Source organism: Alteromonas sp. WD8-37 (genome assembly GCF_055326825.1).
Map to the genome: position 1 here is coordinate 1,095,756 of NZ_JBUZOV010000001.1, position 56,455 is coordinate 1,152,210.

At 53.2% G+C, this 56,455-nt stretch carries 56 protein-coding genes (2 of these 56 only partly in view); 21 read left to right on the forward strand and 35 right to left on the reverse strand.

Features of this window, described 5'->3' with window-relative positions:
* Positions 1–744, forward strand: the 3' portion of a protein-coding gene (locus tag ACTUJZ_RS04845) for an ion transporter (RefSeq protein ID WP_463635120.1). The gene continues 321 nt to the left of window position 1, outside the view; only the last 744 of its 1,065 coding nucleotides appear in the window; its start codon lies off the left edge, out of view; it ends in the stop codon at positions 742–744.
* A gap of 32 nt (positions 745–776) precedes the next feature.
* Here ACTUJZ_RS04845 and cysS read toward each other — a convergent pair whose 3' ends face one another.
* Complete coding sequence (gene cysS, locus ACTUJZ_RS04850) at positions 777–2,165, reverse strand: cysteine--tRNA ligase (RefSeq protein ID WP_463635121.1); 1,389 nt, start codon at positions 2,163–2,165, stop codon at positions 777–779.
* A gap of 163 nt (positions 2,166–2,328) precedes the next feature.
* On the opposite strand from cysS, the gene ACTUJZ_RS04855 reads away from it, so the two are divergent.
* Complete coding sequence (locus ACTUJZ_RS04855) at positions 2,329–2,823, forward strand: peptidylprolyl isomerase (RefSeq protein WP_463635122.1); 495 nt, start codon at positions 2,329–2,331, stop codon at positions 2,821–2,823.
* Between the two features lie 71 nt (positions 2,824–2,894).
* Positions 2,895–3,623, forward strand: a complete 729-nt coding sequence (gene lpxH / locus ACTUJZ_RS04860; RefSeq protein WP_463635123.1) for a UDP-2,3-diacylglucosamine diphosphatase — start codon at positions 2,895–2,897, stop codon at positions 3,621–3,623.
* A gap of 18 nt (positions 3,624–3,641) precedes the next feature.
* Here the strand turns inward: lpxH and ACTUJZ_RS04865 are convergent, their stop codons facing one another.
* Entirely contained in the window at positions 3,642–4,445 is an 804-nt protein-coding gene (locus ACTUJZ_RS04865; protein ID WP_463635124.1) for a TlpA family protein disulfide reductase, read from the reverse strand.
* A 392-nt stretch (positions 4,446–4,837) separates the two neighbouring features.
* Between ACTUJZ_RS04865 and ACTUJZ_RS04870 the strand changes: the two genes are divergently transcribed.
* Positions 4,838–5,455 carry an OB-fold-containig protein gene (locus ACTUJZ_RS04870; protein WP_463635125.1) on the forward strand — a complete coding sequence of 206 codons (618 nt, stop codon included), beginning with the start codon at positions 4,838–4,840 and terminating at the stop codon, positions 5,453–5,455.
* Here the strand turns inward: ACTUJZ_RS04870 and ACTUJZ_RS04875 are convergent, their stop codons facing one another.
* The 12 genes from ACTUJZ_RS04875 to fabB form a co-directional block, all read right to left on the reverse strand.
* On the reverse strand, positions 5,456–6,109 hold the full coding sequence (locus ACTUJZ_RS04875; RefSeq protein ID WP_463635126.1) for a hypothetical protein: 654 nt from the start codon (positions 6,107–6,109) through the stop codon (positions 5,456–5,458).
* A gap of 393 nt (positions 6,110–6,502) precedes the next feature.
* The gene (miaE, locus tag ACTUJZ_RS04880; protein ID WP_463635127.1) at positions 6,503–7,288 is read right to left on the reverse strand and encodes a tRNA isopentenyl-2-thiomethyl-A-37 hydroxylase MiaE; all 786 of its coding nucleotides are present in this window, start codon (positions 7,286–7,288) and stop codon (positions 6,503–6,505) included.
* Between the two features lie 114 nt (positions 7,289–7,402).
* Entirely contained in the window at positions 7,403–8,920 is a 1,518-nt protein-coding gene (purF, locus tag ACTUJZ_RS04885) for an amidophosphoribosyltransferase (RefSeq protein ID WP_463635128.1), read from the reverse strand.
* Positions 8,921–8,929: 9 nt separating this feature from the next.
* Positions 8,930–9,421, reverse strand: a complete 492-nt coding sequence (locus tag ACTUJZ_RS04890; protein WP_463635248.1) for a CvpA family protein — start codon at positions 9,419–9,421, stop codon at positions 8,930–8,932.
* Positions 9,422–9,575: 154 nt separating this feature from the next.
* The gene (locus ACTUJZ_RS04895) at positions 9,576–10,166 is read right to left on the reverse strand and encodes an SPOR domain-containing protein (RefSeq protein ID WP_463635129.1); all 591 of its coding nucleotides are present in this window, start codon (positions 10,164–10,166) and stop codon (positions 9,576–9,578) included.
* Between the two features lie 12 nt (positions 10,167–10,178).
* The gene (gene folC / locus ACTUJZ_RS04900; protein ID WP_463635130.1) at positions 10,179–11,450 is read right to left on the reverse strand and encodes a bifunctional tetrahydrofolate synthase/dihydrofolate synthase; all 1,272 of its coding nucleotides are present in this window, start codon (positions 11,448–11,450) and stop codon (positions 10,179–10,181) included.
* Positions 11,451–11,453: 3 nt separating this feature from the next.
* Complete coding sequence (accD, locus tag ACTUJZ_RS04905) at positions 11,454–12,305, reverse strand: acetyl-CoA carboxylase, carboxyltransferase subunit beta (RefSeq protein ID WP_463635131.1); 852 nt, start codon at positions 12,303–12,305, stop codon at positions 11,454–11,456.
* A gap of 124 nt (positions 12,306–12,429) precedes the next feature.
* Positions 12,430–13,278 carry a tRNA pseudouridine(38-40) synthase TruA gene (gene truA, locus ACTUJZ_RS04910; protein ID WP_463635132.1) on the reverse strand — a complete coding sequence of 283 codons (849 nt, stop codon included), beginning with the start codon at positions 13,276–13,278 and terminating at the stop codon, positions 12,430–12,432.
* A 99-nt stretch (positions 13,279–13,377) separates the two neighbouring features.
* Complete coding sequence (locus ACTUJZ_RS04915) at positions 13,378–17,151, reverse strand: FimV/HubP family polar landmark protein (protein ID WP_463635133.1); 3,774 nt, start codon at positions 17,149–17,151, stop codon at positions 13,378–13,380.
* A 260-nt stretch (positions 17,152–17,411) separates the two neighbouring features.
* Positions 17,412–18,428, reverse strand: a complete 1,017-nt coding sequence (locus ACTUJZ_RS04920; RefSeq protein WP_463635134.1) for an aspartate-semialdehyde dehydrogenase — start codon at positions 18,426–18,428, stop codon at positions 17,412–17,414.
* Between the two features lie 64 nt (positions 18,429–18,492).
* A complete protein-coding gene (locus ACTUJZ_RS04925) occupies positions 18,493–19,641 on the reverse strand; it encodes a 4-phosphoerythronate dehydrogenase (protein ID WP_463635135.1) in 1,149 nt (382 codons plus the stop codon).
* Between the two features lie 105 nt (positions 19,642–19,746).
* The gene (gene fabB, locus ACTUJZ_RS04930; RefSeq protein WP_463635136.1) at positions 19,747–20,961 is read right to left on the reverse strand and encodes a beta-ketoacyl-ACP synthase I; all 1,215 of its coding nucleotides are present in this window, start codon (positions 20,959–20,961) and stop codon (positions 19,747–19,749) included.
* A 167-nt stretch (positions 20,962–21,128) separates the two neighbouring features.
* Between fabB and mnmC the strand changes: the two genes are divergently transcribed.
* Positions 21,129–23,144, forward strand: a complete 2,016-nt coding sequence (gene mnmC / locus ACTUJZ_RS04935; protein WP_463635137.1) for a bifunctional tRNA (5-methylaminomethyl-2-thiouridine)(34)-methyltransferase MnmC2/FAD-dependent 5-carboxymethylaminomethyl-2-thiouridine(34) oxidoreductase MnmC1 — start codon at positions 21,129–21,131, stop codon at positions 23,142–23,144.
* Here the strand turns inward: mnmC and ACTUJZ_RS04940 are convergent.
* The 6 genes from ACTUJZ_RS04940 to ACTUJZ_RS04965 form a co-directional block, all read right to left on the reverse strand.
* Positions 23,141–23,830 carry a FlgO family outer membrane protein gene (locus tag ACTUJZ_RS04940; protein WP_463635138.1) on the reverse strand — a complete coding sequence of 230 codons (690 nt, stop codon included), beginning with the start codon at positions 23,828–23,830 and terminating at the stop codon, positions 23,141–23,143. The two genes, mnmC and ACTUJZ_RS04940, sit on opposite strands and share 4 nt — an antisense overlap.
* A gap of 15 nt (positions 23,831–23,845) precedes the next feature.
* Positions 23,846–24,583 carry a FlgO family outer membrane protein gene (locus ACTUJZ_RS04945; protein WP_463635139.1) on the reverse strand — a complete coding sequence of 246 codons (738 nt, stop codon included), beginning with the start codon at positions 24,581–24,583 and terminating at the stop codon, positions 23,846–23,848.
* A 4-nt stretch (positions 24,584–24,587) separates the two neighbouring features.
* On the reverse strand, positions 24,588–25,193 hold the full coding sequence (locus tag ACTUJZ_RS04950) for a FlgO family outer membrane protein (RefSeq protein WP_463635140.1): 606 nt from the start codon (positions 25,191–25,193) through the stop codon (positions 24,588–24,590).
* Positions 25,194–25,396: 203 nt separating this feature from the next.
* On the reverse strand, positions 25,397–25,714 hold the full coding sequence (locus tag ACTUJZ_RS04955) for a YfcL family protein (RefSeq protein ID WP_463635141.1): 318 nt from the start codon (positions 25,712–25,714) through the stop codon (positions 25,397–25,399).
* Positions 25,715–25,723: 9 nt separating this feature from the next.
* Positions 25,724–26,851 carry an ATP-NAD kinase family protein gene (locus tag ACTUJZ_RS04960; RefSeq protein ID WP_463635142.1) on the reverse strand — a complete coding sequence of 376 codons (1,128 nt, stop codon included), beginning with the start codon at positions 26,849–26,851 and terminating at the stop codon, positions 25,724–25,726.
* Positions 26,848–27,402 (reverse strand): elongation factor P hydroxylase, encoded by a 555-nt coding sequence (locus tag ACTUJZ_RS04965; RefSeq protein ID WP_463635144.1) that lies wholly within the window; start codon positions 27,400–27,402, stop codon positions 26,848–26,850. Before ACTUJZ_RS04965 ends, ACTUJZ_RS04960 begins: the two co-directional genes overlap by 4 nt.
* 143 nt (positions 27,403–27,545) lie before the next feature.
* Here ACTUJZ_RS04965 and ACTUJZ_RS04970 point away from each other — a divergent pair, with 143 nt between their 5' ends.
* The 3 genes from ACTUJZ_RS04970 (at position 27,546) to ACTUJZ_RS04980 (ending at position 29,833) form a co-directional block, all read left to right on the forward strand.
* Positions 27,546–27,989: an acyl-CoA thioesterase gene (locus ACTUJZ_RS04970; protein ID WP_463635145.1), complete on the forward strand. Its 444-nt coding sequence runs from the start codon at positions 27,546–27,548 to the stop codon at positions 27,987–27,989.
* Between the two features lie 117 nt (positions 27,990–28,106).
* A complete protein-coding gene (locus tag ACTUJZ_RS04975; RefSeq protein ID WP_463635146.1) occupies positions 28,107–28,667 on the forward strand; it encodes a type 1 glutamine amidotransferase domain-containing protein in 561 nt (186 codons plus the stop codon).
* A gap of 65 nt (positions 28,668–28,732) precedes the next feature.
* Positions 28,733–29,833, forward strand: coding sequence for an alkene reductase (locus ACTUJZ_RS04980; protein ID WP_463635147.1), 1,101 nt, complete (start codon positions 28,733–28,735; stop codon positions 29,831–29,833).
* A gap of 68 nt (positions 29,834–29,901) precedes the next feature.
* Here the strand turns inward: ACTUJZ_RS04980 and ACTUJZ_RS04985 are convergent, their stop codons facing one another.
* Positions 29,902–31,935: an FAD-dependent oxidoreductase gene (locus tag ACTUJZ_RS04985; protein ID WP_463635148.1), complete on the reverse strand. Its 2,034-nt coding sequence runs from the start codon at positions 31,933–31,935 to the stop codon at positions 29,902–29,904.
* A gap of 140 nt (positions 31,936–32,075) precedes the next feature.
* Here ACTUJZ_RS04985 and ACTUJZ_RS04990 point away from each other — a divergent pair, with 140 nt between their 5' ends.
* Positions 32,076–32,687 (forward strand): TetR/AcrR family transcriptional regulator, encoded by a 612-nt coding sequence (locus tag ACTUJZ_RS04990; protein ID WP_463635149.1) that lies wholly within the window; start codon positions 32,076–32,078, stop codon positions 32,685–32,687.
* On the opposite strand, the gene ACTUJZ_RS04995 is transcribed toward ACTUJZ_RS04990, so the two are convergent.
* Entirely contained in the window at positions 32,659–34,278 is a 1,620-nt protein-coding gene (locus ACTUJZ_RS04995; protein ID WP_463635151.1) for a GMC family oxidoreductase, read from the reverse strand. The genes ACTUJZ_RS04990 and ACTUJZ_RS04995 overlap by 29 nt on opposite strands.
* 275 nt (positions 34,279–34,553) lie before the next feature.
* Here ACTUJZ_RS04995 and ACTUJZ_RS05000 point away from each other — a divergent pair, with 275 nt between their 5' ends.
* Positions 34,554–35,984, forward strand: coding sequence for a hypothetical protein (locus tag ACTUJZ_RS05000; RefSeq protein WP_463635152.1), 1,431 nt, complete (start codon positions 34,554–34,556; stop codon positions 35,982–35,984).
* A gap of 57 nt (positions 35,985–36,041) precedes the next feature.
* Here the strand turns inward: ACTUJZ_RS05000 and fadR are convergent, their stop codons facing one another.
* A complete protein-coding gene (fadR, locus tag ACTUJZ_RS05005; RefSeq protein ID WP_463635153.1) occupies positions 36,042–36,752 on the reverse strand; it encodes a fatty acid metabolism transcriptional regulator FadR in 711 nt (236 codons plus the stop codon).
* Between the two features lie 711 nt (positions 36,753–37,463).
* Complete coding sequence (locus ACTUJZ_RS05010) at positions 37,464–38,642, reverse strand: DUF547 domain-containing protein (protein WP_463635154.1); 1,179 nt, start codon at positions 38,640–38,642, stop codon at positions 37,464–37,466.
* A gap of 195 nt (positions 38,643–38,837) precedes the next feature.
* Between ACTUJZ_RS05010 and ACTUJZ_RS05015 the strand changes: the two genes are divergently transcribed.
* The 4 genes from ACTUJZ_RS05015 (at position 38,838) to ACTUJZ_RS05030 (ending at position 42,251) form a co-directional block, all read left to right on the forward strand.
* Complete coding sequence (locus ACTUJZ_RS05015; RefSeq protein ID WP_463635155.1) at positions 38,838–39,182, forward strand: hypothetical protein; 345 nt, start codon at positions 38,838–38,840, stop codon at positions 39,180–39,182.
* Positions 39,183–39,581: 399 nt separating this feature from the next.
* On the forward strand, positions 39,582–41,159 hold the full coding sequence (nhaB, locus tag ACTUJZ_RS05020; protein ID WP_463635156.1) for a sodium/proton antiporter NhaB: 1,578 nt from the start codon (positions 39,582–39,584) through the stop codon (positions 41,157–41,159).
* Between the two features lie 16 nt (positions 41,160–41,175).
* Positions 41,176–41,694, forward strand: coding sequence for a disulfide bond formation protein DsbB (dsbB, locus tag ACTUJZ_RS05025; protein ID WP_463635249.1), 519 nt, complete (start codon positions 41,176–41,178; stop codon positions 41,692–41,694).
* Positions 41,691–42,251, forward strand: a complete 561-nt coding sequence (locus tag ACTUJZ_RS05030) for a GNAT family N-acetyltransferase (RefSeq protein WP_463635157.1) — start codon at positions 41,691–41,693, stop codon at positions 42,249–42,251. The genes dsbB and ACTUJZ_RS05030 overlap by 4 nt, the downstream gene beginning before the upstream one ends.
* 27 nt (positions 42,252–42,278) lie before the next feature.
* Here ACTUJZ_RS05030 and ACTUJZ_RS05035 read toward each other — a convergent pair whose 3' ends face one another.
* The 11 genes from ACTUJZ_RS05035 to ACTUJZ_RS05085 all read right to left on the reverse strand — a co-directional run bounded on the left by ACTUJZ_RS05035 (position 42,279) and on the right by ACTUJZ_RS05085 (position 52,458).
* Positions 42,279–42,773, reverse strand: a complete 495-nt coding sequence (locus ACTUJZ_RS05035; RefSeq protein WP_463635158.1) for a YcgN family cysteine cluster protein — start codon at positions 42,771–42,773, stop codon at positions 42,279–42,281.
* Positions 42,770–43,435, reverse strand: coding sequence for a fumarylacetoacetate hydrolase family protein (locus ACTUJZ_RS05040; RefSeq protein ID WP_463635159.1), 666 nt, complete (start codon positions 43,433–43,435; stop codon positions 42,770–42,772). Before ACTUJZ_RS05040 ends, ACTUJZ_RS05035 begins: the two co-directional genes overlap by 4 nt.
* Position 43,436: 1 nt before the next feature.
* Positions 43,437–44,411: a lytic murein transglycosylase gene (locus tag ACTUJZ_RS05045; RefSeq protein WP_463635160.1), complete on the reverse strand. Its 975-nt coding sequence runs from the start codon at positions 44,409–44,411 to the stop codon at positions 43,437–43,439.
* Positions 44,411–44,710 (reverse strand): YcgL domain-containing protein, encoded by a 300-nt coding sequence (locus tag ACTUJZ_RS05050; protein ID WP_463635161.1) that lies wholly within the window; start codon positions 44,708–44,710, stop codon positions 44,411–44,413. Before ACTUJZ_RS05050 ends, ACTUJZ_RS05045 begins: the two co-directional genes overlap by 1 nt.
* 2 nt (positions 44,711–44,712) lie before the next feature.
* Positions 44,713–45,867: a ribonuclease D gene (gene rnd, locus ACTUJZ_RS05055; protein WP_463635162.1), complete on the reverse strand. Its 1,155-nt coding sequence runs from the start codon at positions 45,865–45,867 to the stop codon at positions 44,713–44,715.
* A 73-nt stretch (positions 45,868–45,940) separates the two neighbouring features.
* Entirely contained in the window at positions 45,941–47,593 is a 1,653-nt protein-coding gene (fadD, locus tag ACTUJZ_RS05060) for a long-chain-fatty-acid--CoA ligase FadD (RefSeq protein WP_463635163.1), read from the reverse strand.
* A gap of 121 nt (positions 47,594–47,714) precedes the next feature.
* Positions 47,715–48,554, reverse strand: a complete 840-nt coding sequence (locus ACTUJZ_RS05065; protein WP_463635164.1) for an alpha/beta fold hydrolase — start codon at positions 48,552–48,554, stop codon at positions 47,715–47,717.
* An 81-nt stretch (positions 48,555–48,635) separates the two neighbouring features.
* The gene (locus ACTUJZ_RS05070) at positions 48,636–49,346 is read right to left on the reverse strand and encodes a Slp family lipoprotein (protein WP_463635165.1); all 711 of its coding nucleotides are present in this window, start codon (positions 49,344–49,346) and stop codon (positions 48,636–48,638) included.
* 80 nt (positions 49,347–49,426) lie between these two features.
* Complete coding sequence (locus ACTUJZ_RS05075; RefSeq protein ID WP_463635166.1) at positions 49,427–49,726, reverse strand: hypothetical protein; 300 nt, start codon at positions 49,724–49,726, stop codon at positions 49,427–49,429.
* A 124-nt stretch (positions 49,727–49,850) separates the two neighbouring features.
* The gene (tsaB, locus tag ACTUJZ_RS05080) at positions 49,851–50,534 is read right to left on the reverse strand and encodes a tRNA (adenosine(37)-N6)-threonylcarbamoyltransferase complex dimerization subunit type 1 TsaB (protein WP_463635167.1); all 684 of its coding nucleotides are present in this window, start codon (positions 50,532–50,534) and stop codon (positions 49,851–49,853) included.
* Positions 50,535–50,544: 10 nt separating this feature from the next.
* Entirely contained in the window at positions 50,545–52,458 is a 1,914-nt protein-coding gene (locus ACTUJZ_RS05085) for an ATP-dependent DNA helicase (RefSeq protein ID WP_463635168.1), read from the reverse strand.
* A gap of 182 nt (positions 52,459–52,640) precedes the next feature.
* Between ACTUJZ_RS05085 and ACTUJZ_RS05090 the strand changes: the two genes are divergently transcribed.
* The 7 genes in view from ACTUJZ_RS05090 to ACTUJZ_RS05120 are tightly spaced (each overlapping or abutting the next) and all read left to right on the forward strand, a layout consistent with a single transcriptional unit that may run on beyond the window.
* Positions 52,641–53,153 carry a Na+/H+ antiporter subunit E gene (locus ACTUJZ_RS05090; protein ID WP_463635169.1) on the forward strand — a complete coding sequence of 171 codons (513 nt, stop codon included), beginning with the start codon at positions 52,641–52,643 and terminating at the stop codon, positions 53,151–53,153.
* Positions 53,150–53,464, forward strand: coding sequence for a monovalent cation/H+ antiporter complex subunit F (locus tag ACTUJZ_RS05095; protein ID WP_463635170.1), 315 nt, complete (start codon positions 53,150–53,152; stop codon positions 53,462–53,464). Before ACTUJZ_RS05090 ends, ACTUJZ_RS05095 begins: the two co-directional genes overlap by 4 nt.
* Complete coding sequence (mnhG, locus tag ACTUJZ_RS05100; RefSeq protein ID WP_463635171.1) at positions 53,461–53,814, forward strand: monovalent cation/H(+) antiporter subunit G; 354 nt, start codon at positions 53,461–53,463, stop codon at positions 53,812–53,814. Before ACTUJZ_RS05095 ends, mnhG begins: the two co-directional genes overlap by 4 nt.
* Positions 53,811–54,371, forward strand: a complete 561-nt coding sequence (locus tag ACTUJZ_RS05105; RefSeq protein ID WP_463635172.1) for a DUF4040 domain-containing protein — start codon at positions 53,811–53,813, stop codon at positions 54,369–54,371. The genes mnhG and ACTUJZ_RS05105 overlap by 4 nt, the downstream gene beginning before the upstream one ends.
* Positions 54,364–54,786 carry a Na(+)/H(+) antiporter subunit B gene (locus ACTUJZ_RS05110; protein WP_463635173.1) on the forward strand — a complete coding sequence of 141 codons (423 nt, stop codon included), beginning with the start codon at positions 54,364–54,366 and terminating at the stop codon, positions 54,784–54,786. The genes ACTUJZ_RS05105 and ACTUJZ_RS05110 overlap by 8 nt, the downstream gene beginning before the upstream one ends.
* The gene (locus tag ACTUJZ_RS05115; RefSeq protein WP_463635174.1) at positions 54,783–55,151 is read left to right on the forward strand and encodes a cation:proton antiporter subunit C; all 369 of its coding nucleotides are present in this window, start codon (positions 54,783–54,785) and stop codon (positions 55,149–55,151) included. Before ACTUJZ_RS05110 ends, ACTUJZ_RS05115 begins: the two co-directional genes overlap by 4 nt.
* Positions 55,148–56,455, forward strand: partial view of a monovalent cation/H+ antiporter subunit D family protein gene (locus ACTUJZ_RS05120; protein ID WP_463635175.1) — the 5' portion only. The gene runs 195 nt beyond the window's last position; the window shows 1,308 of its 1,503 coding nt (coding positions 1–1,308); its start codon is at positions 55,148–55,150; its stop codon lies beyond the right edge, outside the window. The genes ACTUJZ_RS05115 and ACTUJZ_RS05120 overlap by 4 nt, the downstream gene beginning before the upstream one ends.

A 56,455-nucleotide genomic window follows, 5' to 3' on the forward strand; every position in this document is an offset into this window, starting at 1 on the left:
TATGATTTGGTCGGCCTGATCCCACTGGCAGCCACCCGCCTGTTTCGCTTTTTGCGTATTTTTTCGATTCTGCATCGCCTGCACAAATACCAAATCATCGATTTAAACCGCACCCGGGTGTACCGCTTTTTTGCCTTTTACTATGAAGTTTTTTTAGAAGAGCTGACCGACCGTATTGTGGTGAAGGTGCTGGCAGATATGCAAAAAGATGTGGCCGACGGCTCGCCGCTGTTTGATAAAATTGTGCATCAAGTGCTGGCGCCGCGCCGACCGCTGCTTACCCGCTGGGTGGCCGGTATTATGCAGCACATGGGCGACAACCTGGCCAATCAAAGTCCTGGGTCGGTGATCCGCGAGCATGTCAAAGCCAGTGTGGCTAAGGCAGTGCGCCACAATGAACAGGTGACCAATTTAAAGTATGTGCCAGTGGTGGGCAAAACCATCGAGTCCACGCTGGAACAAACCATTACCGATATTGTGACTGCCTCGCTGATTAATCTGCTCAGCGATGTCAGTGACAGCCGCTTAAATGAGTTTATTCAGTCGGGCGTAAAAGGCTACAACGGGCCCGCCGATGAACTGGATAAAGAAGTGCTGGGTGTGGTGGATGAATGTTTTGAACTGGTCAAGCAGCATGTGGCGCAGCAGCGCTGGAAAACACGCCTGGATAATGCCCCCGGCGCGGTGCCCGAACCGGGGGTGGGTAAAGCGGCAATCACGCCGGGTAAATCAATCGGCCGCTAATATCCGCTGATCTTACGCTAATAACGTTAAGGTTACTGGCGACGCCAGGTGGTGCCCTGCGGGCCATCTTCCAACACAATCCCCATAGCGGTTAGCGCATCCCGGGCTTCATCAGCCTGGGCCCAGTCTTTACTGGCACGGGCATCATTGCGCTGTTTGATCAACGCTTCGATTTTTGCCACATCATCGCTCTGGCCAGCACTGCTCTGACCTTGCAAAAAGCTATCGGCATCCTGTTGCAAAATACCCAGTACCGCGCCTAACTGGCGTAGTACGCCTGCCAGTTTGGCAGCTTCTGCGGTATCTGCTTTTTGCTTGTTCAGGTCACGGGCCAAGTCGAACAGCACTGAATACGCCTCGGGCACATTCAAGTCATCGTTCATGGCAGATTCAAACCGCGCCAGGTAGCCACCAAAGTCTGGTGCCACAGCAGTGTCAGCCTCCACCCCGCGCAATGCAGTGTACAAGCGCTCCAGCGCAGCACGGGCCTGGGTAATATTATCCAGCGAGTAGCTTAGCTGGCTGCGATAATGGGCCGACATCAAAAAGAAGCGCAGAGTTTCGGCGTCATGCTCTTGCAACACATCGCGTAGGGTAAAAAAGTTGCCCAGCGATTTGGACATTTTTTCGTTGTCTACCTGTACCATCCCGGTATGCATCCAGGTGTTTACATACGGGGTACTGTAAGCACAGCAGGATTGCGCCACTTCATTTTCGTGATGTGGGAAGATCAGATCCGAACCGCCGCCATGAATATCAAAGTGCGCGCCCAGATGTTTATGGTTCATGGCCGAGCACTCAATGTGCCAGCCAGGACGGCCTTCCCCCCAGGGTGAATCCCAGGCTGGCTCACCCGGTTTGGCGCTTTTCCATAGCACAAAGTCCAGCGGATCGTCTTTACCGGCGGCGACTTCTACCCGGGCACCCGCATTTAGTTGCTCCAGATTTTGTTTACTCAGCTTGCCGTAATTCGGGAACTGGCTGACATCAAACAACACATCGCCCGACTCGGCCTGATAGGCAAAGCCTTTTTCGATCAGGGTTTGGATAATGGCCAGAATTTCCGGCATGTGCTCGGTGACTTTAGGCTCAATGTCTGGCTCTAACAGATTAATCGCAGCAAAATCTTCGTGCATCATAGCGATGGTGCGCGCAGTCAGGCTATCGGTGGATTCGTTGTTTTCCTGGGCCCGGGCGATGATCTTGTCGTCAACATCGGTGATATTGCGCACATAATTCACATCATAGCCCAAATGGCGCAGATACCGTACCAGCACATCAAACGCTAGATACGTCCGGGCATGGCCCATGTGCGACAGGTCATACACAGTGATGCCGCACACATACAAGCCCACTTTTCCCTGGTTGAGCGGTTCAAAGCGCGCTTTTTCACGGGTTCGGGTATTGTATAGGTGTAGCATATCGATGGTATTCCTGAATCTGACAAAAAAGAGCCGCAAAGTTTAGCACCTACAGCGCGCAAGTCACAGTGTTTGTGCCGGTTGGCCTGCGTTTCAATTTATCTTTTGCCACTTTTAAGCTACCATTGACGGCTACATTACCAATGCATACAAGGCGAAAACCATGGTTACGTTGAAAACCAATTATGGCGAGATCAAACTAGAGCTGTTCGCGGACAAAGCCCCTAAGACAGTCGAAAATTTCAAACAATATGTGCAAGATGGCTTTTATGACAACACCATCTTTCACCGTGTAATTGACGGCTTTATGATCCAGGGCGGTGGTTTCACCGCGGATATGGATCAAAAAAGCACCAATGCGCCGATCCAGAATGAAGCCAACACCGGTATCGCCAACGAGGCGGGCACGGTGGCCATGGCACGGACCAACGATCCGCATTCAGCCACCTCGCAGTTTTTCATCAATGTGAAAGACAACGATTTCTTAAACTTCACCAGCGAATCCATGAATGGCTGGGGCTATTGCGCCTTTGCAAAAGTGGTTGAAGGCATGGACGTGGTTGAGCAAATCAAAAATGTGAAAACCGGCAGCCACGGCTTTCACCAGGATGTACCGGTAGAGCCGGTTATCATCGAAAAAGCAGAGCTGAGCGAATAAGCCTGTTAGCACCGGGGCGCCCTGCCCCGGTACGCCCTTCTTTTTGCTCATCCTGCTTGCAGTAGTGACCTATGGCCTTTACCTATTTTATTGCCGATCTTCATCTAAGCGCCGACCGCCCTGATATCAGCGCCTGCCTGTACCAGTTTTTAGAACAAGAAGCGCCTCAGGCCGACGCCCTGTATGTGTTAGGCGATTTGTTTGAAGTGTGGATTGGCGATGATAATGTGACCCCGTTTAATTCGGCAGTGGCCGCCGCCTTTCATGCAGTCAGCCAGCACACCCCGGTGTATTTTATTCATGGCAACCGCGATTTCGCCCTGCGCCAGGGCTGGGCGGATAAAGCCGGCATGACTATCCTGCCTGAGCAGACCGTAATTGATTTGTACGGTACCCCCACCTTGATTACCCATGGTGACGAGCTGTGTACCCGGGATGTGGCCTATCAAAAATTTCGTAAAAAATCACGCAGCTGGTGGTGGCCGCGCCTGATGCTGGCCATGCCTTTATGGTTTCGCCGCCGGGTGGCAGAAAATGGCCGTAAAACCAGTCAGAAAAACCAGCAGCAACTGCGCGCCGAGATCATGGATGTGACCCCTTCCGAGGTGGTTAAAGTCATGGAGCAACATCAGGTTCAGCGGCTTATTCACGGCCATACTCATCGTCCGGCCATCCACACCCTGCAGGTTAACAACCAGCCCGCTCAGCGCGTAGTATTAGGTGATTGGTACGAACAAGGCTCTGTGCTAAGCGTCAGCGCTCAGGGGTGTGATCTGCAGCAGCGCGCATTTTTTGATTAGATGCCTCGCGGGTTCTTGCTATCGCGTGGTTGGTTGCGCTGATATTGTCTGCAGCCATTCTTCCAATTCATGAGTGCCAACAAGAACCTTGGCCAGCTTTTTGTGTTCATCCAGTACAAAATAAGTGGGAAACTGATTGTGGCCAAGTTTGCGGGTGAGCGCACCTTGTGCAAACTCGCCGGAAAATACCATAAACGGGTAGTCAACCTGGCTACTGGAAAGATGGCTGGCAAATGCGGCTTTATCTTGCGGCCCGGCCAGCCCCATCACATTGATGGCGGCCTGCTGATGCAGCTGGTTTAACCGGGGAATGGCACTGCGGGAAAAGCTGCAGCCCTGTCCGTACAGCTGAACAATGGTCCAGGCGGCCTGTTTTGCCTGCGTGGTTTTGTTGTTGATGAGGCTACTCCCTTGGGTTTGGCTCGGATCCAGTTTCCAGGGCTGTCCCAGCTCGGGTGCAGGCAGCGATATCTGACTAAGCGCCCCGCGAATGCCCGCCTCTTTCGTTGCGTCCGCCTGCTCCAACTTTTGCAATACCGCGCGATTGGCTGGGGTATTGGCTTTATACAGTTGTATCACCACCTCGCCATCAGCAAAATTCTCTGCGCTCAACGTAGCCATGCCGATCCCCTGCTCACCCACAAAGCCAATATTTTGTAATTGCGGCTGTAAAAAATGGGCTTTGCCCACGGCATCGGTGACCACCACCAGATAGTCTGACTTAACTTTGTCAGAACCGTGCGAGAAGGAAAAGTCTGAGGCCAGCATACCGGACAGCTCGCCGTCTTGGGCATGCAGAGACACCGGCGGATAAATGGTCATAGAGGAATAATAGGGTAACCTGGCCTGCTTGTGTTCGAATAGCAACCAGTTTTCGGCTTGAATGTTTGGTGCAGTTTCGCCAGGCGATATTGAGTCTGCTGCGAAGACAAGCGGACAGGCTGCTAGCGTAAGAAGAAGAAGCTTCAACATGTGTGTCATCACTATCCTTGTTTGAACGCGCCAGCCATGAAGTTTTTATATCAGACGCTATTGTTTTGTTTACCAGTCATACCGGAATTGTACAGCCGGCACAACACATTGCGTTTAAATTAAACTTCAGGTGTTCGGTAGGACTTACTCAAAATCAGTTCAGCAATGAAAATTTCTGTCTGTCCTGTTTAAATATTCATCCTGTGCTATATACATATCTTTACAATGGATAAGTTGTCAGGATGACAGAGCTGATCTTCAATATAAATACCTGGTTTGCGCTGGCCATCGTGCTGGTGATGCTGATGTTTGTGGTAGAGCTGGCGGTGGGCCTGTGCGGCTATACGCTACTGGGATTATTTAAAGATAACCAGGCTATGCTGCGACCTCTGGCGGTGCAGCTGCCCTGGCTGCGCATGCTGGGCATCAATAAACTGCCCCGCTGTTTGTGGCTGGCTGAATTTCTGACCTGGTTTGCCCTGGTGGGGATAGCGCTTAGTCGCCTGCTCATCTGGTTGGCTCCGCAACTGGATAACACTTTCTTTATTCTCCCTCTGGCTGCCAGTAGCGCAGTGATTATGACCAGCCTGTGTACCGATTACCTGGTTAATTTATTAGCCGCCGAGCCGGCCAATCCCAATCTATCGGCCCGTTATCGAGGCTGTGATGCACGTATCACCGTGGGGGTGGCACGCATAGGGCATCCGGCCGAAGCCTGTTTTGAAGACATGCACGGCCAGACGCGCTATGTGCTAGTGGAGCCTGCCACAAAGCGGGATATTATTGTGCAGGGTGAGAAAGTGGTGTTGGTGGCACCGGCTCCGCCGGTATGGGTGGTGCGTAAATATTCTTCACGCTGATCACTCCTGTTCGGAGGGTGGTTCCGGGGCAGGTTCTTGCTCCTGATGTGCACGCTGCAGCTCCAGCCATTGTTTCGAGCGCAGGTTTTTGTGCAGGTCTGAATTGATATAGGTGTACAAAAACAAGGTTACGATCAGCGGGGTAAATACCAGTACCACTATCCATTCCAGTGAATTGTACCCCCATTTACGTTCTGCCACTGGCGCGGTGTCGCAACGTTTGCGTAATCGGTTAAAGCGGCTGTGCAACATCATAAAAATCATAACAGAGCTTACCGAAACCAGCACCTCGACCACTGTAGGAATTTCCATCACACTGGCGGTAGCAAAAAACAGCCCACACGAGAAAAACACAATCATCCAGATGTAATCAAATAAGGCAGGCCAGGGGCGGATATTAAGGCGTTTCTCACTGCGCCTTAGATAGGTGAAAAAGGTTTTAAAGGCGATAGGCTGTACCACAAAAACCAGCGGCACCAGCGTCCACAGCGCCGGGCTGATATCTTCATTGTCGGTAATGCGGCGCATATCCCGGGCAGCCAAAAAGAACCACACAGGTAAGTACAACCCGGCTGTGGCAAACACCAGTAATCCTTCGAGTAGCGCAAACCTGACCGGCGCTGTCTGATACGGCGCATGCGCCCGATGATGCATAAATCTGTACTTCCTACCTGGATTCATACCCGCCCGGCATAGTTTAGCCAGGGCACCTGTTGTGATCTTAAGTAGTTAAAATTGGTCCATCTGGTTCAGTTTTCTGCCTGATTCGCGCACGGTTAAGTACCACGACTCACTGGACACACACATCATTTGCTTTCTGGACAGCCATGATTGTGACTGTCTATAGATAAGATATGGGTGTCCAGAATGTGCCTGTCCATGGATGGGAGGTGGGTGTCCAGAATGTGTCTGTCCATGAATAAGATGTGGGTGTCCACGATGTGCCTGTCCACAGATAAGACGTGGGTGTCCAGGGTATGCCTGTCCATGGAAGGGAGGTGGGTGTCTTGTGGTGAACAAGACGCCGAGTTAATTATTGAGGGAGGATCAGGCGCAGGCGGTGTTGGTCTGGCTGGTCGCGGGCATGCCGCTGTGGAATTTAAAATCATCGTCCGGGCTGACAATCAGTTCGGCTTCCTGTTCGCCAAAAAAAGCCACCCGTTCACTGATATCGTGGCCGGCCAGCTGCTCGGCCAGGGTCAGATAATCCTGAAAATGGCGGGCTTCTGAGCGTAGTAGCGAGACATAAAATTCTCCCAGCCGGCTGTCTACATAGGGCGCCAGGCGGGCAAACCGCTCGCACGAGCGGGCTTCGATGTAGGCACCGCAAATCAGCTTGTCCACCAGGGTCGCGGGCTCATGGGTGCGCACATGGCGAAGCAGGCCGCGGGCATAGCGGCTGGAGCTGATATTCTGATACTCAATCTGGTAGTGGTCCATCATTTCCAGTACCTGAAAAAAGTGGTGCAGTTCTTCTTTGATCAGCAACACCATCTTATCAATCAGCTCCTGGCTGTACGGTGCCTCTGACCTGGGAAACATGGATTTGGACAAGCGGTTCAGGCCGGCCAGATCTTGCCAGTTGCCTTGCTGCCGATAAGTAAAATCCTCAAACGGCTTGAGCCAGGCCAACAGCGCATCGCCGCTGGCTTTGTCCACCGCATACTTGCGAATAAGATACATGGCACTTTGGGCAGCTTTGAGCTCGCACACCAGATGGTCGGTAAGTACCACCGACAGATTTTCTGGCCGGCGCGCTTCGGCTACCCAGGCATCGGGTGTTTGGCAATGCAAAAAGGCATTGATGGGGTGTAACAAACTAGCATCAAACATGCGCAAACAAACTCACTGTACAAAAATCAATCTGGCCACCGTACCCTGCGCCATGGTGGCCGGGCACATAAAAAAGGCCACGACATGCGCGGCCTTCAGGATAACGCCGGTGGCTTAGTCGTTATCCATGTTGTGCATTTCCAGGTTCGACAACTCGGCCTGTAGCACCGGCGCCTGGTTGGATTCGCCGCGCGCCAGGTCAATACGCTCAAGATACCCCTGGTCGATATCTGCCGTGATGTAGTTGCCGTCAAATACCGAGGTTTCAAAGCGCTGAATATCGGTATTTTCTTCGCGCACTGCTTCAACCAGATCTTTAATATCCTGGAAAATCAGCCCATCAGCCTGGATCAGGTCAGCAATCTGCTCAATTTCGCGGCCATAGGCAATCAGTTCATTAGCCGATGGCATGTCGATACCGTACACATTGGGAAAGCGGATTTCTGGTGCGGCTGAGGCAAAATACACTTTTTTCGCACCCGATTCACGGGCCATCTCGATGATCTGTCCGGACGTTGTGCCACGCACGATGGAGTCATCTACCAACAGCACATTTTTGCCTTTGAACTCCGAAGAGATAGCATTGAGCTTTCGCCGTACCGATTGCTTACGCATGGTCTGGCCCGGCATGATAAAGGTACGGCCGATGTAACGGTTCTTCACAAACCCCTGGCGATACGGCAGCTCGAGAGTGTTGGCAATTTGTAAAGCAACATCCATGGAAGTTTCCGGAATAGGAATGACCACGTCAATGTCCAGATCTGCCCATTCCCGCGCGATTTTTTCGCCCAGCTTACGGCCCATATTTACCCGCGAGGCATAGACGGAGATGCCATCGATAAAGCTGTCCGGACGGGCAAAATACACAAATTCAAAGATACAGGGTGAGGTAGACGGCTTTTCGGCGCATTGTTGAGTGTGCAGTTCGCCATGCTCGGTGATAAACACCGCTTCACCCGGTGCTACATCGCGGATAAAGGTAAAACCAACCGCGTCCAGCGCCACACTTTCCGACGCCACCATGTATTCTTCGCCCATCTCGGTGATACGCTTACCCAGGGCCAGTGGGCGGATACCGTTAGGGTCACGAAATGCCACCACGCCCTGGCCGATAATGGCAGCAGCCACCGCATAGGCACCGCGGATTTTTTTGTGCACATTGGTCACAACTCGGAAGATATCTTCGGCGCTCACCGTCAGTTCGGTGCACTGTTGCAACTCATGAGCAAAAATATTGAGCAGCAGTTCCGAGTCAGACGAGGTATTGATATGCCGGCGTGCGATTCGAAACACTTCTTCCTGGAGCTCGTGGGAGTTGGTCAGGTTACCATTGTGCGCAAACGCAATACCAAACGGTGAGTTAACATAAAATGGCTGAGCCTCGGCAGAGCTGGAGGTACCGGCCGTAGGATAACGCACATGACCAATGCCCATGTGGCCCGCCAGCCGTTTCATATGACGGGTATGAAATACATCCCGGACCAGCCCGTTGGCCTTACGCAGATTAAATCTGTTGTGGTCAATGGTAATGATGCCTGCAGCATCCTGCCCCCGGTGTTGTAATACGGTCAGGCCATCATACAACGATTGGGCGACCGGCGTTTTACCCACGATTCCGACAATACCACACATCTGTTTTACCTATTTAGCGGACGTTAAAAAACTGGAGCTGCCTTTCACAAAGGCAAAAAACCATTCGATTATAATCCCAAATTCCGGGATCAGCATTGATTGCTGCCACCACAGCGCGGTTGCTGCAGCGGTGAATGTATCTAAGAAAAATAACAGTGCACTGACAATGAGCACGCCCCGCAAGGCGCCAAACACTACCCCTAACAGGCGGTCAGCTCCGGATAACCCGGATGCCTGTACCGCATGACCAATCATATGGTTAGCCAAGCCACCTAGCACCAGGGTGATAATAAATAAGACAGCAATGGCTGCGCCATTACGTAATACAGGATCGTCAATTCGGGTGAAGTGAACCGCCAGGTCGGCAAAAAACTGGCTGGCAATAAACAAGGCGCCAAACCAGACTATCAGCGAGATAGCTTCTTTTACAAAGCCCCGAACCAGGCTTATCAAGGTAGATACCGCAATGATACCTAAAATCGTATAATCTACCCAGTTCAACACGTTAAATCAGCCTATTGCGAAAATACAGCGTGCACAGCAAGCGCGCTGCCTAAGATGGCGCGCATTCTATCAAATGCCTGCAGGATTACCAATTGGAAAAGGTGAACAAATAACCAGCCGGCAAGCTGACTGTACAGCCGGCATCTGCAAATTATTGCTCGACTTTAAAGGCGGTGACCTGCCCTTTCAAGCCGGTCAGTTCTTTTAGATGCGGCACCGCAGCCTGCATTTTGGCCCGCTCCAACTCCGGCCCGACAAAGACCTTGGTCAGCTTGCCTGAGCTGGTGGTGATGGTGCGGCTAAAGGTGCGATAGCCGGCTTTTTGCAGTTTGCTGAGTAGTTGTGCCACATTTTGCTGATGCCGGAAGCTGCCCAATTGAACTACCCAGCCGGCCTGCTCGGTGTCGGTACGCTGTTCAACTACGGTGCGGCTGGCCAAATCATCTTTGGGCGTGGCCACACTGTTGGCGGCTTCGATGTCATTTTGCTCGCCCCCAGCCGGCGCATCGTCCAGCGGCTTTTCATCCACAATTTCAATGGGTCGCTGAGCAGCTTTCGCCACCCGCTCGGACGGGAACTGATCAGGTTCGACAATAGGCTTTTGTGCCGGAGGCGCGGGGATGCTGGCAAACGCAGTTTTTTTGCTTTCTTTTTTCCCGTCCAGAAAGTCGGGTAAAAAAATGACAGCTAACGCGACCACAATTACTGTGCCTACCAATCGATTTTGTAACGCCGAACTCACCTGATGCTCCTGCTACTTCTGGGTTGGTGTAACTGCGTTAAGCGCAGCCCCCACCGTCACAAACGATCCAAATACCACAATCAGATCATCGGCGTGGGCGTGGTCAATCGCCTGCTCAAACGCGTCCTGCACGCTAGTGTAACAGGTTGCCTGTTTTTGTTCAGCGTTATCCAACTGCGCGTATAATTGTTCGGCTGTGGCGCCCCGCGGCCCGTCTGTAGCGGCCAGAGACCAATGTGCATCCAGCCCGTTAAGCTGGGCCAGAGTATCGGCGATGGATTTATCACGCAGCATGCCGGCCACCAGATGTAACTGACGGTATTCTTGCTGGCTAAGCCATTGGCGCAGCGCCCGCATGGCCTGCGGATTGTGACCCACATCCACCACAGTGCGCGGCTGGCTGTAGATCTGCTGCAAACGGCCAGGCAACTGGGTTTCTGCTACCAACCGTGCCACTGTAGAGGCATCCGGCAACAGCTCGGCCATTTCCAGCGCCGCCAGCGCGGTGGCAATATTTTGCTGCGGGATGGCAGGCACCGGTAAATCTGAAAAGGTCTGCGTGACGCCCTGCCATTGCCAGGGTGCAGTACCCTGCATTGAAAACTGCTGGCCAGCCAGGCGCGCAGTCACCTGCAGTTGCGTCACCACCTCCAATAAGCCAGCGGGTGGGTCAAGTTCCCCAATCACTGCCTTGCCTCGCTTACGCATGATACCGGCTTTTTCACGGCCGATGGCATCACGGGTATCGCCCAGCCAGTCCTGATGATCCAGGTCGATGGTGGTGATCACCGCGATATCGGCATCAATAATGTTGGTGGCATCCAGCCGCCCCCCCAGCCCCACTTCCAGGATCAGCACATCAACATCGGCCTGCTGCATTAATAGCAAAGCTGCCAGGGTGCTAAATTCAAAGTAGGTCAGGCTGATATCGCCGCGCGCCGCATCAATGGTGGTAAATGCGTCACAAAAAGCTTGCTCATCAGGCAGTGTGTCATTCAGGCGTACCCGTTCACGGTAATCCAGCAAGTGCGGAGAACTGTAGACCCCGGTGCTTTTGCCCTGCGCCAGGCAGGCCATTTCCAAAAAGCGACATGTGGTGCCCTTGCCATTGGTTCCGGCAACGGTAAACACGGTTTTGTCGGCAAATTGCAGATTGAGGGTGGCCGCGACAGCTTTGATGCGATTGAGGCCCAGCTCTATAGCACTGGGATGAACAGATTCGAGGTAAGTTAACCAGTCGGCCAGGCTGGCCGGCCGACTGGTTGTTGTATCAGATGTGGGCATGAATTAATTGGGTCGGTGCAGTTTACTTAGCAAGCCATGTAATTTATCACGCATATCCCGGCGGTCAACAATCATGTCGATGGCGCCTTTTTCCAGCAAAAATTCACTGCGCTGGAAGCCTTCTGGCAACGTCTCGCGCACCGTTTGCTCGATGACGCGCGGACCAGCAAACCCAATCAATGCTTTGGGTTCAGCCACATTGATATCGCCCAGCATGGCCAAACTGGCAGATACACCGCCCATGGTCGGGTCGGTCAGCACAGAAATATACGGCAGGCCTTTTTCACGCATTTTAGCCAGGGCCGCTGAAGTTTTAGCCATTTGCATCAGCGACATCAATGCTTCCTGCATCCGCGCCCCACCACTGGCAGAAAAACAGACCAGTGGCATATTGTGTTCCAGGCACTTATTCACCGCCGCTACAAAGCGGGCGCCGACGACCGAGGCCATAGAGCCGCCCATAAAGGCAAATTCAAAGCTTACAGCCACCACCGGCATGCCCTTTAATTTTCCCTGCATGGCGATCAGCGCATCTTTTTCATTGGTGCTTTTTTGCGCGGCAGATATGCGGTCTTTGTAGCGTTTGGAATCTTTGAATTTTAGAATATCCTGCGGCTCGAACTCCGCACCGATTTCTTTTTGGTCGCCTTTATCTAAAAAGCTTTCCAAACGACGGCGGGCGGTTATGCGCATATGGTTGTCGCACTTCGGGCAGACTTCCAGCAGCTTTTCCAGCTCGCTCTTATACAATACTGCCTGACACGAGGAGCATTTAGTCCACACCCCTTCAGGCACATTGCCTTTACCTTTGTGAGACGTTTGCGTGCGCGGCAGAATTTTTTGAATCCAGCTCATGTGGTGAAGCATCCTTATCGATGGTGTGTCGTCCAGGCCTGAAACCCCAGGCTGGCGACCAGACTATTCTTGGTTATTCCGCTATTACATCACAATACAGAAAAATCCGAAAAATAAAACTGGTCTAAGAAGTTGGCTCATACCAATCTGCAGCAACCTGAGAGTCTACATCCTGCTCAATCACTGCATCGGGTAAAAACAACGGGCCCACCGGGTGACGCGGCAACCCAAAGTGTTCTGGATAGGTAACATCCACCAGATACAAACCGTGAGCTTTGGCAGTGGCCGCTGCCAGGGTCCGGTCTTTACTGGCCAGCAAGGTGCTCATCCAGTCCAGTGGCTGCTCGCCTGCACCAATCTCAATCAGAGATCCGGCGATGTTTCTTACCATATGGTGTACAAACGCATTGGCGCGAATATCGATCACGATATAGCGGCCCTGGCGGTGCACATTGACGTGGGCCACATTGCGATACGGCGAGCGGGACTGGCAATGGGCAGCGCGAAATGCGCTAAAATCTTGCTCCCCAATAATGGCCTGAGCTGCCTGGTGCATCTTAACGGCATCCAGTGGTTTATACACGTGAGTCAGCCCGCGGGTCAGGATAGCCGGGCGCAGCGGTGCATTGTAGATGATGTAGCGATAGCGGCGATGAGTGGCTGAAAAACGAGCATGAAAATCGTCGCTCACCTCACAGGCCCAGCTCACACCAATACTGTCAGGCAGATTCGCATTGGCGCCCATGGTCCAGGCTTTTAAAGGCCGGGTATGTGCACTGCTAAAATGCACCACCTGCCCGGTGGCATGTACCCCAGCGTCGGTGCGTCCGGCACATTGTACGGTAATGGTGGTATCGGCAATCTTGCTTAATGCAGTTTCCAGATGTTCCTGCACACTGGGCACATTTTGCTGGCGCTGCCAGCCGTAATGCGCACTTCCATCGTATTCAATTCCTAAGGCATACCGCCCCATGCTACTGCTACCCTGTGAGTTGAAAATCGGCTAAGTGTAGACGCCGCGCTGGCGGCTTGCAATATGCTGCTGGGGATCAGCAGCTGCCCTGCGCATAAATTATTCGGTCAGGGTAGCCAGCAATTCGCGTGCTTCATTTTTTTGCTCGTCGCTGCCGTTATCTGCTACTTCAGCCAACAAATCCCTCGCCGCGGCCAAATCATCCATTTCCATATAGACGCGGGCCAGATCCAGATTGGCACTTTGGCCGGCATCTTTGTCGATGTCGATGACATCGGCATCATCACTGACGCCGCTAAAATCTGACAAGCTGACATCCAAATCCAGCGGCGTTTCTTCAAACTGTCGATCATCCTGCAAGGATTCATCCAACAGGGTTTCAACATCCAGGTAGTCGGTTTCATCCACCGCTTGGTTATCCGTACCGGCAGGCGCATCAGGATCATTAAGCAACGCAGCTAAATCCAGATCCGGATTATCCAGTGTCAGGTCTGGCTTTGTAGGTTGCGCTGGCTGCTCGGGCTGTTTTTGCGCAGCCTGTTGAGAGGCAGCAGCGCTGTTATCCTCTTCTTGCTGCATCTCATCCAGCAATGCATCAAAATCAGCATCACCGAGCTCCTCATACACATCGGTATCAGGTTTTTCATGGCCGGCCAGCCAATCATCCAGGCCGGGCACATCGTCCAGTTCTTGTGCAGATTGCGCACCGGCAGAAAAAGCCGGTGATGACTGGCCATTAGCATAGTCGCCGGCCACATCTTCGGTCCCGGCTTCTTCGGCATCAAAATTGGAAGCCAGCTCACTGTCAAAGTCTACATCCAGTACACTGTCGTCAAAATCATCGGCTGTTTTTTCTGACTCTGCCTGCGCCGGTGTGGTGGGTGAAAACGACGGAATGTCATCAAACTGCTGGTCAAATTCGGCCAGAGCGGCATCCAGTGCATCTTCCTCGGCAATCTGATGTGGCTCGCTTAACCCCTCGGGCGCCAGCGTATCTGTCGCAGCATCCTCATCATTGACTTCTGCTTCTTCGCTGATCTCCAGCTCGGGTTCGTCTGGCCAGTTATCTTCTGCGTCGGTCTCAGCAGCGGCGGTTTCTTCCGGCTCTAACTCAAACGAAGGCTCATCGTCCCACTCGTCTTCGGTATCAGCAAGGTTTGAATCGCTACTGACCGCTGCCTCATTTTCATCGCCCGATGCTAGTGCGCTTGCCTCTTCACTTAAGTTATCTGTGTCGTCAGTGTCGGTAGTATCGTTGCTGGCTTCGTTTTGCGCTTCCTCGGCAAGCGTATCCTCGCTGTCAGCAGCAGCCAGTGCGTCTTCTAGCTCATCGGCGGTATCTTCAGCCGCAACATCATCCTCTGACGCCTCAGATACGCCCTCAGCAGCGTCTTCATCCGATGCGTCCGTTTCGCCTTGTGCTTCTTGGATAGTTGGCTCAATTTCACTGTCAGCATCAGCCAATGCATCATCAAGCTCATCACCGGCTTCATCATCAGTGCTGAGAGTCTCCGCGCTTTGCACTTCATCGACTGACTCTGAAGGGGTGTCATCGCCAGCTTCTGCCAGTAAATCGTCTACATTGTCCTGGTGGTTCTGCGCTTCTGCCTCGACAGACTGCGCTTCGGCTACGTCATCTGTATCAGACGTTTTTGCCACATCCTGCTCTAGCTCGGCCAGCAGCTCATCGGTCAGCGGATCGGTAACCTCTTCATCGTCGGTGTCTTGCGCAGATGCTTCTGGCTCGGGATCTTTCTGCTCAGGCTCAAGGCTGTCTATAGGCTCAGGGCTGTCTATAGGCTCAGGGCTGTCTTCCGGCTCAAGGCTGTCTTGCTCCGAGATATCCTGTTCCAGTTCAGCCAGTAACTCGTCGGACAAATTGTTGAGCTGCTCTTCGTCTTCGTCCTGCTCGGCCGACAATTCTGCCAGCACTTCATCGCCCAGCGGGTCGCTGAAGTCAGTGGCTGCGCTGTCATCATCCTGGGCTTCATTTTGTAGTGTCTCGATGATGTCATCGTCAAACACCGGCGCGTGGTCGGTTTCTATCTCTTCCAGATTGAGATCATCTAAATCACCGGCTACATCATCCAGGTTTTGGATGGCCTGTGGTGAAGGGCCTGACGCTGCCTCCAGTTCGGCGTCTTCATCTTCATCATCGTCATCAAATGCGGCCAACCCGCCCATTTGCTCCAACTGATCGATTTCATTGAGGATATCGTCGGCCAGGCGGTCTAATTCCTGATTCTGCTCGTGAATTTCCTTATCCAGCTGCTCAATCATGTTATCGTCGATATCGGCTGTATCGATGATGTTGGTATCCGCAACTGTGTCTTTTTCATCTTCTTCGAGCAAATCGTCGATGCTGATTTCCGGCTTAGCATCGTCATCGGCCACCGCCCCTGGCAGGGGCACCACGGGGGCGGCCTGACTGTCTTCGGCGTCGGTATCATCTGAGCGATTATCAATCGCCTGGTCATCCACCCGCGCGGTAAAGTCTTCTTCAGACACCGGCGTATCGGCTGCTGCCACAGGTGGTGCAGGCTCTTCGATATCAAAGTCGTCTTCCACCACCGGCTCTTCTTCTAGCGTGGTATCTTCTACCAGACTGGCTTCACTGGCATCGTCATCGTCCAGCTCATCAAGCGGCGACTCATCCAGCATCTGGGTATCATTGAGCGACTCTTCATCAAACAGATTATCCAGCTCGTTTTGATCCAGCTCGCTGTCGCCATCTTCAAACGGCGAGTCTGAGTCAGAATCGTCCGGTACCAACATGTCATCATCGATATCAGAAAAGCTTTGCAGCTCATCATCCAGCGCATCTTCCAATTCGGTGGATAGGACATCATCGAGCAGTTCTTCATCGTTAAACAGCTCATCATCGGATAACTCGACTTCATCGTCCTGGGCCAATTCGCTGGTCAAACTGGTGGATAAATCATCAATTTCGGCATCCGGTGCCGGTGCCACTGGTTGCGGTGTGGCTGTCACCGGCATTTCACTGGCCTCAGCCGGGCGACGTTTGAGAAGCCAGGCGGCCAGGCCACCGGCTAACAACAAGGTGATAATGCCCGAGCCAATCACCATTGCCATGGGGCTGGTCAGGGTTTGCACGATACCGGCATTGTCGCGGGCTGTGCGCTCGGCCTGTTCCTGGCGGACCAGGGTCAGCAATTCTTTTTGCAGCGCCAGCTGTTCGTCCATTTGCGACTGGACATCCCCTTCCACCTGATTGCGCAGGTTCATCAGGTCGCTGTTAACCTGCTCCACCCGTTCATACAATTTGCGGTTTTCATCCAACAGTGCCTGCACATTGTCCACCGAGGCGGCAAACTGGTCGCGCAACGCTTCAAACTTTTCTACCTGCTGGGCATCCAGCCGGTTGATTTGTTGTTCGATGGCCGAGCGGGTGGCCGAAAGATCCTGTTGGTTGACCAGCGGGACAGCCGGTTTCAGATTATTGGTTTGCGCGGCAGGCTGATTAAGCAATTTAGCATATTGCTTGTCATCCTGGTCGGCGCGCTGACGCGCCTGTTCGGAGTCGATGCGCGCGATATAGCGCTCTGATGGCAGACGCAGGGTGGCACCGTCCACCAACAGATTAAAATTTTGCTGTTCAAAAGCATTGGGGTTGAGCTCGTAGATGGCCTGCATCACCTGATACACCGACAAGTCTTCGTTCTGCCGGTAGCGCGAGGCTATACGCCACAGCGTATCCTGCTCATCAATGGGGCCGTAGGTTGCGCCTGAGAATTGGCTGGTGGCGTCTTTGGGTCCGCGCAACTGGGTTTCACGTTGCTGCGCGCTTGCCTCAGCGACGTCAAAGATGCTGAGCACAAGCAGTACAACCCAACCTGTCAAATGCAGTTTCATAGCGTTCCTATATGCCCTCAAGTGTCGCTGATTGAGACATGCTGTAAAAAGGGAGCACCGCCGGCGATAGCGGCCACCCCATTCAAGTTCTTATTATTGTGTTGCGGCAGTCCGCTGGCGGCCACTGTTCTTAACTATAAACCACCGATGCCGGTGGTTCTAGCCAGTAAGTTGATCTGCCAGCATTTTTTACCGGCTATCGCCGAGCATTAATGTCTTATCGGCGGTTTGGGGTAAAAGTTTACCCGCAATCGATACGCTTACATATACTCGCGAATCAGCACTTCAGCAATCTGAATACTGTTGGTAGCAGCGCCTTTACGCACATTGTCTGACACCACCCACATGTTCAGGCCATTGGGATGCGAAATATCATCGCGGATCCGGCCCACGTGCACCAGATCATTACCACTGGCAGAGGACACCTGCGTAGGAAATTGCTCCGCAGATTCATACACTTTGACACCCGGGGTGTCGGCCAGCAACTCTTTGGCCTGCTCGGCGCCTAATGGAATGCGGGTTTCCAGATGCAGAGCTTCACCGTGGCCATAAAAAACCGGCACCCGCACAGCGGTGGCATTCACCATGATAGACGGATCGCCCATGATTTTATGAGTTTCCCACACCATTTTCATTTCTTCTTTGGTGTAATCATTATCCATAAACTCATCGATTTGCGGGATCGCATTGAATGCAATCTGGCGGCTGAATGCTTCGCTGGTAATCTCTTTGGCGTTTAGCAAAGCGGCAGTCTGGCGAGCCAGTTCCTCCATGGCAGCCGAGCCGGCGCCGGACACTGACTGATAGGTGGAGACATTGATGCGCTCAATGCCCACTGCGTCATGAATTGGCTTTAACGCCATCAGCATCTGGATGGTGGAGCAATTCGGGTTGGCTATAATATTGCGGTTACGAAAATCGGCCAGTGCGTGGCTGTTGATCTCAGGCACCACCAGTGGAATGTCCGGCTCGTAACGAAATTGCGAAGTATTATCGATAACCGTACAGCCGGCTTCGGCGGCCAGCGGTGCATAAATGGCGGACACCGCCCCACCCGCGGAAAAAAACGCCAGCTGGGTCTGACCAAAATCAAAACCGTCTGCATTGAGCACTTCCAGCTCTTCGCCCTTAAACTGTACACTGCCGCCGGCTGACCGTTCACTGGCCAGTGGATACAGGCGGTTAATGGGAAATTTGCGCTCTTCGAGTAAATCGATGATCATCTGGCCAACCAGGCCGGTGGCGCCCAGTACAGCAACATCAAAGGCTTGGGACATATTTCAGGGTGCTCCTGTTAAATCGTGAAAAGTATAGCGTATAGGATACCAGATGATGGCAGACTTAATAGGTTTCAATCACAAATCCTAAGCCGGTCAGCTGGCGCAAAATGCCTTCGGAGACCACCCCGTTGATATGCAGGGTGTAGGCATTAAATTCGCGCCGAACCCGGTAGCTTTTGCGAAATGCCTTAAATTGCCGACCGTTAGCCATTGCCTGGCGAAAGGTAGCATCGTCGTCGGTCACTGCATAGATGGACAACAATAAATTGCAGATCTCCTCCACCGATAACCAGTCCATCGACGGACTGCGCGGGGTCAGGTCGATGGGCCGCGGGCTGGCCAGAAAATCCTCCAGTGCCAGGGTTTGCGGCTGGCCGCTAAGCTCACACAACTGCTCGTAGACCATTTGCGTGCCACGTAACTTGCCCTCAATGGAATGGCCGGCAATGTGCCCGGTGGCCAGCCACACCAGATCCAACAGCTCGGTATCAATCTCTGGCTCGTTCAAAAATACATCCAGCGCCACAGTGGGCGCATCGCCAGTCTGCAGACAAGTCTTTAACGCGGCTTCATCAATCACTTCGCCGCGGCAAGCATTGATTAAAAGCTGCTTGTTGTTCAAGCCCTGGAGCCGGCTGGCATCAAGAAGCTGCGCAGTGGGATGAGGCCCGTCGGTGATATAGGGGATATGCAGGCTGATAACATCGCAGCGCAGCGCGGTGTTCAGATCGACAAAATGACGAGAGTCGCCGGCGGCCTGGCGTGGCGGATCGTTAAGCACATACGCAATATCTAAGGCTTGTAGCAGATGCGCCAGGGCGGTACCCACATGCCCGGCCCCCACTATGCCTACCCTGATGGTGCGGATATCCAGGCGCTGTTGCTGGTGGGCGGTTAATAAGATGCTCACCACATACTCAGCCACAGCTTGGGCATTACACCCCGCAGCACTGCTCCAACCTATCTGGTTGTCCTCCAGCCAGGCAGTATCCAGATGATTAGTACCGGCAGTGGCTGTGGCCACATGCTGTAGCTGATCTGCTTGAGCCAGTAGCTGGCCATTCACCTGCGTGGTGGAGCGCACTGCCAGGTATTGGCAATCGCGCAAGGCTTCTGGGGTCAGGCTGGCAGCAGAATAGGCACTGGCGTCGCCCAGTGTGGAAAAATAATCGTAGCCGTGAGGAATGGAGTCTTCGTATAAAATGCGCATCGGCACCTGCAAAGTTGTGCTGTGATGACCCGATGATAGAAGATAGCAGATAAAAAAAACAGCGCCCGAAAGCGCTGTTTTCTCATTAGTTTTCTGAGTAAGTGCTTAGCCGTTGTAGCGCTGCAATACTAAGGTGGCATTGGTGCCACCAAAACCAAAACTGTTGGACATTACAGTGTTGAGCTTGGCCTCACGGGCTTTGGTCACAATATCCAGGCCTTCGGCTTGCTCGTCCAGCTGGTCGATATTGATCGATGGCGCAATAAAGTCATTTTGCATCATCAGCAGGCTGTAGATGGCTTCATTAACTCCAGCTGCACCCAGCGCATGGCCGGTCATGGACTTAGTAGCACTGATAGCAACTTGTTGATTGGCAAAAATTTCGCGAATGGCAGCCAGCTCTTTGACATCGCCCACCGGGGTTGAGGTTCCGTGGGTATTCACATAGTCAATGGGCCCGGCTACATTTTGCATGGCCATCTTCATACAACGGATGGCGCCTTCACCTGATGGCGCCACCATGTCAAAGCCATCAGACGTGGCACCATAGCCGACCACTTCACCGTAAATGGTGGCACCGCGGGCCAGTGCGTGCTCCAACTCTTCCACAACAACCATACCGCCGCCGCCAGAGCTGACAAAGCCATCCCGGTTGGCATCATAGGTGCGCGAGGCAATCGACGGGTTGTCATTGTATTTGGTCGACAGTGCGCCCATGGCGTCAAACTGGCTCGACAATGACCAGTGCAGCTCTTCACCGCCCCCGGCAAATACCATGTCTTGCTTACCTAACTGGATAAGCTCCAGCGCGTTACCAATACAGTGAGCACTGGTGGCACAGGCCGAAGCAATTGAGTAGTTCACGCCCTTAATTTTAAATGGCGTCGCCAGACACGCGGATACCGTCGAGGCCATGCAGCGCGGGACCATGTACGGGCCTACTCGTTTCACACCTTTTTCGCGAAGGATATCGGCAGATAGCACCTGGTTTTCCGAAGAAGCCCCCCCGGAGCCAGCGATGATACCGGTGCGTTCGTTGGAGATATCTGCAGCGTCCAGGCCGGCATCGGCCATAGCCTGCTGCATTGCCACGTACGCATAGGCTGCCGCATCGCCCATAAAGCGCATGGCTTTGCGGTCAATATGATCTTTTAAGTCAATATCAATATTGCCCCAGACCTGACTACGCAGGCCCATCTCGGCAAACTGGTCTGAAAATGTAATGCCCGACTTGCCCGCTTTTAACGCCGCCAGCACATCGTTTTTATTGGTACCGATACTTGAAACAATTCCCAAGCCGGTAATCACTGCTCTTTTCATAATTAACCCTTTCGTTTGATGGCGCCTATGGTAACGATTTTGTTAACCAAAGTGGTCTGCTCTTTTATTATTTGGTGATCTTTTCAGCACCGACCAAGTGAAGACTATCCTCACCTTAGCATGCACGCTATGATCGTACAGTTAAATCACGCAACTTCGGGACCCCTGTGAGCACTCAACACGCAACTGTGCATTTTAATGAACAAGGCACGCCGGTAGCCGATGCCTTCGATGATGTTTATTTTTCCAACGACAGCGGCATTGATGAAACCCGCTATGTGTTTATGGCAGGTAATGGCCTGCCGGCACGCTGGCTAGAACATCGTAAGGCTCATTTTGTAATCGCCGAAACGGGCTTTGGCACCGGTCTGAACTGCCTGGTCGCCATGCAGGCATTTGCAGAATTTCGCCAGGCCAACCCTGAGCATCCGCTAAAACAGTTGTACCTGCTTAGCACCGAAAAGTTCCCGTTGACCCGAACCGATTTACAACAGGCGTTAAGTGCGTTCCCATCATTACAGAACGCGGCAAGCGCGTTGCTGGCTCAGTATCCACCAGCCTTAAGCGGCTGCCACCGGCTTCAGCTGGGCGAATTTTCCAGCAGCATTGATTTATGGCTGGGCGATGTGCACGACTTATTACCCCAGTGGCATGCACCGGCAGAGGGCCTGGTCGATGCCTGGTTCTTGGATGGCTTTGCGCCAAGCAAAAACCCTGATATGTGGACCGAGGCGCTGTTTTCACAGATGGCCCGTTTATCCAGACCCGGCACGACCCTGGCCACCTTTACCGCAGCCGGTCTGGTTCGCCGCGGGCTGCAGGAACAAGGGTTCGCCATGGCTAAACAAAAAGGCTTTGGCCGCAAGCGCGATATGCTCACCGGCCAATATGAAGGCGATAAAGCCGCTGATGCCCAACGGTCTGCCCAGCCCTGGCCGTATTACCGCTTTTCCACCCCACCTCTGGCACCTGGTGCCACTGTAGCCGTAGTGGGGGCCGGGCTGGCCGGCGCCCATACAGCGCTGGCGCTGGTGCAACGCGGCATCAATGTCACCCTGGTCAGCCAGGCGGATAACGCAGCAGACGGTGCATCGGGCAATGCAATTGGGGGTTTTTACCCACAATTGCACGCACGCCAATCACCAGCCAGCCTGATCCAGGCGCACAGTTTTTTGTACGCCCGGCGCCATTATGCGCAGCTGCTCGCCCGCGGAGCCCAGTTTGGCCATCAGTGGTGTGGCGTGGTACAGCTGGATTTTACCGATGCCATGGCCGCGCGCCATATCAAGTTAATAGAGGGCGGTGACTGGCCGGCGGATCTGGTCAGTCACATTAGTGCTGATCAGGCCAGTGCCAAAGCCGGTGTGCCGCTGCCTTTTGCAGCCTTGTGTTTTGAGGAAGGTGGTTGGTTAAGCCCGAAAGAGCTGACCGAGGCAATACTGGAACTGGCCAAACAAAGCGGCCGGCTGGAATGTTGGTTTAACCAAACCGTGCGCTGTGTAGAGGAAGATGACAACGGGGTGGTGATTACTACTCAGACCAACACCTTCCAGGCTGAGCGGGCGATTTTTGCCACCGGCGCGCAGAGTATCAATACCCAGCTGGCCAGTGCTTTGCCGCTGCGCCCGGTGCGCGGCCAGGTTGAAGTTATCCCCGACACGCATCCTACTTTGGGCCAGTTACAATGTGTGATTTGCCACAAAGGCTATCTCAGCCCGGCCTATCGCGGCGCGCACGCTATGGGTTCAACCTACAGCAAAAATGACATGGCGGTGGATGTGCGTGAAACCGACAGTGCGCAGAATCTGGCGACCCACCAGCAGGCGCTGGCTGACACCGACTGGGCAGCAACATTGCAGGCTTCGGGTACCGCACGGGCGGCGGTGCGTTTGGGGTTACCGGATCATCAGGTGGCCTGCGGGGCGCTGCCGCAAACAGCTGAGCAACAACCGGCCTGGCAGGCACTGGGCCAGGGCAAGCCATTAACCGCGATGCCGTCACCACCGCCGCAGCGGATCATGATGTTAACCGGGCTGGGTTCGCGCGGCCTGACCACAGCGCCGTTGATGGCCGAGATTCTGGCCAGTCAGATATGTGGCGAACCGTTGCCGTTGGCCGCCAACTTACTTGAAGCCGTCAGCCCGCAGCGGTTTATTGTGCGTGAGTGTATCCGGCAGAATTAGTCGGTAGACACCACCGGATTCAGACTGGTGACCATAAAGGCTGGCACATCCAACGTGCCGCTCGCCACCAGCTGACCATGGCGAACATTGACAATGCGAGCATTGACCCTCACTCCGCGCGGGGTTTCCACCATGGTGCCGGTCAGAATATGGTCCATCTTATGCTGCAGGGCCAGCTGGCGAAAACCGCGGTGCATGACCAGATCGCCCTGGCGGGTAATGTAGAGCTCTTTGGACAGTTTAAAGTCGACCACCGCCAAGCCATACTGCTGCAACTGGCCTAACATGTATTCGGAAAGCTGATTGCCCAGCACTGTGGTTTCGTGCAGGCTTTCGGTCAGGCGTACAAAACTGGCGATGCCCACCCGTTCGCCGGGCGCGATACTGGTGTTGTTTTCCAGCAACTGCATGGCCAGTTGGCCGGCATAATCATTCAGCGACTTGTGAGTCAGATCATTATAAAAGCCGCTGTACAGCGGGTCCTGATAGCGCAGTTGCTCACGCCCGGCTGGCTGACGGCTCAGGTCGCGTGAATCGGGTCGGTAAGTGAGCCCGGTGTCGGCGTGCGGCACAATCACCGGGTCAGCCTGTGACGTATCCCAGGTGGCACTGCGCATGGCATGGTACTGATCATCAATGGCCGAACAGCCGCTTAGCAGGGTCAAACCGGCCATAAGCCCTGTCATGAGTATGCGCATGGCTTATCCCTGTGTCAGTTTCACGCCATCGCGTGAGCCCGGTTTTTGCGCCCCGTCACTGGGGATGAGCGCATCTACCACATAAAACGGGATCAGCATCTGGGCACTGGCCACCACCGCACGCGATTCAATGCCTAAGATGCGCGCGTTAACCATGACCCCGCCCTGGTGTTTAGCCATGGTGCCGGTCAGTACATATTCGATGGGCAGGCTGCTGTTGAGATCCAGATAATCCCGCGACAATAAAAAATCGCCCTGCTCGGTCACCCGAATATAATCGGTGGCTTTAAAATCCAGCACCGGTACGCGAAATTTGTGCAGCTCGTGGACAAAAGATTCGGCCATCTGTTGGCCAAGCAAATTGGTTTGCTGCAGATCAGAATCCAGTAGCGCAAAATGGGTCACTGCCATCGGGGTTTTGGCAGAAACATATTCCATGTTGGAGATCAGATCCTGTGTCAGATTCTTGACATAGTCGCCAACATGGCGCGTCAGCGGCCGGCCTTTGTAGGCGCCCTGCACGCTGGAATAAATCGGCGGCTGACCTAACGCACCAAAGCTGTCCGGTTCATCCTGCACCATCGGCTGGCCGCCTGGCTGGCTATCCTGGGCCGGCACATCCACAACATTCATACTGGTTGGGTTGGCTGTGGCCGATGCTGTCTGCCCTGACTGCGGTGCGCTGCTACATGCGCTGACCAGCACACTTATCACTGTGATCGCCGTTAGACGCCTTACCATAGTGTTACCCCTTGTTTTGTGTACGATACAACCGACCTTCGCGGAGGGTCACCTGCTCTTGCTGCCAAAATAAGCCGGACGGAAAAAACCGGGTGGCTGCCGCCACTACCTGTTTGGTCCGGGTTTCAATAATCCGGGCATTGACCACGGCCCCACCCTCCTGATGGACCAGGGTACCGGTGATGTAATAGTCCACACGCTCCAACCCGGAAAGATGGTCGATGTTGCGTGACAAGACCCGGTCATTATCCTGCCCCAGTATTATATCGTCCGATAACTTAAACTCTTGAGTGGTAAATCCGCGTTTGGTGGCCTCAGTCAACAGGCCCTGTTCAAGTTGATGACCCAGCAGCATCAATGGACGTTGTTCGCCACTGTTGTGCGCCAGCGTGGTGGCAGGCACAAAGCCGGCCACAGCGTAGCGGGCCTGACGCGGGATCCGCACATTGGCAAACAGTTCATTGGCCAGCAGATGGGTTTGGTATTCGATATTGCCCAGACTGGTGCCGGGCTCGGCGACGGCTTTTTCCGCTACGGGGGCAGTTGCTTGCTGGCTGCTGCAGGCGCCCAGTGCCAGTACTGTCAGGCAAAAAAACAAATGTCGGATCATAGATGTGCGTCAAAAAACTGAACTGATAAACCAGTACGGCAAGATCCGTACCAGCACACCCATAATCGATAAAGATGCCGGCCTGGCGGCGATTAGCGGGCTCTCGCCAATTTTGGCGGCGAAGGGGCTGTCAGGCTTGTCAGCGCTGGCGGCAATAACCTGCCAGCACTTACCGGCATCTTTTGGTCGGCAAAGTGCGGGGCTTATGCGGTAGCGGTGTCAGCCGTGCTGTTAGCTACCAGATCTTGCCACAACTGGCGCACCTGGTTGGCATCTTCTGGCTCCAGTTCCCTGTTGGCAAAAGCGTCATCGAGACTGGCGGTAACTGCAGCATCCAGCTGGGCGACGCTAGCCTGCGGGTCGACCTCCATGGGCCGCGAAATCACCGCAAAATGGCCTTGCAGATAGCTGGCAATAAACAGCTCATCATCGCTGCCATGGTCCACCACGCTGTCTAGCGCTTGTTCAATGTGGGTCACTGCCGCAATAAAAGTCGCGTCGGCTTGGGGGCCTGCTTGCATCATTTTCTCCTAAACAGCGGGGTACAATACCGTATCGTTGTACCCGGTAATAATTTGTAAACTGCCGGCCAGCGCCTCATCCAGTTCCGGGTCGCCGGAGTCCAGGCGCAAAGGCCGGCCATCCAGGGCCTGGATTTTTTGTTTGGTGGCCACAATCCAAAAGTCTGGCTTGTTGATGCGGCGCATGAAGGCCGGGCTGAGCTGCTGGTTGCCGCGCCCCAAGATATGACCCTGCCCACCAATCACGGTCACTACCACGCGCACCGGATGGCCGTCGGTCAAAGCGAGCAGTTCGTCAGCGGTGACATCACTGCCCACCATTTCGCCCTGGTACACCACATCCACACCCAGCAGGGTATTAGGCAAGTCCAGCTCCTGCATGATAGCGGCCACTGTTGAGCCGGAGCCCATTACATAATAATGCTCATCATCCTGTTCGATTTGCTGGGCCACATAAGCGGCAATGTCATCCAACACCAGCTCTTCATGTTCTTTGCCGCCCGATTTCACAGCCTGGATGTATTCGAGTTCGCGCGGCACCCGCATCTCGCCATAATATCGCGCGGTTACCTGGCCCTTGCGAAAGGCTTCCTCGTCAATGTCCCGCACTTCAGCGGTAAAGGCACTGACCAGCTCGCCGGCCGCCATTTTGGCCATCACCTTGCCGGCCGCCGACGGAGTTACCGCATACACCCCGGAATGAATTTTCACCCCGGCCGGTACACCTAGTACCACCACCTGTTCACCAATCACATCAAACAGATTGCGCGCAGTACCATCGCCGCCGGCAAATACCAGCAGGTCCAGATTGTGCTTCAGCATGGCGCGGGCAGCGGCTTGGGTATGACACGCTTCGGTTTGCCCGGCCTCGGCCTGGTACACCACTGTCGCCGCCAGCCCGGCTTTGGCACAGCTATCGGCGCCCATTTCACCGCCTGCCGTCACAATATGCACATTGTCGATATCACGCAGAGATGCCAGGGCGCGCGCCATCTTATCAGCGGCGTGCTTTTGTGCACCTTTAGCTAGCGCCTGGGCACGTACCTCGGCGCCATCACTGCCTTTCATGGCCACCGCACCGCCGATGCCGGCAAATGGATTGACCAGCACACCTAAACGAAAATGAGGATGGGTCATGCTGCCTGCTCCGTTAGTTGGATCTGCCCAAGGGGCGGTGTATTAAAATGCTGCTGCAACGCTTCGATAAACAGGGCCGCCCGAGGCGGAAACCCGTCGCGGATAAAGGTGGCTAACTGTTCACGTACCGCGTGGGTAAATCCTTCGCGGTCCGGCTCAGCGCCATCCAGATTATCGGTACTGACCCGAAATGGCCGCCCGGCAGCCAGGCTAAAGGCCCATTCGATGGCTTGCGGACGTACTTCCACCTGTTCAAATGCGGCTTGTTGCTGGGCATCGCGGCCATCCGGGCAGTACCAGTAACCGTAATCCTCCAGTAAGCGCCGCCTTGCTCCGGCAATACACCAGTGGGATATTTCATGCAGGGCACTGGCAAAAAAACCATGGGCAAACACAATCTGATGATACGGCACCGCCTCAGTAGCGGGCAGATACACAGGTTCATCACTGCCACGCACTAAGCGCGTATTAAAGCGCGCAAAAAATGTTTGCTCAAATAAGCAGATAAGCGCAGAAACCTGCGGATCTGCCTGGTCAGTGTCGCTGTGCACGTATCGGTACCCTGTTATCAACCCTTGCCACAATGGCGCGCAGTGTATCAAAAACCGCGCAAGTGGGCTATTGGGCGGGTGTGTTGCGCTCATAGAGTGAATTTGTGATAGTGACCGTCCATCTTAAGCAGTGAAGAAAACCAATGACCACAGCCATCGACTGGCAGTTTGCCAACCCGTTTGTGCAGTCCTGGCGCATCGGGCCGGAGCATATCGACCATTACAACCATGTAAATAATGTGGCATACCTGGGCCGGTTGGAGTCACTGGCTTGGGCCCACAGCCAGGCCTTGGGCTTAGGGTTTGAGCATTATCAGCAGATCGATGCTGCAATGGTCATCCGCCGCCATGAACTGGACTATCTGCAGCCTTGCCATCTGGATGACGAGCTGGCCTGTGCCACCTGGGTCATCGACTGTGACAAACGCCTGCAACTGACCCGGGCGTTTCAGTTTGCCTGTCTGCGCCGCCAGACCACCGTATTTTCTGCGCGCACCGAATTTGTCTGCACCAAACTCAGTAACGGCCGGGCGCGGCGTATGCCACCAGAGTTCATTGATATCTATGGTAATGCAGTGCCGGGTTAGCCTCACTTCACCACCAAATTGCAGTTTTTTAATCTTTAGCGGTAAACCTGTCCGTCATTTATACCCGTAGACAACCACACATTTTTTGTTACTACAACATGCAAAAGGAGGCAGTTTATGGGTGCTCTTACCGGCAAAAAAGTGGCTATTCTGGCAACTGACGGTTTCGAACAGGTCGAGCTCACTGAGCCGATGGAAAAAGTAAAAACCGCCGGTGCGGATGTACACATTGTGTCGATCAAAAGCGGCCAGATTCAGGGTATGCAGTCAGACGAAAAAGGTGACATGTTTACCGTCGATAAACTGGTAGAGGATGTATCTGCAGAAGATTACAACGGCCTGATTTTACCCGGTGGCGTGTTAAATCCAGATTCACTGCGTATGGACCAGAAGGCAGTGCAGTTTGTGCGTGATTTTTTTGCTCAGCATAAACCTGTGGCAGCTATCTGCCATGGCCCGTGGATGCTGGTAGAAGCCAATGTGCTGGAAGGTCGCACTGTCACCTCATTTCCGTCAATCAAAACCGACATTCTCAACGCCGGTGCCCAGTGGGTAGACGAAGAAGTAGTCTGCGATCAGGGACTGGTCACCAGCCGCTCACCCGATGATATGGAAGCATTCTGCAAAAAAGTGGTTGAAGAGCTACGTGAAGGCAAGCATCAGCAGCAAACCACCTAGTCTTTTTTTCCCTTACGTTTTACCGGCCCTTCGGGGCCTTTTCTTGAGCAACACGAGGATCCCTCATGGCAGATTTATTTTCTTCCGGCAAGGTAGGCCAGGTCGAATTAAGAAACCGGATTTTTATGGCGCCGCTGACACGTAGCCGCGCCCACGATGATACCGACATTCCGGCAGACATGGCTGTCACCTATTATAAGCAGCGCGCCGGGGCGGGGCTGATTATCAGTGAGGCCACGCAAATCAGCCCACAGGGAAAAGGCTATATCAAAACACCGGGTATTTATAGTGACGACCAGGTAGCCAAATGGCGTGAGATCACCGATGCTGTGCATGCTAAAGGCGGCAAAATCTTTTTGCAGCTGTGGCATGTAGGCCGTATCAGCCACACTCATTTTCAGCCCAATGGTGACAAACCGTTGGCACCCTCAGCGATTAAACCCGATGTAGATGTTTTTTTTGACGATCAAAAACAACCGGCATCTGAACCTAAGGCGATGACCAAAGACGAGATTACACAAACGGTGGAAGATTTTCGTATTGGTGCCCGCAATGCCAAACAAGCCGGTTTTGATGGCGTAGAAATTCATGCCGCCAACGGCTATCTGATTGACCAGTTTTTAAAAGACAAAACCAATCAGCGCGACGATGAATATGGCGGATCATTAGAAAACCGCATGCGCTTTTTAAACGAAATTGTCGATGCGGTGCTGGGTGAATGGGATGCATCGGCAGTGGGTATCCGTTTGTCCCCTACCGGCAATTTCAACGATATTGGCGACAGCGACCCGATGAAAGCATTCAGCTATTTTATCGATAAGCTTAACGGCTATCAGCTGGCATATCTACATATGGTCGAACGCTTTCCTGGCCTGGGGGCGGATAATCGCGACTTGAAAATTCAGCATTATCTGCGCGATTTATGGCAGGGCTTTTATATTGCTAATGGTGATTATGATTATCTAACCGGCCAGACCGCGGTGCAGTCTGGTTATGCGGATGCCATTACCTATGGCCGGCCGTTTATTGCCAACCCGGATCTGGTGACCCGCTTTGAGCTGGGTGCAGAGTTAAACGAACAAGATCCGGATACCTTCTACGGTGGTGATGAAGGCGGCTACATTGATTATCCGTTTTTATCTGAAACCGATGCTCAGGTGCGCTAACGGCTACTAGCATACACACAAAAATGGCGGCCGACTGGCCGCCATTTTTTTCACCTATTTAGAATCGATTATAAAGCCGCGGCTAGTCGCGTGCCCTGATCAATCGCTCGTTTGGCATCCAGTTCCCGCGCTTCATCGGCACCGCCAATCAGTTGATAAGGCATATTCAGGCCGTCGGTCAGTTCACGCAATGGCTCCTGTCCAGCACATACGATGATGTTGTCAACTTTCAGCGTTTGCGGCTCACCATTGATCAATACATGGAAGCCGTCGTCGTCAATGCGCTGATACTCAACCCCCGGAATCATTTTCACGCCTTTCATTTTCAGGCTGGCACGGTGCGCCCAGCCGGTGGTTTTGCCCAGGCCCTTGCCCGGCTTACTGGTTTTGCGTTGCAGCAGTAAAATTTCGCGCTCGGCCGGCTCAGGCTGTGGTGCCATACCTTCAACCCCACCGCGTACCGAGAAGGTCATATCGATGCCCCACTCGCGCATAAAGGAGGCGATATCAAGACTTGGCTGCGCTTTACCGTGGGCTAAAAATTCAGCGGTATCAAAGCCGATGCCACCGGCCCCAATGATGGCCACTCGCTGGCCCACTGGCTCGTGATGCTTGATGACATCGATGTACGACAGCACTTTGGGATGGTCGATACCTTCGATTTGCGGAATACGCGGGCTGATGCCGGTGGCCAGCATGACCTGGTCAAACTCACCCTCATTTAGCGTCTGTGCGGTCACGGTTTCACCTAGCCGCTGTTCGACCTTATGCAGCTCTAGCATGCGCGCAAAATAGCGCAGGGTTTCGTTAAATTCTTCTTTGCCCGGGATCTGACGGGCGATATTAAACTGCCCGCCGATATGACTGTCTTTATCAAACAGGGTCACCTGGTGGCCACGGGAGGCAGCCGTGACCGCAGTGGCCAGGCCAGCCGGTCCTGCGCCTACTACTGCAACACGCTTAGGCTGGTCGGTGGGGGTGATCACCAGCTCCAGCTCATGGCAGGCTCGAGGGTTCACCAGGCAGCTGGTCAGCTTGCCGTTGAACACATGATCCAGGCACGCCTGGTTACAGCCAATGCAGGTGTTGATTTCATCGGCGCGGTTTTCAGCGGCTTTTTGCACAAAGTCAGCATCGGCCAAAAACGGTCGGGCCATAGACACCATGTCCGCATCGCCCCGCGCTAATATGGCTTCGGCCACCTCGGGTGTGTTTATGCGGTTTGAGGTAATCACCGGGATCGACAGCGCCTGGCGGAATTTAGCTGTAACCCAGGTAAAGGCGGCACGCGGCACCCGGGTGGAAATGGTCGGAATGCGGGCTTCATGCCAGCCGATGCCGGTATTGATGATGGTCGCGCCAGCTTGCTCAATGGCCTTGCCCAACTCAACCACTTCTTCGTAATTCGAGCCGCCCTCCACCAAGTCCAGCATAGACAGGCGGTAGATAATAATGAATTGTTCGCCCACAGCTTCTCGTACCCGGCGGACCACTTCCAGCGGCAACCGAATACGGTTGGCATACTCGCCGCCCCACTCATCGTCGCGGTGATTGGTGCGCTGCACAATAAACTGATTTAAAAAATAGCCCTCCGAGCCCATGATTTCGACACCGTCATAGCCGGCGCGCTGAGCCTGGGTGGCTGCAAACACAAAATCATCAATTTGTTGCTCGATTTCTTCATCGCTTAACGCCTTGGGCGTGTACGGGCTGATGGGAGCCTGCAGCGCTGATGGCGCCACCGCCTTTTCGGTATAGGCGTAGCGCCCGGTATGCAGGATCTGCATGCAAATTTTACCGCCAGCATCGTGCACTGCCTGGGTCACTTCCTGATGATGTGCCACGGCTTTATCAGAATCCAACCGCTTGGTGATGGGATGGGTCGAGCCTTCTTCGTTCGGGCCGATACCGCCGGTGACAATCAGGCCTACCCCTCCGCGAGCCCGCTCAGCATAAAACGCAGCCATATGTTTATGGCCGCCTGGCAATTCTTCTAAGCCGGTGTGCATCGAGCCCATCAGAACCCGATTTTTCAGTTGGGTGAAGCCTAAATCCAACGGCGTGAACATATGCGGATAAGCGGTATGCGTGGTGGTGGTCATACGATTTCCTTGCAAGGTGGCCTGAACACTGGGGCGCCTGTTACGCACCAGCGTTAACAACTTTATAAACTAGACACCGTCAAGATAGAAGTGTATGTTGACAGTGTCAAGATAAACTTTATTTCCCCACAGGACGCACCATGGCTCGGCACGCGGCTTATCATCATGGCGATTTGCGCTCTACCTTATTAGCAGTAGCCACCACCCGCATAAATCAGCAAGGCATCGATAGTTTGTCACTGCGCCGCCTGGCCGAGGATGCGGGTGTCTCCCGCACCGCCCCCTATCATCATTTTAAAGATAAGAATGCGCTGTTAAGTGCCATTGCCGCACAAGGCTTTGAACAGTGGCATGGTACTGCCAAGCGGATTTTTGAGGATGAAACCCTGGCACCGCGCGAGCGTTTTCGCTGCTTTATTCATGAGTACATTGGTTATGCAGCTGCCCACCCGCAAATGTATGAGCTGATGTTTGGCCGCACCTTGTGGCAACCGCAACGCGCCTCGGCGGATTTAAAAGCGGTTGCCTACCCGTGTTTTCAGTTTCAGGTCAGCATGACCCGCTACTGGCAGCAGCAAGGGCTATTACCTGATAGTTCCGATGCGCTGCGCTTAGCCCAGGTCACCTGGGGCACCTTGCATGGTATTGCCCGTCTGCTCATTGATGGCATCTATGCAGATAAAAGCCATATCGGTCAGATGTGTGATACTGCGGCGGATTTATTTATGCAGGCGGCGCATCCGCCAGAATAAACTGGGCAGCCCGCTCTGCCATCATGATCACCGGCGCATTGGTGTTGCCGCCAATCAAGCCTGGCATAGCCGAGGCATCCACCACCCGTAGCCCGGCAACCCCAAAAACCTTAAATTGCGCATCCAGCACCGCCGTCGGATCCTCTGCCGCGCCCATCTTGCAGGTGCCTACCGGGTGGTAGATGGTTTCTGCTCGTGCCCGGATAAATTGCACCAGCGCAGATTCATCCTGCACATCCTCACCGGGCAACACTTCTCTGTGCAGATAATCCGCCATTGGCTTGGCGTGCACAATTTGTCGGGCCAGCGCCAGGCCGTCCAACATGATGCGTAGGTCATCTGGGTGACTTAGATAATTGGGATCGATCAAAGGGGCGGCAGCCGGTTCAGCCGGATTCAGTGTTATTTGCCCGCGACTGCGCGGATACAAGTTGCATACATGCAGGCCAAACCCGTAACCCAAACTATTCTGGCGGCCGTGGTCGTTTAAAATGGCTGGGATAAAATGAAATTGTAGGTCTGGCTTGTCCTCTGGTGCCAACGATGAGCAGGCAAACCCGCCGGCTTCGGCGATATTCGAGCTTAATAAGCCCTGGCGTCCCCGCAAATACTGCCAGGCAGCAGCGATATAGGCCGGCAGCTTGCCGGCAGCCAGGGCATAGCCATGTGGCCGCTGCGCTTTGCACTGAACGATGATATCCAGATGATCCTGCAGATTTTGCCCGACTCCCGGCAGGTGGTGTTTGACTGTGACGCCAGCAGCCTGTAAATCCTTTGCCGGGCCAATGCCTGAACGCAGAAGCAGATGCGGTGAATTGATAGCTCCGGCACACAAAATCACCTCGCGACGTGCGTTCAAGGTCAGCGGCTTGCCCTGGTGAGTAAGCGTGATGCCCTTGACCCGGCTATTATCCAGTATCAGCGGCCCGGCTTCGGTTTCGGTGTACAGGGTCAGATTGGCCCGTCCTTGCAGCCCGCTCAGATACGCTTTGGCTGAACTGCAGCGCTGACCATTGACCTGAGTGACATGATAAAGCCCTAACCCGCTGCGCTCTAAGCGGTTGAAGTCCTCGCGCTGCACCAGCCCTACATGACTGGCGCAGGCCACAAAGGCGTGACTCATCGGTTCGGCGTAGCGTAACTGCTCCACCCGCAAGGGGCCGCTATCGCCGTGAAACTGATCAGCACCGGCATAAAAACACTCAGCATGACGAAACCAGGGCAGTACATCTGCATAGGACCAGCCTTTTGCCCCGGCTGCCTCCCAGTCATCATAGTCGCTGGCCTGGCCACGAATATAACACATGGCATTGATGGCACTGCTGCCGCCTAATGTTTTGCCCCGCGGCCAGAATAAACACCGGTTGTTCAGCGCCTGTTGTGGCTCGGTGCTATAGCCCCAGTTTAAGGCGCTGAAACGGGATAAGACCGCCAGGCCAAAGGGAATATGGATAAACGGGTTGGAGTCCTGCCGGCCCGCCTCCAGCACGGCGACCTGAATATCTGGATCCTGCGATAACCGGGCCGCCAGCACCGCCCCGGCAGAGCCGGCACCGACAATAATGTAATCAAATTCTGTTGCTTGCCCCATAGCGGTTTCCTTTACCTGACTGCCTATTGATTCCAGAAATAGCGAAACAGGTCAAGTTGGAACCACTTAGGTATGCCGTCACACACCAAAGTATACCTTGCGCATTGATGTGTATACGTCAAGGCCGCCGGATATCAGGTAAAATAAGTACACTGTAAATCAGCTGTGCCTGCTACGCCCGATGGGCATAAGTGGCAAAGTGGTACAACTGGCATGACACGCTATCTTAACCCCGCCAAGCGGCGCGTTGATAAGGCCGCAGCGTGAGGAATAAAGTGATTAAACAAGCGCATAACCCGGACAATCTGTACACCCAGCAAATGAAAACCCTGGTTGCCAAGGTGTATCCCAAGGAGCTGGGGCACGGTTCGGTGGTCGAGGATGCCCACCATTATTTTGCTATGGACAGCGACGCCAGCCAGCATATCGAAGAGCTCACTGCGCAGATCAAACGGCTTCAGGGCCAGGCTCCAGATGCGCAGATCCCCGATGATTTGCAACAAAAGCTCAAGCGTGCCCGCCTGCGCCAGCAGGAAGAGCGCCTGCACCGGGTGGAACGCCTGCATGCGGTTGCTATTGATATTCTGGACTTATGCGAAGGTGAAACCTACGCTGAAACCCAGCTGGCCAGCGCCCGATTTTTAGGCACCATCATGCTGCTGACCCGCGGCCGGGTAAGTAATTTTGCCCATTTGCATCAGCGTTTAAAGCCCTTGTACAAAGCGGTCCTGACATTGCGCCTGGTAGACAAACTGCTCTACGACGGCACTGTCTCCTATCCGTATCTGGATCCGTTTCGTGAGTCACTGAGCCGGTTTAAAGGTAATAACTACTGGCGCAAACGCTGGCGCGAAGAACTGGCGTTACCGCTGATAAGCGCCGCCCTACTGCAGGATATCGGTTTGCAGCATCCTGATGCTCAACGTATTTTGCACGGCGATGATAAAGAGCTGGATGAGTTTCGGGTATTGGAAGAAACCGAGCGTAAAACCTTACTGCGCCTCAACTACACCCAGACCATGGCCTATCTAAAACAAGGCCTGGGCTTGCCGGCTTATCGAGGCAATGACAAAGCCGAGCGCGACACCTTTTTAGCCACCCATCAGGCCATCAACCGCTTTCGCGAGCAACTGGTACAGGATGCTTTTGTGTCTAAAACCGGTATAGGCGAGCTGCTTAAAATTCCGCAGATTTATTGTTCGGTACTGCTTTCTACCAAGCCGGATTATTCGCGCCACGAACTCCCTAAAGGCTATCTGCTGATTGAACAACTGGGTAAAAAAGGGAATATAAATGCCAAACTGGCCGATGCCTTTATCAAGATTGTGGGTTATTTTCCCCAAGGCTTTGGCATTACCTATATTCCCAAAAATGAACGTGGCCTTGAAAAGCAGCATTATGAATATGCCATTGTGGCGCAGCTGAACCCTAAAGATCCGGCCGAGCCCGTCTGCCGGGTGGCGTCGCGTAATTTGACATACATTTGCGCTGGCGCGCTGGAAACAGTGTCCAAAGGGCAAAATTTGTATTTTCCCAGCAATCGCAAAAAACTGCTGCGCATTGGCCGGGATCGCTTGTTACAGATCATGCAGCAGCTTAGCAAGGATGTGCAGCCAGATGCAGTGGATGATTTGGTGCCGCCGTTATGGGAGCCTTCCGACTATTTTTCGGTGAAGAAAAACCAGAACATCTGGAACAAAAGCTAAGCGAACAGGCTTTATACAGACAATAAAAAAGGGCCGCACGGCCCTTTTTTTTGCGTATCAATCGACGATGTCTTTAGGCATGTTGTCCCGTACGGTCTGCCAGACCTTACCAGATTCAATCCCGTAGCGACGTACCACCACCGGCACGGCATCGTAGTCGCCCTGCTCGGCTACCTGCAGCAGACGGGCATAAAAATCACGGGCCACTTCCTGGGCACTGGGATGTGAGAAAAAGAATCCACCAATGCGCGAATAGAGGCCACGGAAGCCGTTCATCATCAACACAAACACATTGTTGCCCGACGCCAGCGCCAAGTCATGATTCATCTGGTAATCATACTGGGCAAACGCCATACCGTCGGCTTCCAGATCTTTGTAGCGCGCGATGATTTCAATGGCCTTTTCCGGGTTGTTACGGATAGCACCACGAATAAATACCGCACTCAAGTTGGTGCGCGCAGCCAGCAAGTTATCAACCAGCTCTGGAATACCTTCCTGATCGAGACGTGCCAGCGTTTCTAAGATATTCAGGCCGCAGGTTTCCCAGAAGTTATTTACTTTGGTCGGCTTGCCATGCTGAATGGTCAGCCAGCCATCACGGGCCAGACGCTGCAACACTTCACGCAACGTGGTACGGGTAACGCCAATCAGTTCAGACAGCTCCCGCTCAGCAGGCAGAATGGTCCCAGGCGGAAAGCGTCCGCTCCAGATCGATTCGACAATGTATTCTTCAGCAAACCCGGCAGGACTCTGTGCTTTGTAGATCATAATTCTTCGCCTGAACGATTCTTATTGTGATTATTCCACTGATTGTACCAGATGAAAAAACAAATTCACAAACAAATGCGTGCCATTTAGGGTGGATATTGCCACTTAACTTGGGATTTTGCGGCAAGTTGAGATTGCCGGCGCCCATTATAATCATAGACAGCTAATGGTAAGCAAAGGCACGTGCAAGGAAATCCTATGGTATAGGGCTCGGAGCTCAGTCAGGGTCGGCAACAAAACCAGGGGGGAGCGGTAAAACAGTGGCGAAGTGAGAATGTGGGTATTAAACCTGTGAATGGTAAGGTTGGCTAAGCGGTGTTTAGATTAAAAAGGTGTACGAACAAGTGTTTTAGTCTTACGCAAATTAAACCATTTGTCCCAAAGATGAGCCAATAGTCACCCCAAAACCCACTATTAGAACTGCCACTACAAGAGCAGCTAACACTATCAACCCTGGTTTCTGTGTTTTGGGTACAGAGTTCCACCAGCTTTTAAGTGCATTAATCATGCTTTCTTCCTGAACCAATTTGTTTTGAAATCACTGAGCCATATTATTGGTTAGAAGGCAGTAGCGTGGCGGCGCGTATATCCAGCGTCACGGTATTACTGCCCGCCTCCGTAAAAAGTGTTTATGATCAATAAGCTCACACCAGAGCTGACATTGCCACCATAAAAGAGGTAATTGTCAGATCTGGTCGGAACGAACTTAGATTAATTGTTGTCTTGCGTACGCGAGTTCGCTTCTTCTTCGGAGATATCTTTGACATCCACCGTACCGCGATTGATTTTATATTGCGTTTTCAGCTTCTGTAACATCTCTAACTGAACAGCTGGGAAGCGGGTAGTCATACGAGCTTTTTGTACCAACGACTGGTCGAGGGAGGTCTCGACACCTGTCATTGTCCCGCCTTTTTGATACGTTCTTTGCTCAGAACGCACCGCATCCAACAATGCAGCACTATTTATCATTGCAGAGCCACCATAGTTACGCGCGCCTCCGCTCAAATCAGCAATTTGCCAGTCGCTCATTGCAAACTCCAGCTCGCTGGCGTTTTCGATTTCTTCATAATAGCGTTCATCATCAACATAATTGAGGATGTGAGTTTTCAATTTAGCTTTGTCATTATCAAAAAATGGCAGGTTATGTCGGTAATAAACAGATATTTCGCCGTCGTAATATGTACCCCGATTTGAGTTTATAAATTCAACTGCGTTATCTTCCAGCTGGCGCCATACCCGCTTGCCTGTGTAGGCTTCATCACGAATGCTGGGACCGCCGATATTGCCCTGAAACAAGCCGTAAATCACCACAGGTTCGTCATACTTTTCGTTTAAAATGTTAAATTGAATGTCATGCAGACTCAGCTTTTGCCCGGCAACTGTAAGCACTTTGTCATGTAAAAGAGCGCTCTTGTCATCATAATTTAACGCATCAAATAAGCTGCCGTTAAGCTCCCGCTGACCAATCTCATAGATCATCGTAAAATTGTACAAATTTAACCAGTAAGCCAGCTGCTCATCTCTGGAGAGCATATTAAGTGGGACCTGGGAGGGCAACACCTCCAGACTTTCCTTGAGGGTTGTCAGCACTTTCATGACTTCTTCATCTTGCAAAGAGTCAAAATGGAATCGGTTGCCCTCAAGCGCAGTGAGCCTGTTGATACGCGAACGCATGCGGGTGCCTGTAGAGGCCGGCTCGACGGCTTTCTTGCGGGAAGAGCGCCCCACCACTAACACCTCAGCCTCTAAAAAAGCATTCAAATCATCATAGCTGACTTCCAGATTTGAATCTTCTGTCGCCCCCCGGAACGGCTCTGGAAGCTTATTCTCCGCAGCAAGTGTAAGTGGGCTAGCCAGCGACAGGACAAGTGCTAAGTATATCGGTTTCATACAAACTCCTTTTTATAGATATTCCGGTACTAGATCTTAATGTTAAATTTCATCATACACAGTGTGAACAAAAAACAAACTAATAAAGCGGAAACAATTAATCCTTTCGCTGTAGGCCAGTCTGGATGCAGAATGAACGAAACTTTTGATGATTCAGGTCAATGGCTCTGAACTCAGTTATATGATTGAGCAAATATGCAAACGGCTAATGCATATGGTAGCGACATCTTCCATGTTCGTAATACAAATTGCACCGATGATGAGCTAGACGAGGGATACGTGCAGTTTACGCGCGGTACTTTAGGTCGCTCTGACTGGACGCCATGTCTTGATCTGAATGCCAAATATCACATGGAGGTATTTGAGACCTTGGTCACCCTGCCAGCGGATGTGTTCATCGTTCTGAACTCTGCCTCGGTGCAAAGAAGAAACGAGTTTGCTGAGTTGAGCTTCCCTGGGGATACCAACCCGCGCTTTATGTCTGCAACGTCGTATCAAACACCCCGCTACTTGCAAGTTAGTGCAGCAATCGAATTTTGATAAAGCACTAACCAGATTCAGCTTTAACAACGCTAAGTTTGCAAATCGCCGCTCAACTTTTATGTCTTCGATGAGCAGTTGATTTTTTATCCCGACAAAGCCGATATCATCTTTTTGTATCCGCATTTTATGACCTAGCCCTAACCCGTATTAGCTACATATGTCATTCTATTTTCCAATACAAGAACGTTGTTTTTGCCCGGCTGAGAAAATTTTGGCCAACCACCGTATATTCTCCCAAGTTTTCTTAACAGCCTGCTTCCTCGGGATAAATTTTTACGCTAGTCTTACATTTCGCTAAAAACAGTGGCGAATCCATCCGTCACGCCGATAACACGCGTGTGTTTATACATGGTGTAAACCACAAGCAGTTTTTAAGTGGTAAAAAGGATAATAATCATGCAAACCTCGATGTCCATGGCGCTCTATCGTAACTTTTTGGGCCACGCGCCCGACTGGTACAAAAAAGCCATCATCGCTTGTCTTATCGCCAACCCGTTTATTTTTATGGTCGACAGTTATCTGGCCGGCTGGGTGTTGGTTATCGAATTTATTTTCACCCTGGCGATGGCGCTAAAATGCTACCCGTTGCAGCCCGGGGGCCTGCTGTTAATCGAGGCAATGTTCATCGGCATGACCAGCCCTGAGCATATGTTGCATGAAATTGAAGTGAATCTTGAGGTGATCCTGCTGCTGGTGTTTATGGTGGCCGGTATCTACTTTATGAAAGATTTGCTGATGTACCTGTTTACCAAGCTGGTCATCAAGGTGGAAAACAAGCTGGTGCTATCACTAGCTTTTATTGCCTCGTCAGCCTTTCTATCTGCCTTTCTGGATGCCTTAACCGTGGTAGCGGTTATCATCAGTGTAGGCCTAGGCTTTTACACCATCTACCACAAGGTGGCCTCGGGCAAAGAATTCCACCACGATCATGACCACACCGACGATGATGATTTTCATGAGCTGGGCCGGGATGACCTGGAAGGCTTCCGCGCGTTTTTGCGCAACCTGATGATGCACTCTGCGGTCGGTACCGCACTGGGCGGCGTAATGACCATGGTGGGCGAACCGCAAAATTTGATCATTGCCGATAAAGCCGGCTGGAATTTTCTCGAATTCTTCATTCGCATGGCCCCTATCACTCTGCCGGTGTTTGTGTTTGGCCTGCTTACCACGGTCTTTGTGGAAAAGTTTAAACTGTTTACCTATGGTGCGCAGTTGCCATTGGCAGTGCGGGATATCCTGGTAGATTACGACAAGCATATGGACCAGGAACGCACCCGCCGGGATACCGCACGCTTAGCCGTACAGGCGCTGATCGGCGTGTGGCTGATTGTTGGTCTGGCCGGGCACTTTGCCTCGGTAGGCTTGATTGGGCTGTCAATCATTGTACTGGCCACCTCCATGAGCGGCATTATCGAAGAGCACGCCATCGGCAAAGCCTTCGAAGAAGCCCTGCCCTTTACCGCGCTGTTGTGTATATTTTTCGGTGTGGTCGCGGTCATTATCGACCAGGGTTTGTTTCAGCCGGTGATCCAGTTTGTACTTGGTTTTGAGGGTAAGACCCAGTTGGTGATGTTCTACCTGGCCAATGGTGTACTGTCCATGGTGTCTGACAATGTGTTTGTGGGCTCGGTATATATCACCGAAGTTACCGCTGCGCTTAATGAAGGTCAGATCACCCGCGACCAGTTTGACTTACTGGCTGTCGCTATCAACACCGGCACCAACTTGCCCAGTGTGGCCACACCTAATGGCCAGGCCGCCTTTTTGTTCCTGCTGACCTCGGCCATTGCCCCGCTGTTGCGCCTGTCTTACGGCAAGATGGTGTTTATGGCCCTGCCTTACACGGTGGTGCTGACCCTGGTTGGGCTGGCGGCCACCTATTATGGCTTACTGGATGCCACCGATATGCTCTATGAGCACCATCTGATTGAACATCACAGCACGTCGCCGGACACGGCGCCGGCTCACTAAGCATCAGGATATTATGATGATCCAAGCGATTAGCCGGCTGGCTGAAAAAAAGACGCCCTGGGTGCTGTTATTGTTAAGTGCAGTGGGGCTGCAACTCACCGCGCTGTATTTTCAGTACGGCATGGACCTGCAACCGTGCATCATGTGTATTTACCAGCGCACTGCTGTGTATGGCATTTTGCTGGCCGCCTTGCTGGTGTGCCTGAAAAATAATCTTGTCACGCGATTGCTGGGCTTTGCCGGCTGGGGGATCAGTGCTGGCTGGGGTTTTTTGATAGCCCGCGAGCATATCGATATCCTATATGCCAGCAACCCATTTTTTGCCAGCTGCGAGATTGTGCCCAATTTTCCCAGCTTTATGCCGCTGCATGAATGGCTGCCAGCTATTTTTGCCGCACCAGGCGATTGCACCGAAAATCGCTGGCAGTTTTTGTCTATGGGCATGGCAGAGTGGATGGCAGTAATCTTTGCAGCGTATTTTGTCGTATTCGCTGTAGTACTGCTTTGCCGACTTATGGATAAAAAATCTTTTTGAGCGATTTGATGACCCTGCCTGCCCGCCTACCGGTAGCCCAGGGTACTCCCGACAACATCAGTGTGGTGCGGCTGGCCAGCAAACATGAAGACGCCTTGTGCGATGCTTGCCGCGCCTCATCCCAGCATGTGCGGCCATGGCTAGGCAGCCAGTTGTGCCCGCTTACCCCATCCGCCACCCGCCAGTGTATCAATGACATGGAGCATAAGCGTGCTACAGGCTACGGCATCACGTATTTGTTGATGCAGCAGGATACCTGCCTGGGCATGGGCCTGATTAACCATATTCACCCGCTGCACAATACCGCCAATTTAGGCTATTGGATCCGTCCGGAAGCCTGCGGTCAGGGCCTGGCGGTAGCACTATGCCAAAGCCTGATGAAGCTGGCTTTTGCGCAGATGAGCCTGCAGCGGCTGGAATTATTTATTGAGCCCAATAACAAGGCGAGCATGCGAGTGGCTGATAAACTGGGGGCGGAAAAGGAAGGTTTGTGTCGTCAGCGCATCTTTGGCCGCGATGCGTATCTGTATGCGCTGCTGGCTAACCCGGCCGGCTAACCGGGCAGCCCTGCGACAAAATGTCGCTTAGTCGATATCCTCAAGCGGCCACAATGCGATGTAATCTTCGAACACATTTAAATCAACATCACTTTCAAACACGGTTTTGCCGCGCACCGACATGCCCTGCTGATGCATGGCCGTTTTTTTGCCCTTATTTAACAGCGGATGCCAGGCTGGCAGGCCGCGTCCTTCGTACAGCCGGCGATAGCTGCAGCTAGGAGGCATAAAAAAGATGTCTTTCAAATTCGCTTTGGTCAGCTTGACACAATCGGGCACCAGCTCAGTGCGCCGGTCGTATTGAGAACACTGGCAGCTTTTGGTGTTCAGCAGGCTACACACGATGTTGGTGTAGTGGATCTGCTCTCCATCATGGATGGTATCGGTGGTGGCAGCCTCATCGGCATCGTCATCTTCAATAAACTTATGTAAGCAGCATTTGGCACAGCCATCGCACAGTGCTTCCCACTCAGCATCGTTCATCTCATTTAGTGATTTGGTTTCCCAAAACCGGTCTGTCATATCGTTACAACACTTGTTTCTATGGCAAAAAATCCGTCCAGATAGGCTTCCAGCTTATCATTGTGCGCCAGCGGCCCGACTCCTTTGGGGGTGCCGGTAAGCACAATATCGCCGGGCTCTAAGGTAAATACCTGTGAGATCTCGGCCAGCAGCTGAAAAACGGGGCGCATCATAGCAGCGCTATGGCCCTGTTGTCTTGCGGTTCCGTTTACTTTTAAGCCAAAATGCATATTTTGAATATCGTCTACCTGCGACAATGGTACAAACCCGGACACCGGACAGCTGCCGTCAAAGGCCTTGGCCCGCTCCCACGGCTGGCCGTCTGCTTTTAGCTGTTGTTGCACATCGCGCAGCGTCAAATCCAGCCCCAGGCCCACACCCCACACAGCCTGGCGCACATCATCCTGGTCGGCTTTACATAAGCGCTGCTTGATCAGCACCGCCAGTTCCACTTCATTGTGGCAGGCCCCGCGATCGGACGGAATCGACACTGGCTGATTTAGCGGCGTCAAAGAAGCACTGGGTTTCATAAATAACACAGCCTGGGGCGCTGCCTGTGATTTCATTTCATCGATGTGATCCTGATAATTGCGCCCCACACACACCACCTTGCCCACCGGTAAATCCACGGGTAACGCCAGGTTGTCCAAATGCTGATACATGTCAGTATCCTTTTTTAATGCGGTCAGCCAGATATCCTACCGACACCCCAAAGTACAGTGACCGGTTCCATTTCATCAGGGTATGAAAATTATTATAGACAAGATAAATCCGGCCATCGGTACCATCGGGCAGGATTAATGAGGCCTGCATAGGCACCTGCGGTAACGCGCTACCATCGTAGCGGCGCACACCCCGCTGTTGCCAGCTGGCCAGGGGCTCAAACTGCGCCAGGCCAGCCTGGTCGGTTGCCTGTTGATTGGTTAGCGTCACCTGACGGCCCCAGGTTTGCTCGTTATTCCAGCCTTCCTGGGCCAGATAATTAGCAATAGAGGCAAACACATCTGCCGGGGTCTGCCAGATGTCTTTTTTACCGTCGCCGTCGTAATCCACCGCGTAGGTTAAAAACGAGGTGGGCATAAACTGGCTTTGGCCCATGGCGCCGGCCCACGAGCCCTGAAAGGCCTCGCGCGAGGCATGGCCTTGTTTGAGAATGGTTAGTGCGGCAAAAAATTGTTTTTTGAACAGCGCTTCGCGGCGACCTTCATAGGCCAGCGATGCCAGTGCTGAGAGTACATCATGCTTGCCCTGGATGCGGCCAAAATTGGACTCGTTGCCCCACAAGGCCACAATAAAGCGCGGCTGCACACTATATTCGCGGCCAATTTTTTCCAACAGCGTGTGGTGTTGCTTATAATACTCCACCGCCTGGGCGACCTTCCAGTCCGGTACCCGGGTGGCCAGGTAGGAATCCAGGGTGATCTTGGTTTCTGGCTGATTCTTATCGGCCTTTACCACCGTGGGGCGAAACTCTACCGAACTGAGCATGCTTTCCAGCCAGTCACCGGCAAAGCCTTTTTGCTGGGCTTCGCTTTTCAGCTGCCCCAGATAGGCATTAAAGCCAGCTTCATTTTTTGGGGAGGCGACAGCAGACAGGCTCAATAATAGTAAGCCCGCGATACTCAACAATCTTTTCATCAGAATTTTTTACTTTCTTCACGAGGGGACAAACCCAAGGCCACCCGGTGCTCGGCCAGCCAGTCTTCTTGTTTGGGCGGCATCTGCAGATAAAATGCCTGCTCAGTTAAGGCACTCATCAATGAGGCTTTGTCCACCAGGCCTAATTTCTCGCGTTTGTTTAGCGGCAACGTCATGACCAGCTCAGGACGGCCAAAATGGGTCATCAAGGCTTCCGGCACCGCACTGAAATCATCTTTTTTAAGCACATATAAATACATGCCGGGCTTTTTTGCGGTTTTATACACAAAGCAAATCATGGTTACTCCTTGATTGGGCCAACGATATCGACCAGATACGGGGCAAAAAGCGGTGCCCGCCAGCCTTCCAGTAAGTCAGGTTTCAGCCCCTGCACCCTAGTTTCATCAGTATCGAACCATACCCACTTAAGCAGCTGGTTAAGCTGCTTTTTAGAGGCCACCACTTCCAGCGGCACATGCTGTTGATGGGCAATCTCGGCAGCGACCTTTTTTAGCTGGGCCAGGGTCTTTTTATAGCCGGGCACATCCATCAGGCGGGTCACCGGACGCAGTTTGTCGGTGGCCGGCAGATTTTCATATTCCTCCCGGGCATCCTGGACCAGCTTAAGCAACACATCGCCATAGCGGCGCAGCACCGGGGCTTGGATTTCACTGACCTGGTTCAAGGCGTTGCGCGACACGGGCATCCGCATGGCAATATCCCACATCACGGTTTCTTTAAGCACAAAATTCAGCGCCATGTCTTTTTTGCGCGCAGTGCCTAAACGCCAGGCGGCCAGGTGTTGCAGTACGGTGAGCTGTTCGCTATTCAGTCGCCAGTTATTTTTTACCGTCAGATACGCATACTGCAAAGGCATCTGGGCGGCTTTTTTGCGCCCCAGCCGGGCCATCTCGTCGAAGATCCATTGTTGCTTGCCGGCACATAGAATACGTTCATTAAGCTGCTCGTACACCGGCAATAAATACAGTACATCATTGGCAGCATAGTGCAGCTGCTTTTCACTTAGCGGGCGGGCCAGCCAGTCGGTACGCGACTCGCCTTTATCCAATACGGTGCCGGATAGCATTTCCACCAGCCTGGCGTAACCCAGTGTAGGGCCAAGATCTAATATAGAGGCCGCCAGCTGGGTATCAAACAGCGGTGCCGGCAATGCATCAAAAGCATTCAAAAAGGTTTCTAAATCTTCAGAACACGAATGCAGCACCTTCACTACCTGCGGGTTTTCCAGCAAGGCCACAAACGGCTGCAAATCATCAATGGCCAGCGGGTCGATGAGCACCAGTTGCTCACCGTCGTATAATTGCAGTAACCCCAGTTGCGGGGTCAGTGTGCGGGTGCGGACAAACTCGGTATCCAGCGCCACTGCAGCGTGCTGGGCAGCGGCTTCACACACCTGCTTAAGCTGTTCATCAGTGGTAATAAGTTGATAATTCATAATACGAAAACAGCCGGCAATTGCCGGCTGTCCCTGTTGTTATTGTGGGCCATGTGAGGCGGGTAACACTGAGCTAGTCACGCAGTTCCCGGCGCAAAATTTTCCCCACATTGGTTTTAGGCAATTCATCTTTGAAGACTACGTGTTTTGGCACCTTATAGCCAGTCAAATGGGTCCGACAGTGAGCAATAACGGCTTCTTCGGTCAAAGCGTCATCATTTTTCACCACATACAGCTTCACCACTTCGCCGCTGACATCGTGAGGCACACCGATGGCAGCCGCCTCAACCACATTGTCATGCATGGCCGCCACTTCTTCAATCTCGTTGGGAAACACATTAAAGCCAGACACCAGAATCATGTCTTTTTTGCGATCGACGATATAAAAATAACCCTGCTCGTCCACTTCAGCGATATCGCCGGTGGCCAGCCAGCCATCTTTTAAAATCTCAGCAGTGGCTTCTTCGCGATTGAGATAGCCACGCATCACCTGCGGGCCTTTCACCCACAATTCGCCAGGCTCGCCTGCGGCCACTTCGTTACCCTCGTCATCCAGTAACCGGATATCGGTAGACGGTACCGGCAACCCGATGCTGCCTTTATATTCACTGATTTGTGGCGGAGTCACTGCCACCACCGGCGAACACTCGGTCAGCCCGTAGCCTTCCAGCAAGACGGTGTTAGTCACTTTTTGCCATTTTTCCGCCACCGGCCGTTGTACTGCCATGCCGCCACCTAAGCCAAACTTAAAGTTGGAAAAGTCCAGGTCGCTGAACCCCGGGGTGTTAAGCAGGCCATTAAATAGCGTGTTCACGCCCGGCAGAATCGCAAACGGGTATTTTTTCAGCTCTTTAACAAAGCCCGGCATGTCGCGCGGGTTGGTAATAAGCAAATTCGGGCAGCCAAATTTTAAAAACAGTAAGCCGTTGGCCAGAAGTGCAAAGATGTGGTACAGCGGCAATGCGGTTACCACCAGGTCTTTGCCCGGTTCAATCACTGTTTCTAAAATACCGGAGACCTGCTCCAGATTGGCAATCATATTGCGGTGGGTCAGCATTGCGCCTTTGGATACCCCGGTGGTACCACCGGTATATTGTAAAAAGGCGAGATCGTCACCCTTGATATCAGGCCGCTTAAATTCTTGCGACTTACCTTTTGACAACGCGTCGTTAAACGGCACGGCCTGGGGCAAGTCATACTCCGGCACCATTTTTTTGACATGCTTAACCGCTAAGTTGACCACCCAGCGCTTAGGCACCGGCAACATGTCGCCCAGTTTGGTCAGGATGACCTGTTCAACCGGTGTATCGGCCAGTACTTTTTGTAGGGTACAGGCAAAATTCTCAACAATGATGATCGCTTTGGCGTTGGCATCCGTTAATTGATGCTTCAACTCGCGGGCGGTGTACAGTGGGTTTACGTTTACCACGGTCAGGCCGGCGCGCAGGATCCCGAACATAGCTACCGGGTATTGCAGCAGGTTGGGCATCATGATGGCGACGGCATCGCCACGCTTTAACCCGCTGTGCTGCAGATAAGCAGCAAAATGGCGGGTATGTTCGTCCAGCTCGCTAAAGCGCATTGACTGGCCCATATTGATATAGGCTGTGTTGTCTGCGTAGGTACTGACCGATTGTTCGAAAATGTCGACAACCGATGAGTAACGGTCTGGATTTATTTCTGCAGAGACCCTTGGGTCATAATGCTCAAGCCAGGTTTTCTCCACAAAACCTCCTTCCTTTTTATTCTTTTACCATACGCCCAGACAGCGCTGTATACGAAATGCGCAACTGGTCTGATTACTTGCGTATAGTATCGGAAGCGGGGAAAAAGATAAATGACCGCGTTTACAATTGTTCAACAAAATGTCGAATTCGGGTACCAATTTCTTCTGGCTTTTCCATATGGATATGATGACCACCGGCTAAAATTTCGCACTCACTGTGAGCAAACCAATCCTGCCGGGCCCGATACATCGAATCCACCTTTTTAAACGAGCTACTGGCACCTAAGAACAATACCGGGCAGCGGATAGATTGCATCAGGCACTGGGCCTGGCCTTCGGTCAGGCGTAACGTAGAACGGGTGCGCAACTTAGGATCGCTCGCCCAAAAATAATGCCCCCCGGCATCCTGGGTCAGATTGCGACGTAAGATAGTCCGTGCATGCTCAGCAGGAATGTCACTGATGGCACAGCGGGCAGTCACGGCATCATCTAAATCCACCACGCGCAGCCGGTTGCGGTTTTTGCGCCAGCGGCTGTCGATGGCATCGCGAATTTGCTGAGTTGTGGTGTCCTCAGATTCGGTCAGCGGCCCACAGGCGTCGATGCTCACCACGCCCTGGACTTTCTCCGGATAGATAGCGGCATACAGGGTTGCCAGAATACCGCCCAGCGAATGACCAACCAGGATGATTTGCTCAAAAGCCTGCTGCTCCACCAGCGCATGCAAATCCTGCACATAATCCAGCAGGTTGTAGTGAGCGCCGTGGGGGCGATGAGTCGAGCCGCCATGCCCGGCCAGGTCCAGGGCGATAAAGCGGTAACTGTGTAAAAACGGGGCTAAACCCGCCAGGCTGGCGGCATTGTCTAAATAGCCGTGCAGGCCAATCACCACCGGCCCTCTACCTTGGTTCTCCAGCCCTGTCAGAGTGAACGGGCCGGCCTGAAATTCTGTTTCAATCATGCAAGTTCCTGTGCGCTCAAAAGCGGCAACTATGGTCCGGCTTTACCGGCAACCGCTTGCCGCGGCCAGGCAAACCCTGGCCTATTTACGTTCTGTATTTATACCGTCATCGATGCGAACAGATCGCTGCTTGCGAGGACGATTTTCAGGTGGCGATGAGCGCTTAACCGGCTGTAGCTGTTTGGGCGGCGGTGCGTCTCGCCGAGGCATGATGGTACGTGGGCGATGATTTTCAATGACCCGTACCCGTGAGTGGGGAAATCCCCAGAAAGGGTCAAAAAATTGAAAGCGATGATAAAACGGTGAATACCAGCCCATATTATAGTGAAAATACAGCGGTGAAATATCGTAGGTGGCCACATCCCGCCACATATGATAATTGCGGGTTTCCAGTAGCGGATAGGTGTACGGCTGCTCACCCACCATGCCGGCCACCGGTTGACCTATTTCACCTACAAAGGTCACCGAGCGGCCTTCTTCAAATACGATTGGATCTACAAAGCCCTCGATTTTGGCTTTAAAGCGCCCGACCGTGGTTGCTGAGGTGCTGGGCTTGCCATAATGGTTCAACGGAAAATGTACGATTTCCACCAGCGTTTGCTGAGGTTTGTTTTCCACCCCCACAATCACCCCGCCCCAGCGGGCCTGAGTGCCCTGAGCTGAATCGCCCTGGGTGACGGCCTGTTGATAGCTGGTCAGGGCATTGTCGTTAGCCACTTCCAACTCATCAGGAACCAGCGTACAACCGCCTAGCCCCAGCAGGGTCACCATGCCCAATGCTGCTAGTTTCATACCTTACCTCGACCAAGTATTTTGACTGCTTACGCCATTATGGCAATAGCGGATGAATGAAAGCTGAATAGCACCTGATTTCAGGCGTAAATATCCACGCCCATCATGTCGCGGATGGTATCGCGTTGCTGCTCACGATCGTGCTGCAAATAGGCATTGACCGCCTGAAAGGCTTTGCCCTGGGGTTGGTCGTAACTGGCGTGCGCATGAAATTGCTGGGCTTTATGCAGGGTATCCTCGCCAGGCGCGATGCGCACAAAGCTGTCGGACTGCGTCGCCTGGCCGGCGGTTTCGCGCGCAGACCTGGCCTCCGGCACCGGACGGGGGCTGGTTGGTTTGTCAGGAGCGCCGAGTACGGCCAGCGACGAATGGATTTCCATGCTCAACGAATTACCACATTCTCAAACATTGTTTTATCACGGTGAGTGTCAGCCACCCACCACCAAATCTGATTGCGACATATACTGCAAAATTCAGGACTGCAAGATTCAGGCCTACGCCTGGTTATTCACGCCCCGGCAACTTTTTCCAGGTGACCGTGTCGCGCACATAGACCGGTGTGATGTCCATGGCATCCTGGCCATTGCCGGCGTTAAATTCAGGCTCCGCCAGAGGCAGCATATAACGCGCATTAGGGTACAGCACCTGTGCGGTGTGGCCAGCCGGCTGGCTGTCGGTCAACGCCGAATAAGCTGCCCAGCCCGTGCCTGCGATAGCATAGTCATCTTTCGGTAAGGCCTGGGCTAAGCGCTCAGGCGGCCCAACCTGTTCTTCGCCCAGGGCGTGGGCCAGATTATCACGCTTTTGATACTGGCAGCTGTATACCTCGGCCATCCGCGCGTCGATGGCACACACCACCTGGCTAGCCTGATGCGCTTCGATTTGCTGTTGTGCCATGGCCGCCAGCGTGGAGATACCCACCACCGGTAATTGGGCACCAAATGCCAGACCCTGCACCATGCCGGTGGCAATGCGCACCCCGGTAAAGCTGCCCGGTCCGCGGCCAAACACCAGGCCATCGAGCTGGTTTAACGACAACTGGCCTTCAGCCAGGATTTTTTCCACCAAAGGTAATAGCTTTTTGCTGTGCTGTTGGGGGCACAAGGCAAATTCGCTGTGATACTCACCATTTTGGTATAACGCCACCGAAAGTGCTTCGGTAGCGGTATCGATTGCAAGTAACTTCATACAACTTCACTTATTCTATGTCGGCTAAAAACTGCTCGACCTTGCCCAGATCGCGGGTACGCTGCATATCCGGCAGGCTGGCCAGAAAAGTTTTGGCGTACGGCTTGGTGACCAGGCGGTTATCACAAATCACCAGCACCCCTTTATCGGTCGGATCGCGGATCAGCCGCCCCGCGCCCTGTTTTAATGTGATGACCGCCTGCGGGATCTGAATGGCGGCAAACGGGTTCGCGCCACGCTTTTTGACATCTTCGATGCGAGCCTGCAATAAAGGATCATCCGGCGAAGCAAACGGCAGTTTGTCGATCATCACGCATACCAGATCGCTGCCGCGCACATCCACGCCTTCCCAGAAGGCGCCGGTACCCAGCAGTACGGCTTTTTCATCTGCCAGATATTCTGCCAGTAATGCCTGTTTAGTGGTAGTCCCCTGCACCAGCAGCGGATTATCAATCTCATCCGCCAGCCGGGCGGCCACTTCGTTGAGCATGGCATGGCTGGTAAACAGTAAAAAACAGCGCCCACGGCTGGCTTTGATCAGGCGCTTAGCGGTATCGAGCAGGGTTTGGCGCATTTGCCGACTGTTGGGTTCGGGCAAATATCGCGGTACGCACAGCATGGCCTGCTGCTGATAATCAAACGGGCTGTCCAGCCCCAGGGTTTTAGCCTCTTCTAAGCCCATGCGGCGCTGAAAATGCTCAAAACCGTCATTGACCATCAAGGTGGCAGACGTAAACACCCACCCGCGTGGCGGGTCGCTGACAAAACGGCGAAATTTGGCGGCTATCGACAGCGGAGTTAAGTGCAGCACCATATGCCGCGGGCTGGTTTCATACCACAGGCTCACCCCCTGCTGTTCGGTATTGCGAAACGCATCCAGCTGTTCGCGGGCCTGCACAATACGCTCGTACAGATTGTCGAGATCTTTATCCCGGCCAATGTTGAGCTTGCACACTTCGTGTAGCACCCCCAGCGCATCGGCCAGCCGGCTGATTTGGGTTTGAACGTCTTCGCGCTCCATCGCTTCCACCCAGTTGCCTCGTTGGGGCTGCTCGGGAAACAGCAAACGCATGTCAGCTGCCACAATGCGGCACTTTTCCGCGGCTTTATCTAACTGGCCGGCGTCTTTGAGTACGGTGCGAAACAACAACGTGATGTCTTTGGCCATGTCCGCCAGTTGCCGGGTAGACAGGGTTTCGCCAAAATAATCACTGGCGATATCCGGAATCTGGTGGGCCTCGTCAAAAATGATGGAATCGGCTTCGGGGATCAGCTCACCAAAGCCGGTGTCTTTAAGCGCCATATCGGCAAAAAACAGATGGTGGTTGACCACAATCACATCGGCATCCAAGGCTTTGCGCCTGGCCTGCACCAGATAGCAGTCTTCGTAATCCGGGCAATCGCGGCCCAGGCAGTTATCTACAGTGGAGGTCACCAGCGGCAGCACCCGGGCATTTTCCGGCAAGGTTTTTAGCTCACCCATGTCACCGGTTTTAGTAGTGGTTGACCAGGTTTTAACCGCCGAGAGTTCATTTAGGGTGTCTTTTTCCAATAAGGTGGAATTGCCCCCGTGTTGGGCCAGCCGGTGCAGACACAGATAGTTGGACCGGCCTTTCAAAAGGGCAGTTTTTTTGCTGTTACCCAGCGCTTTTTTCACCAGCGGCAAATCGCGGTGAAACAGCTGCTCCTGCAGGTTTTTGGTGCCGGTAGAGACAATGGCTTTGCCCTTACCCATTAGCGCCGGGGCCAGATACGCAAAAGTTTTACCGGTGCCGGTGCCGGCCTCAACAATCAGGCTGTGCTTTTTATCCAGCGCGGTTTTAACGGCTTTGGCCATGTCTGTTTGCGCATCGCGCGGCACAAAACCATCGATAGCGCGCGCCAGCAAGCCGTCGGATGAGAATACAGAGTCAATTGAGGGCATATCGAGCACAGGTTGAGTCAAAACCGTCATTATGCCAGATATTAGAAAGCATAGGGGAGAAAGGCTGTTTTTTTAACAACTTAATTTTGCTTTTTGATCGATTTATCAGCTACGGTTAGTACATAGCGGTAACAGAATAAAAATATCATATTAACAATCCACTACAGTAAAGAGACAAGAACGTGAACTCGACACTCAGACTGGCGGTCATCCTCGGTGTGCTGTGGGTGCTGCTGTCAGGACACTTTACTCCCCTGTTGTTGTCCATGGGGCTGGCGTCGGTACTTTTAGTGCTGTGGCTGGACTGGCGCATGGATGAAATAGACCGCGAGCAGTTTCACTTGCCGGTAACTACAGATCTGGTGATCTACATCGTGAAGCTCAGCTGGTTAATTGTTAAATCCAATGTGGATGTGTGCCTGCGCATTTACGGGATCCGTAAAGCCACCCCGACCTTTATGGAAATTCCCCTGCCCTTTGAAAACCCCTTATCCAAAGTGATTTTTGCCAATGCTATTACCCTCACCCCCGGCACTGTGAGTATGGTTATTCGTGACCGCAGCCTGCTGATTCACAGTGTGAGTAAAGAAAGTGCCGAAGAACTGAAAAATGGCGGCATGGCCGATATTGTTCCGCGTATTCGCCACAGCGAAGTAAAAACTGTGCCTGTAACCAGCCGGGATCCAGACGCATGACCAGCCTGTATCTGGGTGCCGGCATTGCCTTTTTGGTCACCATGGCCATGGCCCTGGCGCGGGCCTTTGTCGGTCCTACAGTGTTTGACCGTATTCTGGCGGTAAACATGTTCGGTACCAAGGCGGTACTGCTGGTGGCATTAATTGCGTTTTTCTCTGGCCGGCAGGATTTACTGGATATCGCTCTGCTCTACTCACTGCTGAATTTTATCGGCGTCGTGGCCGCCCTGCGTCTGGTCGAGCGAGGTCGATTTTTTGCCGCCAAGGAAGATCCGGCCACCACAGAGGCGACGGATAAGGAGCGTTCATGATCGACATGCTGTCTTACCTGCTGATTGGCCTGGCCTGTGTGTTGAGCCTCACCGGCGCACTTGGCCTGTTTCGCTTGCCTGATTTTTATTCACGCCTGCATGCGGTGGGTATCACCGACACCCTGTGCTCATTTTTGTTGCTGGCCGGCCTGGCCTGCCAGTCAGGCTGGTCATTAGGCTCTGCCAAGTTGCTCATCATCTTTTTATTTTTATTGTTTACCAGCCCGGTGGCCTCTTATGCCCTGGCCAATAGTGCCTGGCGCTGGGGCTTAAAAGGCCATGCTACAGATAATCATGAGGCCGCCACACCGCCTGAGGCAGCGTCCCCGCCCAAGGATAGCCGCTCATGAGCTTGCTATTAAACATCGTACTGCTGGTGTTTTTGCTGGTGACCGCCTTTGCCTTAATGCGGGTGAAAGTGCTGCTGGCCATGGTCATGCTCTTTGGCCTGTACAGCCTGTTGGTATCCAGCTTGTTTGTGGTGCTCGATGCGCCCGATGTGGCCTTTACCGAAGCGGCGGTGGGCACTGGCATTTCCACGGTGCTGATGCTGGTCACCCTGGCTGCCATCCGCCATGGCCATAGCGCACCCATTAAACCGGGCAAGCGGGCCTTACCACTGGCCACCAGCCTGGCGATGGGCGGTATGGTGATCTTTGGTATTCAGGATCTGCCGGAATTTGGCGAAGCCAATACCCCGGCTTATCAGGAAGTGGCACAACATTATATTGATAAAGGCGCTGAAGAAACCGGCGTGCCTAACCTGGTCACTGCGGTGCTGGCCAGCTACCGGGGCTTCGATACCCTGGGTGAGGTCACCGTGGTGCTGACGGCTGGCATTGGCGTGTTACTACTGCTGGGCCGGCGTGAAAAAGTGCATCTGATAGCGCGGAGGAAAGATGAGTGACAGTTTAATTCTGCGTGTAGTCACCAAATGGCTGGTGCCGGTGATTCTGTTGTTTGCCCTGTATGTGCAATTTCATGGCGACTATAGCCCCGGCGGCGGATTTCAGGCTGGCGTGATATTTTCCAGCGCCTTTTTGCTGTACGCCCTGGTGTATGGTGTGGATGCTACTTTGCGGGTGCTGCCAGAAGCAGTATTGCGGGTGGGTGCCTGTTTGGGTGTGTTGCTGTTTGCCGGCGTGGGCGTGGTGTCGCTCATCCGCGGAGGCACCTTTTTAAACTACAGCGTCCTGGCCGATACCCCTGTGGCCGGCCAGCATTTGGGTATCATCGTGATTGAACTGGGCGTGGGCATCACGGTGGCCTGCGTAATGTTGCTGTTGTTTTATACCTTTGCCAGGAATATTCCACCACAATGATTGCGTATATTTTGGGTCATCTTAACTACTGGCTGATCATCGGGGTAATGATGATAGGCATGTTTACCATGATGAGCAGCCCTAACCTGATGAAAAAACTGGCCGGTTTGAGTGTGTTTCAAACCGCAGTAATTTTGTTTTACGTTAGTGTGGGCAAGGTAGAGGGTGGCACTGCCCCAATCATTACCGACACAGCCACCCGCTACGCTAACCCCCTCCCCCAGGTTTTGATGCTTACCGCCATTGTGGTGGGCGTAGCCACCATGGCGCTGGGCTTTGCGCTGATTGTGCGCATTCGCCGCGCCTACAACAGCATCGAAGAAGACGAGCTGCATCACCAGATTGAAAAGGAGGATCTGGATTGATTGATCAATACACAGTGTTATTGGTTGTGATCCCCCTGGTGAGCGCCCCGTTAACTGCGATGATCGCCAATCGCCATGTGGCCTGGATACTGTCGTTGCTGGTGGGCATCAGCACCACGGTGATTGCCGTTTTATTGCTGCTCGATGTGAGCGGCGGCCGGGTTATTCACTATGAGCTGGGTGGCTGGAAACCACCCTGGGGTATCGAGTATGTGATTGATGCCTTAAATGCGCTGGTGGCCCTTATTGTGACAGTCATGGGCCTGCTTAGTGTGGTGTTTGGCCGTTTGTCGGTAGAACGCGAGATCCACGGCAGCCAGATCCACCTCTTTTATGCTGCGTTTCAGCTGGCCTTGCTGGGCTTATTAGGCATGGCCCTGACAGGCGATATTTTCAACCTGTTTGTATTTTTGGAAATTTCCTCGCTGGCGTCCTACGCGTTAATTGCTATGGGCCACAAACGCCAGGCGCTGGTGGCCTCGTTTAATTACCTGTTGGCCGGCACCCTGGGCGCGACCTTTTTTTTGCTCGGCATCGGTTTTTTGTATGCCGCTTCCGGTACCCTGAATATGGCCGATATTGCCAGCCGTTTTGGTGAGTTTGATGCCATGGCGCTGGTCATCACTGCCCTACTGTTTATCCTGATCGGCCTGGCCTTAAAAGCTGCTGCGTTCCCGCTGCACTCCTGGCTGCCCGAGGCCTACACCCAGGCACCGTCGATGGTCACGGTGTTTTTGGCCGCCACCGCCACCAAGGTGGCGGTGTATGTGTTGTTACGCACCCTGTACCATGTATTCCCGCCCAATTACTGGCAGGAATTGTTGCTGCCTTCGTTTTTGGTATTAAGTGGCTGTCTGGGCATGCTGTACGGCTCCTACAAAGCCATCCAGCAATTTTCTATCAAGCGCCTGCTGGCGTATTCCAGCGTGGCGCAATTAGGCTATATGGTAGTGGGCATTGGGCTGAACAATGAAGCTGGCCTGACCGCCAGCATCATGCACATGTTCAACCATGCAGTCACCAAAGCAGCCTTGTTTATGGCCGCCGGCATGGTGTTTTACCGCATGCATACCACCGATATGCGTCAGTTGCGTGGGGCTGGCAAGACCATGCCCTGGACCACCGCCGCTCTGGTGATTGGTGGGTTAAGCCTGATTGGAGTGCCGGGCACTGCAGGCTTTATCAGCAAATGGTATCTGGTGCAGGCAGCCTTACAGGCCGGCAACTATCTGGTCGTTGCCTCGGTGCTCATCGCTTCTCTCATGGCCATTTTGTATGTCTGGAAGATCATCGAATGTTTGTAT

What these genes read in the sequence shown, in the direction of transcription:
- cysS (WP_463635121.1), bottom strand. Translation starts at nt 2,165, where the DNA reads ATGCTACACCTATACAATACCCGAACCCGTGAAAAAGCGCGCTTTGAA.
- ACTUJZ_RS04855 (WP_463635122.1), top strand. Translation starts at nt 2,329, where the DNA reads ATGGTTACGTTGAAAACCAATTATGGCGAGATCAAACTAGAGCTGTTC.
- lpxH (WP_463635123.1), top strand. Translation starts at nt 2,895, where the DNA reads ATGGCCTTTACCTATTTTATTGCCGATCTTCATCTAAGCGCCGACCGC.
- ACTUJZ_RS04865 (WP_463635124.1), bottom strand. Translation starts at nt 4,445, where the DNA reads ATGACCATTTATCCGCCGGTGTCTCTGCATGCCCAAGACGGCGAGCTG.
- ACTUJZ_RS04870 (WP_463635125.1), top strand. Translation starts at nt 4,838, where the DNA reads ATGACAGAGCTGATCTTCAATATAAATACCTGGTTTGCGCTGGCCATC.
- ACTUJZ_RS04875 (WP_463635126.1), bottom strand. Translation starts at nt 6,109, where the DNA reads ATGCATCATCGGGCGCATGCGCCGTATCAGACAGCGCCGGTCAGGTTT.
- miaE (WP_463635127.1), bottom strand. Translation starts at nt 7,288, where the DNA reads ATGTTTGATGCTAGTTTGTTACACCCCATCAATGCCTTTTTGCATTGC.
- purF (WP_463635128.1), bottom strand. Translation starts at nt 8,920, where the DNA reads ATGTGTGGTATTGTCGGAATCGTGGGTAAAACGCCGGTCGCCCAATCG.
- folC (WP_463635130.1), bottom strand. Translation starts at nt 11,450, where the DNA reads ATGCCCACATCTGATACAACAACCAGTCGGCCGGCCAGCCTGGCCGAC.
- accD (WP_463635131.1), bottom strand. Translation starts at nt 12,305, where the DNA reads ATGAGCTGGATTCAAAAAATTCTGCCGCGCACGCAAACGTCTCACAAA.
- truA (WP_463635132.1), bottom strand. Translation starts at nt 13,278, where the DNA reads ATGGGGCGGTATGCCTTAGGAATTGAATACGATGGAAGTGCGCATTAC.
- ACTUJZ_RS04915 (WP_463635133.1), bottom strand. Translation starts at nt 17,151, where the DNA reads ATGAAACTGCATTTGACAGGTTGGGTTGTACTGCTTGTGCTCAGCATC.
- ACTUJZ_RS04920 (WP_463635134.1), bottom strand. Translation starts at nt 18,428, where the DNA reads ATGTCCCAAGCCTTTGATGTTGCTGTACTGGGCGCCACCGGCCTGGTT.
- ACTUJZ_RS04925 (WP_463635135.1), bottom strand. Translation starts at nt 19,641, where the DNA reads ATGCGCATTTTATACGAAGACTCCATTCCTCACGGCTACGATTATTTT.
- fabB (WP_463635136.1), bottom strand. Translation starts at nt 20,961, where the DNA reads ATGAAAAGAGCAGTGATTACCGGCTTGGGAATTGTTTCAAGTATCGGT.
- ACTUJZ_RS04940 (WP_463635138.1), bottom strand. Translation starts at nt 23,830, where the DNA reads ATGACAGGGCTTATGGCCGGTTTGACCCTGCTAAGCGGCTGTTCGGCC.
- ACTUJZ_RS04945 (WP_463635139.1), bottom strand. Translation starts at nt 24,583, where the DNA reads ATGGTAAGGCGTCTAACGGCGATCACAGTGATAAGTGTGCTGGTCAGC.
- ACTUJZ_RS04950 (WP_463635140.1), bottom strand. Translation starts at nt 25,193, where the DNA reads ATGATCCGACATTTGTTTTTTTGCCTGACAGTACTGGCACTGGGCGCC.
- ACTUJZ_RS04955 (WP_463635141.1), bottom strand. Translation starts at nt 25,714, where the DNA reads ATGCAAGCAGGCCCCCAAGCCGACGCGACTTTTATTGCGGCAGTGACC.
- ACTUJZ_RS04960 (WP_463635142.1), bottom strand. Translation starts at nt 26,851, where the DNA reads ATGACCCATCCTCATTTTCGTTTAGGTGTGCTGGTCAATCCATTTGCC.
- ACTUJZ_RS04970 (WP_463635145.1), top strand. Translation starts at nt 27,546, where the DNA reads ATGACCACAGCCATCGACTGGCAGTTTGCCAACCCGTTTGTGCAGTCC.
- ACTUJZ_RS04975 (WP_463635146.1), top strand. Translation starts at nt 28,107, where the DNA reads ATGGGTGCTCTTACCGGCAAAAAAGTGGCTATTCTGGCAACTGACGGT.
- ACTUJZ_RS04980 (WP_463635147.1), top strand. Translation starts at nt 28,733, where the DNA reads ATGGCAGATTTATTTTCTTCCGGCAAGGTAGGCCAGGTCGAATTAAGA.
- ACTUJZ_RS04985 (WP_463635148.1), bottom strand. Translation starts at nt 31,935, where the DNA reads ATGACCACCACCACGCATACCGCTTATCCGCATATGTTCACGCCGTTG.
- ACTUJZ_RS04990 (WP_463635149.1), top strand. Translation starts at nt 32,076, where the DNA reads ATGGCTCGGCACGCGGCTTATCATCATGGCGATTTGCGCTCTACCTTA.
- ACTUJZ_RS04995 (WP_463635151.1), bottom strand. Translation starts at nt 34,278, where the DNA reads ATGGGGCAAGCAACAGAATTTGATTACATTATTGTCGGTGCCGGCTCT.
- fadR (WP_463635153.1), bottom strand. Translation starts at nt 36,752, where the DNA reads ATGATCTACAAAGCACAGAGTCCTGCCGGGTTTGCTGAAGAATACATT.
- ACTUJZ_RS05010 (WP_463635154.1), bottom strand. Translation starts at nt 38,642, where the DNA reads ATGAAACCGATATACTTAGCACTTGTCCTGTCGCTGGCTAGCCCACTT.
- ACTUJZ_RS05015 (WP_463635155.1), top strand. Translation starts at nt 38,838, where the DNA reads ATGCAAACGGCTAATGCATATGGTAGCGACATCTTCCATGTTCGTAAT.
- nhaB (WP_463635156.1), top strand. Translation starts at nt 39,582, where the DNA reads ATGCAAACCTCGATGTCCATGGCGCTCTATCGTAACTTTTTGGGCCAC.
- dsbB (WP_463635249.1), top strand. Translation starts at nt 41,176, where the DNA reads ATGATCCAAGCGATTAGCCGGCTGGCTGAAAAAAAGACGCCCTGGGTG.
- ACTUJZ_RS05035 (WP_463635158.1), bottom strand. Translation starts at nt 42,773, where the DNA reads ATGACAGACCGGTTTTGGGAAACCAAATCACTAAATGAGATGAACGAT.
- ACTUJZ_RS05040 (WP_463635159.1), bottom strand. Translation starts at nt 43,435, where the DNA reads ATGTATCAGCATTTGGACAACCTGGCGTTACCCGTGGATTTACCGGTG.
- ACTUJZ_RS05045 (WP_463635160.1), bottom strand. Translation starts at nt 44,411, where the DNA reads ATGAAAAGATTGTTGAGTATCGCGGGCTTACTATTATTGAGCCTGTCT.
- ACTUJZ_RS05050 (WP_463635161.1), bottom strand. Translation starts at nt 44,710, where the DNA reads ATGATTTGCTTTGTGTATAAAACCGCAAAAAAGCCCGGCATGTATTTA.
- rnd (WP_463635162.1), bottom strand. Translation starts at nt 45,867, where the DNA reads ATGAATTATCAACTTATTACCACTGATGAACAGCTTAAGCAGGTGTGT.
- ACTUJZ_RS05065 (WP_463635164.1), bottom strand. Translation starts at nt 48,554, where the DNA reads ATGATTGAAACAGAATTTCAGGCCGGCCCGTTCACTCTGACAGGGCTG.
- ACTUJZ_RS05070 (WP_463635165.1), bottom strand. Translation starts at nt 49,346, where the DNA reads ATGAAACTAGCAGCATTGGGCATGGTGACCCTGCTGGGGCTAGGCGGT.
- ACTUJZ_RS05075 (WP_463635166.1), bottom strand. Translation starts at nt 49,726, where the DNA reads ATGGAAATCCATTCGTCGCTGGCCGTACTCGGCGCTCCTGACAAACCA.
- tsaB (WP_463635167.1), bottom strand. Translation starts at nt 50,534, where the DNA reads ATGAAGTTACTTGCAATCGATACCGCTACCGAAGCACTTTCGGTGGCG.
- ACTUJZ_RS05085 (WP_463635168.1), bottom strand. Translation starts at nt 52,458, where the DNA reads ATGCCCTCAATTGACTCTGTATTCTCATCCGACGGCTTGCTGGCGCGC.
- ACTUJZ_RS05095 (WP_463635170.1), top strand. Translation starts at nt 53,150, where the DNA reads ATGACCAGCCTGTATCTGGGTGCCGGCATTGCCTTTTTGGTCACCATG.
- mnhG (WP_463635171.1), top strand. Translation starts at nt 53,461, where the DNA reads ATGATCGACATGCTGTCTTACCTGCTGATTGGCCTGGCCTGTGTGTTG.
- ACTUJZ_RS05105 (WP_463635172.1), top strand. Translation starts at nt 53,811, where the DNA reads ATGAGCTTGCTATTAAACATCGTACTGCTGGTGTTTTTGCTGGTGACC.
- ACTUJZ_RS05110 (WP_463635173.1), top strand. Translation starts at nt 54,364, where the DNA reads ATGAGTGACAGTTTAATTCTGCGTGTAGTCACCAAATGGCTGGTGCCG.
- ACTUJZ_RS05115 (WP_463635174.1), top strand. Translation starts at nt 54,783, where the DNA reads ATGATTGCGTATATTTTGGGTCATCTTAACTACTGGCTGATCATCGGG.